The organism is Ignavibacteria bacterium, assembly GCA_016873845.1.
Lineage (GTDB): Bacteria > Bacteroidota > Ignavibacteria > Ch128b > Ch128b > JAHJVF01.
The window spans coordinates 57672-103343 of record VGVX01000004.1 but is presented as its reverse complement, the minus strand read 5'-3'; the positions used below and the strand labels follow the sequence as shown (position 1 = coordinate 103343).

The window sequence follows — 45672 nt, the reverse complement described above, 5'->3', positions numbered from 1 at the left end:
GAATATCTAAAGCACATTCAAAAGGTAAAAGAAGCCGTTGATATTCCTGTAATCGCAAGTTTAAATGGAAAATCGCTCGGGGGCTGGACAAATTATGCAAAAAAAATCGAAGAAGCCGGTGCAAACGCTCTTGAACTAAATATATATTTTCTGGCTACAGATATTAATAAAAGTTGTTCAGAAGTCGACAAGATGTATGTAGACATTCTTAAAGAGGTGAAAAAAGCTGTAAAGATTCCGGTTGCAGTTAAGCTGAGTCCTTTCTTTAGTTCGGTTGCATCGATGGCAAAACAGCTTGATGATGCAGGTGCAGATGGATTAATTCTGTTCAATCGATTTTATCAACCTGACATTGATCTTGAGAATCTGGAAGTCGTTCCAAATGTGATACTCAGTACGCCCTTCGCTTCAAGATTGCCATTACGATGGATTGCAATTCTCTACGGAAGAATTAAAGCAGATCTTGCTGCAACTCGAGGTGTCATGTCGGCAGAAGATGTTCTTAAAATGATCATGGCTGGTGCATCTGCCACACAGATGTTCTCGACACTGGTTAAAAACGGAATTGGCCACATTGCAACTGTCTTAACTGACATCACGAAGTGGATGGAAGAACACGAATATGAGTCGCTTGAGCAAATGCGCGGAAGTATGAGTCATAAATCAGTTGCCAATCCGGCAGCGTTTGAACGTGCAAATTATATGAAAATACTGCACACCTATAAATGAAAGAGTTGTGAGAGGTTTTTAGGGTCTGAACTCTTTCCTTATGTTCTAAAAAGTTCTTTTTTATATACTTAAAATTAAAGAACTTTGGAAAGCAAAATTGTTATTAATTAAATTTTGCCGAATGTTATTTTCTGATAAATGGAAAGAATATTCGGGAGGTTTGTTTTATTACTAAAATTTTAGTTCATCTTAAACCACAAAGAGTTCTGGAGAAGATACTTGTTCCAACTGATCTCTCTGAACATTCTTTTTCAGCTCTCGAGATTGCATCCACTATAGCAGAAACCTTTGATGCAGAAGTTTACCTTTTGCATGTCATTGAACATCCCCCCATGGCAACAAAGAAAAATGAAAAAACCAAATCAGTGCGCGAGTATAAAAAAGAAATCCGTGATCAATTAAAAGGATTATCGCAAAAATTTCTTCCATATATTGAGAATGTTGATCACATTGTGATTCAGGGGAATCCTTATAAAGAAATATTAAAATATGTCGTTGAAAATGAAATAGGACTGATAGTTCTTGCTACTCATGGGAGAACAGGATTTAAGCATGTACTTATTGGAAGCATCGCAGAAAAAATTGTTAGGCACTCGCCGATTCCAGTCTTAACAGTTAAACCAACAGATGTCAGGGAAAAATTCTTAACCCGCGATGATGTTGAAAAGGAATTGCATTTAAAATATAAACGAGATGAATTTCTCGAACTATAAATTATATTACTGAATCTACAGAATGAGAGAAGAAATGAAAATCAAAAGAATTTTTAATTCGAATTTCATGGTGAGGAAAAACAAATATCTGTTTTTGCTATTCGCAATCCTTACTTCACTTATGTTTACCGTAAGCAATGCGAATGCACAGGAAAAAGAAGACTGCTTGATGTGTCACAGCGATCAAGAAATGACAATGGAAAAGAATGGTAAAAATATTTCCATTTTTGTAAACGATAATGTATTAAATCAATCTACTCATGCGAAGCTTAGATGTGTTTCATGCCACGTTGGTTTTGATCCGGAAAGTCTTCCCCACAAAGAAAAAATTGAATCCGTAGCTTGTATGAATTGTCACAAAAACGCACCCGTCAAACATCAATTTCATCCGCAGATTTTGAGAGCAGATGGCAAAAATGGCTCGCCCGCTGTATCGTGCAAAAGCTGCCATGGGCAGCATAATGTTTTACCTATACGCTCATCTAGATCTCCATTCAACTCTAAAAATCTTTTCCAATCTTGCGGAAAATGTCACATAGACGTTTCAAATAATTATGCACATTCAATTCACCATGTTTCATTTCAAAATGATGTCAAAGGTGCCCCGAATTGTCTAACGTGCCATAAGACTCATATCTCAACTTCATATATAAAGCAAGATTCCCTTAAAGGAAAAATTGGGCAGGAGAAGCTATGTCTCTCCTGTCATATCGATGATCCGGATGTAAGAAAGCGAGTAGCACCAACTGATGTATTTATTCAGGCTTATGAAAACAGTGTTCATGGTCAAGCTTTGATGAAAGGAAATGCGAAAGCAGCCAACTGTGTTGATTGTCACGCTTCTCATGATATCGTTAAGGGGAGTGATGAAAAATCTACTGTTTATAAATTTAATGTTGTTAATACCTGTGCCAAGTGTCATCCGAAAATCGCAAAAGAATATCTCGAAAGCAGTCACGGCAGAGCACTCGAAAAACGTAATCTCGATACACCAACATGTATCGATTGCCACGGTGAGCATAATATACTTCACCCATCCGATCCTAAAGCACCCGTTGCATTTAGAAATGTCTCAACTCAAGTTTGTGCACCTTGCCATAGTTCTGTAAAGCTCTCGGATAAGTATGGTTTGTCAACAAAGCGAACAACAACATTTAGAGATAGTTATCATGGATTGGCACTCCGAGGCGGTGACACTGAAGCTGCAAATTGTGCAAGCTGCCATGGCTTTCACAGTATTAAACCATCGACCGATTCTACTTCTACAATTCATAAATCCAATATAGTTAAGACCTGCGGAAAGTGTCATCCCGGAGCTAATGAACGATTTGCAATTGGTGCAGTTCACGTAACTTTAGAAAAAGAAGAAGAACCTGTTTTATATTGGATTGCTACGATTTATTTGGTGTTAATATTTACTACTGTCGGCGGTATGTTTCTCCATAATCTTATTGACTTTTTCAGAAAAGCAAAAAGAAAAAAAATGATCCAGCGCGGATTAATTAGAGTTGAGCATCATGGGCGACGTTTGTATCTGAGAATGACAGTCAATGAGAGGTTGCAGCATGTATGTTTGCTTGTTAGTTTCTTTACCCTTGTGATAACCGGATTTATGTTAAGGTTTCCAGATGCGTGGTGGGTTAAGCATATTCATGATATTTTCCCCGATTCATTTATTTATCGAAGCTTATTGCATAGAATAGCTGCGGTTGTAATGGTCGCGGCAAGCATTTATCATATTTTTTATTTAGCAGCAACAGAAAGAGGACGGCAATTATTTAAAGATCTTTTGCCAACATACCAAGATTTGAAAGACGCCATTGGTGTTATGAAATATAATCTCGGGTTCTCAAATGCGAAACCAAAACTTGATAGGTTCAGCTATATCGAAAAAGCTGAGTACTGGGCTCTTGTTTGGGGAACTATTGTTATGACAATTACTGGTTTCATAATGTGGTTTGAGAATTATTTTATCGGGATATTTACAAAACTTGGTTGGGACATTGCACGAACTATTCATTATTATGAAGCTTGGCTTGCATTTCTCGCAATACTTGTGTGGCATATATATTTTGTAATTTTTAATCCGGATATGTATCCAATGAACTTAGCCTGGATTAAAGGAACACTTTCAGAGGAGGAAATGGCCGATGAGCACCCTGCTGAACTTGAACGAATTAAACTACAAGAAAAAGAAAGTGGAAAAAGTGAAAGTTAATAGACGACTTAGCATAAATATTCACTACTTTTTACTGGTAATATTCTCATTTATTTTTATTTCGCTTGTACCGCTTTATGCCCAAGATAATGATGAATGTATGATGTGCCATAATGATAAGTCTCTTACGAAAAAAATTGGCACTCGGACACTATCACTATTTGTGGATGAAAAGAAAATACAAAACTCAACTCATAATTCAGTGCAGTGTGTTGAGTGTCATGCTGACTTAAAGGGTGCAGATATTCCTCATGAAGAAAACTTACAGAAGGTGAATTGCGGTTCTTGCCACAAATCCCAGCAAACTCTTTATGAAAGCTGTCTTCATGGTAAATCAAAAGCAAAAGGAGATGCTTTAGCTCCAACATGCAAATCTTGCCATGGTACGCATGAGATTTTAAGCTCTCGTAACTTGAGGTCAATAACTAATCCTCTTCAAGTTCCGGTTCTTTGCGGAAGGTGCCACAGAGAAGGTTCTCCGGTTCAAAGGCAGAGAAATATTCATCAAGATATGATCTTAGAGAACTACAGCGAAAGTATTCACGGCGAAGGTTTGCTGCGAAAAGGATTGATAGTATCTGCGACTTGTACATCTTGCCACACAGCTCATCAAATTCTTCCTCACACCGATAGTCGTTCGACTATTGCTAGAAGAAATATTGCAGAAACTTGTGCAAAGTGTCATATACAAATCGAGGAGGTTCATCGAAAAGTCATTAAAGGAGAACTTTGGGAAAAGGAGATTCACGTTCTCCCGGCATGTGTTGATTGTCATCAACCGCACAAAGTTAGGAAAGTTTTTTACGATCAAGGAATGGCAGACAGAGATTGCTTAAGATGCCATGAAAAAGAAAATCTTAGAGCGAAAGATGGAAGATCAATTTCAGTTAAGACAGATGACCTCTCACATTCAGCACATATTAAAACTGCCTGCAGTCAATGCCACACGGGTGTGACTCCATCGAAGCTCCGGCCGTGTGAAACTATTACGCAAAAAGTGGATTGCAGTTCGTGTCACACCGAAGTTGCAAATGAGTATCAAAAAAGTTTGCATGGGCAATTGTTTGCCAAGAATGATCCAAATGCACCATCATGTCTTGAATGCCACGGAACACACGGAATAAAAGGGAAAAGAGATTTCAAATCGGTAAGTTTCCCAACTAATATTCCCGGATTATGTGCCAGATGTCATCGCGAGGGAGAGAAAGCTGCAGTTCGTTACAAAGGTAAAGAACACGAAATTATTGATCATTATGTTGAGAGTATCCACGGTAAAGGTTTAATAAAGAGCGGACTGATTGTTACGGCAGTTTGTACCGATTGTCATACTTCTCATAATGAACTGCCTGCTAAAGATACTGCTTCATCTGTTAATCGGAAAAACATTGCAAAGACATGCGGAACTTGCCATCACGGTATTGAAGAACAATTTGAAAGAAGTGTACATTCACCATTAGTTACAGCAACCGAGAAGGATTTGCCGGCTTGCAGCGACTGTCATTCTGCACATAAAATTTCCCGCGCTGATTCCGAAGGATTTAAACTTACAATTATGAATCAATGCGGAAGGTGTCATGAATCTATTGCAAAAACTTATTTTGACACCTATCACGGAAAAGTTTCGCAGCTTGGTTACACGAAAACAGCTAAGTGCTATGATTGTCACGGTGCTCATGACATTCTACCAATAACAAATCCTGAATCGCATTTAAGCCGTGATAATGTAGTGAAAACTTGTCAAAAGTGTCACCCAGAAGCTAATAGACGATTTGCTGGCTATCTAACTCATGCAACTCATCATGATCCTGATAAATATCCATTTTTGTTTTGGGCTTTTTGGGGTATGACAGGTTTGTTGGTTTTTACATTTGTAATTAGTGGATTACATACAATTTTATGGCTCCCGCGATCTCTGAAAATGAAAAGAGAGATGAAAGCTTCCCAGAAAGAGAAATCCAATTGATCTTGGAGAAAGAGTTATGATGAAAGAAACGAACAATATTAAATCAACCCCACAGTTCGAAAGATTTTCAAGATTAGACAGAATTCTTCATGCTCTGATGATAGTGAGTTTTTTAAGTCTAGCATTAACCGGAATGACTTTGAAATTCTCATATACGGGATGGGCATCTTTTCTTTCCAAGATGCTAGGTGGATATGAATCTGCCGGATCCATTCATCGTTTTGCAGCAGTGATAATGTTTGGAGTATTTGTTGCGCATTTAATTCACCTTGGAAAAGTAAGACGAAAAAAATACAGTAGCTGGAAAGATATGATCTTTGGCGAAAACTCAATGCTTCCAAATAAAAAAGATTGGCATGAGCTTGTTGCTTCAATCAAATGGTTTCTTGGAAAAGGGGAGCGTCCAAAATATGGTCGATATACTTATTGGGAGAAATTCGATTACCTCGCTGTCTTTTGGGGAATGGTAGTGATAGGCTCAACGGGTTTAATTCTTTGGTTTCCAGAATTTTTTACTTTAGTGCTTCCAGGTTGGTTTATAAATGTCGCCACGATCATTCACAGCGATGAAGCTTTGCTGGCAACTGGATTTATATTCACGATACATTTTTTCAATACACACTTGCGTCCGGAAAAATTTCCAATGGATCTTGTGATTTTTACAGGTAGAATGCCTGTGGAAGAATTAAAACATGATAAGCCTGCTGAATATGAGGAATTGGTAAAAAATGGAGAGCTCGAGGAATATCTTGTAGAACCTTATCAGCCGATTGTAATTCACACGATTAAAATCTTTGCATGGACTGCACTCGGAATCGGTTTTGCTATGATACTCTGGATTATATACGCAATGATTTTTGCTTATCGATAGTTTTATTATATTAAGTCTGTAATTTGTTCTATTCATTGTATCGCTTAATTTAAGCTCAGTCGTAGAGAGGGATTTATAAAAGGTATTGAGCTTTAGAACTTTATTAATTGACATGAAGAGCTTTTGATTAAGAATCAAACTATTGTTGAGAGGATAGAATTTGGTTAAACAAAAATTTCCTGCTTATTTTTACAACCCAATTACGTTGGGTGGAGTAGTTATTTCGGTTGTCAGCTTTGGATTAATACTTTTTCTAATTGTTTTAGAAAGCTTAGCCGAAGAGCAAAAGCCATATATGGGAATCATAGCTTTTGTTATCCTTCCTTCTTTTCTTTTTATTGGAATTGTTCTCATCGGTATTGGAGTTTACCGCGAGTTCAGAAAAGAACAACTTGGCAAAAAGGTTATATATAAATATCCAAAAATTGATTTAAATGACCGAAGAACTCGAGCTGCTTTCTTAACGATCTCATTTGTAGGAATTGTGTTTTTAGCATTTTCTGCATTTGGAAGTTTTAAAGCCTACGAATATACTGACTCAGATGAATTTTGCGGTACAGTTTGCCATAAAGTTATGGAGCCTGAATTTGTTGCATACCAATCCTCCCCACATGCAAGAGTAGGGTGTGTGCAATGTCATATCGGTTCAGGTGCTGACTGGTTCGTTCGAGCAAAAATTTCCGGTGCTTATCAAGTTTATTCTGTTTTGTTCAATAAGTACAGCCGTCCAATACCTACACCTGTTGAACACCTTCGTCCGGCACAGCAGACTTGTGAGCAATGTCACTGGCCTAAGCACTTCTTCAGCGAAAAGCGCGTACAGTACACCAATTATATGTCCGATGAAAAAAATACTCGATTCGACATTGATTTAATTCTTAAAGTTGGCGGTGGCAATATTGATACAGGACCTACTTCAGGTATTCACTGGCACATGAATATTGTAAATGATGTCTATTACATTGCTTCCGACAAAAAAAGATTAGAGATCCCGTATGTAAGAACAGTTGGAAAAGATGGCAAAGTTGAGGAGTACTACAGCACTGATTCAAAACTGAATGAAGCAGAAATCAAAAAAGGTGAACTTAGAAAAATGGATTGTATGGATTGTCATAATAGACCATCGCACAATTATCATGCACCGGCTCCGTCGGTTAATCACTTATTGTCATTAAACTTAATTGATAAAAATCTGCCATTTATTAAAAGTCTTGCCGTAGAAGCTTTGGATCATCCATATACTAATAATAGAATAGCAATGGATAGCATTGCGATTAAAATCAGAGATTTTTATACAATCAACTACGCAGAAATTTCTAAAACAAGAAATAAAGAAATTGAACAAACTATTTTAGAGTTACAGCGTCTTTATTCAAGGAATTATTTCCCGGAAATGAATGTAAGTTGGACAAAATATCCTGAACATATCGGGCACATGTTTTCTCCCGGTTGTTTTAGATGTCATGATGGAAGACATGTAAGTAAAACGGGAAAGACCATTACATTTGATTGTAATGCGTGTCATTCAATATTAAAACAAAAGTTTGAAGATAAAGAAGAAATGGTATCAGTCAGCGGATTAACCTATACGCATCCAATTGATATTGGTGAGGCATGGAAAAAAATGATCTGCAGCGATTGTCATAATAAAAAATGAGGGAAAAATTATGAACGATAAGGGACATCTTCCGGAAGAGAGAAGGACTTTTTTAAAGTACCTTATTGGTGGAGGTTTGATAGGATTTGCGGGATCGGTACTCTACCCACTCTTTGCATTTTTAAAACCACCTAAGCAGGCTGATGTTGAAGTAACATCTGCATCTGCTGGCAAACTTTCGGAGTTTGAAAAAGGTACAGGTAAAATCGTCAGGTTTGGAAACAAGCCATTGCTTGTAATCCGAATGCCTAACGGAGAAGTGAAAGCATTTTCTGCAACTTGTACTCATTTTGATTGTACAGTACAGTATAAAAAAGATCTAGAAATAATTTGGTGTGCTTGTCACAATGGTAAATACGATTTGAATGGCAAAAACATTGCAGGTCCACCACCTCGTCCACTTGATGAATATCGAGTTGTGATGAAGGGAGACGAAATACTTATTTCAAAGAAAGCTTGAGGGAATTATGAAAAACTTTTGGAATAAGATATATGATTGGTTCAACAGCCGATTAGACTTGCAAGATGTAGTCGGCTTCATAGGAAAAAAATATGTTCCGGTTCATAGACATTCGGTTTGGTATTATTTTGGAGGAGTTTCACTTTTCCTTTTCATAATACAAGTGATTACAGGAATTTTACTTCTCTTCTACTATAAAGGAAGTTCCGATCTTGCATTTGAAAGCATTCAATTTATAATGTCAAAAGTTGAATTTGGCTGGCTGATTAGATCAATTCACAGTTGGGCTGCTAATCTTTTTATTCTTGCTGCGTTTATTCACATGTTCAGCGTTTATTTTTCGCGAGCATACAGAAAACCGAGAGAAATAACTTGGCTGACTGGAATGTTAATGTTTTTCCTCGCACTAGCTTTTGGTTTCAGCGGTTACCTATTACCCTGGAATGAATTGGCATTTTTTGCTACCAAAGTCGGCACAGATATCATGACTGCAATTCCATTTATCGGAACACCAATAATGGAATTCATGCGTGGTGGTGAAGATGTTACCGGCGCAACTCTATCGAGATTGTTTGGATTCCACGTTGCCTTGTTTCCTGGAATTTTCACTGTACTGCTTGCGGTTCATTTGATATTGGTACAGCGGCAAGGTATGAGTGTCCCAATTGATATGGAAAATATTCCAGCGGACGAGAAGAAAACAATGCCATTCTTTCCAAATTTTCTTCTAAGGGATTTATTGCTTTGGTTACTAGTGTTGAATGTTTTAGCTATACTTGCAGTCTTCTTTCCTGCCCATCTTGGGGAAAAAGCGGACATGTTTGCCCCTTCTCCTGAAGGCATTAAGCCTGAGTGGTACTTCTTATTCATGTTTCAAACTTTAAAATATATTCCGGCTCAGGTTTTGTTCATTGATGGAGAAATTTTAGGAATTCTGCTTTTTGGTGCTGCTGGTCTTTTATGGACGCTAGTCCCATTTTGGGATCGCAGAAGTGCCAAAGGGCAAAGCAGCCGATTTGTAACTTATCTCGGATTGTTCGCCGTCATTTTCATAATAGTATTCACGATAGTAGGGTGGTTAGCATGAAAACATTTATAACTATGATTTCCATATTCATCTTATTTCAACCGAATTTATTTGCTCAGGAAACTAAAGATCAATGTTATAATTGTCACTCGGCATTAGGTGATAAGGTATCCACAGGCTTTCAGAATGACATCCACTTTCAGAAAGGGATAAGCTGTGCTGCTTGTCATGGAGGTAACAGCAGGTCCGATGATATGAGTGTTTCCATGAGTAAATCGTCTGGATTCAAAGGAATTCCTAAGGGGAATCAAAAGTCAGAATCTTGTATCGTTTGTCATTCAAATTCAGATATGATGTCTAAATATGGATCGAAACTCGTAACCAATCAGAATGAGTTATTGAGTCGAAGTGTCCATGGCAAATCATCAATAAAAAGTAACGAAAATATCATTCAATGTATTGACTGCCATAGCGTGCATGGGATATTACCGAAAACACATCGCAGATCGAGTGTCAATCCGATAAATATTCCGAAGACATGTTCGAAGTGTCACGGCAGTGCAGTTTTTATGAGATTGTATAATCCATCACTCCCGGTAGATCAAAATGAAAAATATTTAACTTCGCAGCATGGTATACTTAATAAAAGAGGAGATTCAAAAGTTGCTGAGTGTGCAAGTTGTCATGGAAGTCATGATATTCTTTCTGCTTCCGATGTGAGGTCAAAAGTTCACCCAGTTAATCTGCCGCACACTTGTTCAAAGTGCCACAGTGATGCGAAATACATGAAAGGGTACAAAATACCCACGAATCAGTTCGAGAGATTCGCGAAAAGCGTTCATGGTAAAGCATTACTCGAGAAAAAAGACGCTTCTGCGCCTGCTTGTAACAGCTGCCATGGCAATCATGGTGCAATTCCACCAGGAATAGAATCAATATCCAAAGTCTGTGGTTCATGTCACGCATTAAATGCCGAATTGTTTTCTGTAAGTCCGCACAAAAAAATATTTGATGAACAAAAAATTCCGGAATGCGAATCGTGTCACGGGAATCACTACATTGAAACAGCCACGAATAAATTATTGGGAGTCAGTTCGGAAGCGGTTTGCAGTAAATGCCACACCGAAAATAAAAATGTTAAGGGATACAAAGTTGCTCGAACCATGAGATACTTGATCGACAGCTTAGACTCGGCGTCTAAATATGCTGATTCGTTGATTAATAGTGCAGAACAAAGAGGAATGGAAGTTTCTGATGCTAAGTTTAAGCTGCGAGATGCAAATCAGGCAAAACTCGAGGCAAAAACTATGGTACATTCTTTCGACGAGGAAAAATTCAAAGAAGTTGTTGAAGGGAAAGGTTTGGCAGTGACTAATTTTGTAATCGTTGAGGGAAAAGCAGCCTTTGATAATTATTTCTTCAGAAGGTATGGACTGGTAATATTTATCTTGATCATAACTTTTCTATCAATTGTTTTATACCTTTATATTAAAAAGTTGGATAAAAAGTATTTGAAAACTTAGAATTAAGAAAACACTTTATAATAGGAAATAATATCGAACATCGAAGTAATTAAAGAAGAGTTATTACTCTTAACATTGAGAGGAATGAAATGGAGAACATCTCTAACAAAAATATTGAGAAGCTGATTGATGCGATAAAAAGTCTCGATGAACGGATCGAGCGTATTGAAAAGCATATTAAATATGACAGCGAATCATCGATATCTGAACTTGAAACATCGGTGGAAGACACTAAAACCGCTGAAGAAAAAGAAGAAGCTCTTGAATATGCGATAGGCGGAAGTTGGTTCGCAAAAATGGGAATTGTTGTACTGTCAATTGGAATTCTCTTTTTTCTAAGCACACCATATGAAAACACTGCTTCTTATATACCAAGTTTGATAGGTTTTTTAATCGCTGGAATTATTTTCGGAGGTTCGTTCGCTATGCGAAGTGCCTATCCTCAAATATCCGGATATCTTCTCGGTGGCTCAATTATATTAGTATTTTTCTCTGTTATGAGATTGCATTTCTTCGGAGCTGAAAAGACGGTTTCTTCATTGGCGGTCATTGTAGTTTTATTACTTCTTGTTACTGCAATTCATATGTTAGTCGCGTTGAAACGAGATTCAATTCACTTTGCATATTGGAGTTTGCTGCTCGGATATGCAACTGCCTTAATTAGCGACTACGCTTATTTTATTTTCATCATGATCCTTGCAATGTCGACCATAGCTGTTTATTTAAGACTTAAGAAAGATTGGTCCAATCTTTTATTTTTCGGGATCTTTTTTTCGTATCTAACTCATTTCCTATGGTTTCTCAATAACCCATTTTTTGGAAGGGCAATCGAAGGTGTAAATCTTCCCTTGAATCTCTTATTCATACTTTGTTATGCGGTCATCTTTGCATCCGGAAATATCTTCAGAAAGAATGGCGTAGATGAAAATTATTTTGTAACTACAGCATCTTTTCTGAATGCTGGTTCAAGTTTTGCACTTCTTCTGCTTGTTACTTATTTAGCTCCTTTTGAATACAGCGGGATCTATCATTTAATTGGATCACTCGTTTACATGGCTTTAGCTGTTACTTTTTGGGTAAGAGAAAAAAGCAAAATGTCTACATTCGTTTATGCAATGACGGCTTATGTTGCACTCAGCTTCGCTATAATTTATTTATTCGATAAATCAGAAATTTTCATACTTCTTTGCTGGCAGAGTTTGCTAGTCGTATCGACTTCGGTTTGGTTCAGGTCAAAATTAATAATAGTTACAAATTTCGTAATTTATATTGGCGTGTTTATTGCGTACTTAATTGCTGTTCAAGATGTGAGCTTAGTATCAATCAGTTTTGGTATAGTCGCACTCTTAAGTGCGAGAATATTGAATTGGAAGAAGGAAGAACTTGAACTTCATACAGAACAAATGCGAAATGCATATTTAATCGCAGCTCTATTAATTATTCCGTATGCACTTTATCATTCATTCCCGGCGAATTATGTTAGTTATACTTGGTTGGCTGTCGGACTTTTATATTATTGGTTCAGCAGATTATTGGATAACAAAAAATATCGTTGGATGTCACTGGCGACTTTGTTAATGACCGTTGTATATGTTTTTGTATTTGCGATTACAACCAGCGAAACAGTTGATCGAATACTTGCCTTCGTAATTTTGGGAATCATTTTACTTTTGATGTCGCTGATCTATACAAAGAAGAAATTAAAAGCAGATTCTTAATTTCAGTGAATAATACAACCTAAGTTTTGTTGCTTGATCTGAATTAGTTGTAAACAGATAATTTCATCCGATAATAACTAATACCTTATATTTCCAAAACTTAATTACAGTGCTGTTTCCCTAGCTCCTAAGTTGGGAACTTTAAAATATCTCTTTGCTGTTATCTCTCATATTTTAGGAGAGATACATGAAACGAAGCTTCATTCAACTTTCGCACCTGCCAATCTTCACAGTCACATCAATATTATTTATTTCATTTATTTTTTATTCCTATTCTGGTGGAATTACGGGAATGACCAAAAAAAATGGTGACGGTTGTACCTGTCATGGTTCAACATCTACATCTGGAGTTAATGTAACAATTACCGGTCCAAGTCAAGTTGTTGTTAATACATCCGAGAATTACACCCTAACAATAACGGGTGGACCTGCTGTAAGAGGAGGGACAAACATTGCTGCATTGCTCGGCAGCCTCACTGCAGGGACTGGATTACAAAAAATTGGAGATGAATTAACTCACACCTCTCCTCGAACATTTTCTGGAGGTTCTGTTTCTTTTACCTTCTCGTATACAGCACCATCTTCTCCAGGCTCAGACACAATTTTTGCCAATGGCAATTCCGTAAATTTTAATGGGGGGAATGACGGAGATGCATGGAATTTTGCAGTGAATAAACCTATCAACATTATTACTTCTCTCGGTTCGGTCACCGTCAATTCCCCTAATGGCGGTGAAACCTGGTACGCAGGACAGGTTCGAAATATTACCTGGAGCAGTGCGAATATTACAAATGTCAAGATCGAATTATCAACAAATAATGGCTCAAGTTGGAATACAGTTACTGCAAATACACCCGCATCGACAGGAAGCTATTCTTGGACAATTCCAAATTCAGCTTCTGCACAAAGTAAAATAAAAATAAGTGACGTTTCTAACTCAATTATTACAGATGAAAGTAATGCAGTGTTTACGATTGCTTCTCAATTATGCAAAGATGTGAATGTAACCACTGGTTGGAATATCATAGCGGTTCCAGTTACTGCTGCCAACATGTCAAAAACTGGTTTATTCCCAACTTCTGCATCGCCAGCTTATGCATATGCAAATGGATATGTAACTTCAGATACACTTTCACACGGGAGAGGGTATTGGTTAAAATTCAGTGCAGGGCAGAATATTTCAATTTGTGGAACACCAGTTATTTTAAATTCAGTTCCTGTCGTAAGTGGTTGGAATCTGATAAGTGTTTACGAAAATGATGTTCAAGTAAGCCAAATAACTTCTTCACCGAGTGGCATTATTACTTCACCATTTTATGGTTACAGTTCAGGATATACAACTCCGACTGTGCTAAGCCAAGGAAAAGGATATTGGGTCAAAGTTAGTCAAAGTGGGAACTTAATTTTGCCGATAGGTTTGGGAAAACAGATTCAAGCATCAACCATGAAAGTTGATTTTGATAAGTTCGCTAAATTGATCATCAGCGATGCAGATAGAAATCAATTCATGCTTTACACTTCAAACGCACTGATTGATGAAAAAAGTTTTTTGCTCCCGCCAGTTCCTCCAACAGGAATTTTTGATGCTCGTTTTGCAAATGACAGATTTGTTGAGTCTATTCTTAGTGGTTCACAAAAGATTTCTGTAAATACATTTGCATATCCAATTTCTATAAAAACTGAGGGACAGCAAATAAGGATTAAAGATGTTATCAATGGTGAAATAATTGATGCAGTGTTGAGGGATGGGGAAAGTATTGAAATTCATAATAATCAGCTGAGTCAATTTATAATTGAATCAATTGAAACTCCAGCAAAGTTTGAGCTGATCCAAAACTTCCCAAACCCGTTTAATCCGGAAACCAATATACGCTATGAAATTCCTACTGCATCTCATGTAGAACTTTCGGTATATAACATTCTTGGAGAAAAAGTAGCCACGCTTGTTGATGAGTTTAAGGAAGCAGGAATATACCAGAGCACATTTTCAGGTAAAGATCTTCCGAGTGGTGTATATGTGTATAGGTTGCAAACAATAAATGGTGTAGTAAGTAAATCAATGTCATTTATCAAATAGACTTATTTCGAATGAATTATAAAAATGGGAAAAAGAGATTAATTGATATCCTTATATCACTTGGATTGTTAGTCATCTTTTTCCCATTCATTATTTTCGCAGCTGCGGTTGGAATTATAATTTTTAGAGGTACGCCTTTCTTTTCACAAGAAAGGTCTCTTTCATTTAAGCATAGACGATTTAAAGTACATAAGTTTAAAACGATCGCTTTAAATAGAATCAATGAAGGAAAAAGTATTTTCCTTAATTCGCCATATCATATTCCAAATAAATGGCTAAAATATCTGAGATCATCTGGTTTAGATGAATTGCCTCAGCTTTTAAACGTACTCAAAGGAGAAATGAGTCTCGTTGGAGCCCGACCGTTTTCAATTAATGATTTACATTTTTTAATGAAAAATGATCCTAAATATTATTTTGAAAGAGAAAAGTTGCGACAAGCACCCGGAATTACTGGTATTTGGCAGATTTACGGTGATCGAAGAATGGGTGCTGAGAATTTGTTGAGTCTCGAGAAGTACTATGAAGATAATTCTTCCTTCGCTATGGATATATTAGTACTTATCGAAACCTATTCAATTCTTCTTTTTGCTAAACACAGGAATTCAATTATCTCTCAATAAAACAATACAATTATTACTAAATTGTAAAAAATGAGCAGACAATTCTAGGCATTTGTTTCGATGCTCGTATCAAGATCGGCTTAAATACCGATTTATTAACGTCACCGGATGCAATACTTCTGCATTTGCACCGAATACTTTACAACCATATTTGATTTGACCGATGCAGCCTGGATTTCCGGTTAGAATGATTTCAGCATTTGTCACTCTCAGATTATTAATTTTTCTTTCGAGGATTTTCATTGAGTCGTCGAAGTTAACAATATTGTAAATTCCTGCTGAACCGCAGCACCAAGTGGCTTCGTTGAGGGGAATTAAATTTAAACCTGGTAATTTCTTTAGAACTTCTATTGGCTGGTTTGAGATTTTTTGTGTGTGTACTAAATGACAGGCTTCGTGGTAGGTAGCATTTATTTGCATTTCTTCGATATCTGAAAACTCTGCATGCAATTGTAAAAACTCCATCACATCCAAGACTTTATCAGAAAATTTTTTTGCAGATTGATAATAATTCGAATCGCTTTTCAAAATATGTCCGTACTCTTTCATAAATGCACCGCATCCGGCTGAATTTGAAATTAGATAATCGTAATCATACCGAGAAAATAAATCGAAGTTTTGCTTCGCAAGTTTGCGGGCGATTTCCATGTCACCGTTATGTGCCTGAAGCGAGCCGCAGCAGGTTTGCATTTTCGGAATAATTACTTCACAGCCAGTCCTCAATAATACTTCAATTGTATCTTTGTTTATGTCCGAGAACATTATGTTCATCAGACAGCCTGTTGGGAACAAGACTCTAAATCTTCTCTTACCACGCGGACTTATTCTTTCTTGAAAAATTTCATCCGAAAAAAATGAAGAAATTTGCGGAGAGAGTTTCTCAGCCCTTGAAATGCTTTTAGACAACAAATTTAAAATGCCAATCCAGTTCACAAATTTTTGTAATCCACTTCGCTGATAAAACCGTAAGCATCGAGCAATAAATTTTAGGCGTGAATAATCTGGAATGATCATTCTGAAGAAAAATTTCTTGATGAATCTATTTAAACCTGGTGTAAACTTTGAATTTTCAATTTGAACTCGTGCAGCTTCGACCAGCAAACCGTACTTTACTCCAGCCGGGCATGCAGTTTCGCACGCTTGACAGTCGAGACAGAAATTCATCTCAGCCGCAAAAGTTTCTGTAATTTCTAATTCACCCTGTGCGACTGCTTTAATTAAACGAATTCGCCCGCGCGGAGAAGACTTTTCGTCATAGGTCAAATTATAAGTTGGGCAGGACTGTAAACAGCTTCCGCAATGAATACATTGTGCAATTACTTCATCACTTGGAAGGTCAACATTTTGGAAGAAACTAGATTTATTATTTTGCATTAACTTTTTTACTGAATCCAGTTTCGTAGTATATATCTTTAGTGGTTACTTGAACATAAAGGAATTCGCTGTCTTCAATAAGCATGATCTCTTTTACGAGCTCAACATTATCGTAAGAAAATATTTTTGCAAATTCTTTTATTTTCCCTTCGTTACAGAATTTATTATAGTGAAGAATAACACGTCCAAGTTCATCGACAAAATTTTCTGTAACAATTTCCCCTAGATTAATTCCAGAATCAACTCCAATTTCAGAGAATTTTATTGGTATATTGTTTTCGTTATATTCAGCCCGAAAGATAATCCCTTTAACGTCATTAGCTTTTTTGAAAAAAAAGAAATCATCCCAACTAAAATTATCTGGATTTAAGAATCTTTCAAAATCATCAGGTGGAGAGGGAAGCTCAAAGCGTGGTTGAAAGAAAATCGTGCGATAGCAATCATTAATTGGGACAAGAGAAAATGGACGCTTTGCAATAGATTTCAATTTCGACTTTTCAAAACAATAACTGAAATATTCTCTTTTTTGTATTTCGGATTTGGATATAAGTCCTTTAATATTTTCAAAAACCGAGTTTTGCAGATCCTTATTTAATTCCTCCATTAAAAAATAATTTGCTGAATCAGATTTGATCAAGGGGGGGAATTGACTGATTACTTTTTTATACCAAATTTGTTTATTGAAATATTTTTGAAGAAGCGGTTCATTAAATTCATATCCATAGAGGGCAAGAATTTCTGCTTGCAAAAGTTTTCTTTCGAACGGGAGTAGTTTTTTCAGCTCTTCCTTCGAATATGTTTTGAATTGTTCATAATGTTTGATGCTGAATTCTTTTTGTGCGAATGACAGCCCAACTGAAAAAAATAAAAAGTAGCACAAATATTTTTTCATCAATTCTCCGAAAACTCCTTAATATCTTTTTTTTGTCTTGGCAGTGTACCTTCGCACTTCGGTTTTACAGAGAAGATTTTTCCTGGATTAAGAATGTTATTTGGGTCCCAGCTTGATTTAATTTTTTTCATAAACTGAAGTCCAGCAGAACCAACAGCTGCCTCGAGGAATTGACTTTTTGAAAGACCCGTACCATGTTCGCCCGTAATTGTTCCTCCAAGCTTGATCGCAGTGTTGAAAATTTTTTCAAATGCCTTTTCTGCTTTGAGTATTTCAGATTTATCTCTCTCATCTGTTAAGCATGTCGGATGAAGATTCCCGTCTCCGGCGTGACCAAAGTTACCGAGCAAAACATTTTCTTCATTCACTATTTTTTGGATCGCTTCAAGCATTTCTGGTAATTTACTTCGCGGTACTGTCGCATCTTCGAGAATTGTAGTTGGCTTTACCCGAGCCAGAGCTGAAAACGCTGATCGTCTCGCGGTTTTCAATTTGAGAGCTTCATCTGCAGTTTTGGCAATTAGAATTTGTTCTGCATTCTGTTTCTTGCAGATCTCTTGGATGATATTGGAGCTTCGATTAACTTCGTCAGTACTGCCGTCAATCTCTATTAATAGCAATGCTTCGAGATTTGTATTCAGTCCAAGGCGAGCATAATCTTCAACACATTTAATTGTAGTATTATCAAGAAATTCTACCATTGAGGGAATTATTTTTGAGGCAATTATTTCAGAAACTACTTGACCGCTTTTAATTGTTGAATCGAAAAAAGCGAGAATGGTTTTTGAGCTTTCAGGTCGTGGGATAAGTCTCAGTAAAATTTTAGTGAAAATGCCAAGTGTCCCTTCACTGCCGATCATCACGTCACGCAAATTATAACCGGCAACATCCTTAACGTTTTTCCCGCCGGAAAAAACAATCTCGCCCGATGGAGTTACCATCTCCAGACCAAGAATATAATTTTTTGTAACGCCATATTTTAATCCGCGGAGTCCGCCGGCATTTTCTGCAACATTCCCCCCAATTGTACAGAACTTCATACTTCCTGGATCAGGCGGGTAAAATAGTCCTTTCTTCGCTGCTTCGATGTCGATTAATTCAGTGATCACTCCAGGCTGAACAGTAATCGTTAAATTTGATTCATCAAATTCGAGAATTTTATTCCAGCGTGTCATTACTAAAACAATAGAATCATCTGTGGGAATGCTGCCGCCGCTGAGTCCTGAACCAGCACCGCGAGGTACAACAGCAAATTTCTGTTCATTGGCGAGAGTTATTATCTTCGATATCTGTTCAGCATCTTCAGGGAAGACAACAGCATCGGGATATTTTTCAAATAGAGGAGTTGCATCGTAAGAGTAACAAATTTTATCTTCCTTTGAGGTCGAGAAATTGTTCTTTCCGACGATTGATTCGATTTTGGATAAGATTTTGGAATTAATCATCTTTCACCATTTCCTACAAACTTAAAGAAAATGTAAAAGAGATTGAAATCTATGATTACAATTATTATTCACATATTCCTTACAAAAATTCGGATAAATTAGTGAACTATTATCCAACTCAGATTGTTGTAATTCACGACTGACATCGAAAAATATTTAAGAATCATTGCCTTGCATAGGAAAAACATTTTTATTTATATTAGCACAGTAACACAAGAATCGCAAGTTGACTAACTTGGAAGAGTTTTATGAAAGATATTGAACAAAATTTACAATTAGATACCAACGTATTAAATGATTTTGGATTGGACGTTCATAAGAACACACTCCAAAAATGGTATCAATTAATGCACTTAGGAAGAATTCTCGATGAGCAAGCGTCAAAGTATCTGCGGAAGTCGATGGGTTGGGGTTATCATGCTTCCTTTGCCGGTCATGACGGCATTCAACTGATTCTCGGTTTAGCATTCCGTCAGAATAAAGATTTTTTGTTTCCCTATTACAGAGATATGCTCACGACCTTAGCGGCAGGTTTAACTGCTGAAGAAATTATTTTGAACGGTCTATCAAAGGCAACTGACGTAGCAAGCGGCGGACGGCACATGAGCAATCATTTCGCAAAACCTGAAATAAGAATTCAGAACGTTTCGTCTTGTGTCTCGAATCATGCATTACACGCTGTTGGCGTTGCACGTGCAGCAAAAACGTATGGGGGAAATGAGATTGCTTATTTCAGTTCAGGTGAAGCTTCTACAAGCGAAGGATATTTTTATGAAGCAGTGAACGGAGCAACAAGAGAAAAACTCCCTGTAATTTTTGTTATTCAAAATAATAAGTTTGGCATCTCAGTTCCGATAGATGTGCAATCGGCAAATCCTCGTATTTCAGATAATTTCCGCGGATTTAAAAATCTTCACATTGTTAATGTTGATGGCACAAACGTATTCGACTGTTGGAAAGGCATGCAAGAAGCAATTGATTATGTACAAGATGGGCATGGACCTGCAATGGTTCATGCAGATTGTGTGAGGATTCATGCACACAGTAATTCAGATAAGCATGAACTTTATAGAAGCAAGGATGAGATTAGTCAACTTTCTAAGTTTGATCCATTACCGAAATTCAGAAGTTATCTTTTACAAAATGAGATTTTTACAGAAGAGGAATTAACAGAAATTGAATCCTTCAATCAAAAAGAACTTGAGACTGCAGCACGGCTGGCGGAATCCGCTCCGGATCCTGATCCGAGTACGGTGATGGATTTTATTATCCCAAAAGAAATTGAACATTGCCCCGCTCATGAAATTGAATCTTATGAGCAAGCTGTTCCTGATGATAATGCACCTAAAATGACTCTTCGTGAAGCAATTAACGAAACTCTGAAACAAGAGTTTAGGAATAATCCAAATACATTTCTTTGGGGACAAGATGTAGCTTCAAAAGATAAAGGCGGAGTGTTTAATGTCACAAAAGGGATGCTGAAAGAATTTGGTGAGAAGAGAGTTTTCAATGCTCCTCTTGCAGAAGATTTCATCGTTGGTACAGCTGAAGGTTTTTCAAGATATCGCGATGATATTGTAGTAGTTATCGAAGGTGCGCAGTTCGCAGATTATTTCTGGCCTGCAATGGAACAATTGATCGAGTTATCACACGATTACTGGAGAAGCGTAGGTAAGTTTGTTCCAAATGTCGTTATTAGATTGGCTTCCGGCGGTTATATAGGTGGTGGATTATATCATTCACAAAACCTCGAGGCTGTATTAACAACTTTGCCCGGTTTGAGAGTGTTAGTGCCATCACACGCAGATGATGCAATGGGAATGTTAAGATGTGCAATGCGAAATCGTGGTGTGACTTTATTCTTAGAACCAAAGTTTCTTTACAATCAACCGTTTGCATCATCACCAAAACCAAGCAAGCCGCTTTGTTTTCCTTTCGGTCATGCAAGAGTGCGAAGAGCCGGAGAAGATCTCTCAATCATAACTTATGGTACGACAGTTCATTGGGCTCTTCGAGCTGCAAATAAACTGAAGGATGAACATGGATTGAACATTGAAGTTTTGGATTTGAGGAGTCTCGCTCCCCTAGATAAGACTTCAATTTATCAGACTGTTAAAAAAACTGGCAAAGCTTTAATTGTGCATGAAGACAAATTAACAGGCGGATTCGGCGGCGAAGTTGCAGCATTGATTGGTGAATATGCCTTCGAGCATTTGGATGCACCGGTTATGAGAATTGGTTCAAAGGATATCCCTGTAGCATTCTCAAAAATTTTAGAATCAGCAACATTACCGCAAGTTGAAGATGTATATAACGCAGCATTGAAATTAGCAAAGTATTAAAAGACACAAGCCCACATAAAACCTCCCAAACCTGCCTGTCTCTTCCAAAAGAGGATGGCAGGCAGACATAAGGCGGATCGATTTCGGTTCGCCTTTTGTATTTTAATTCCATTTTTTTTTAATATTTATTACAAGAAATATTGACTTTAACTTTCCAATTACAAATATTAAAAAAGAATTTATTTGAGGAAACCTTTTTTGACAAGTCTTTGTTAAGGGTGTCAGTTAGAACCTTTTGGCACCAATTGGTTTAATAAATTTTAGTTTTGCACGTATAAATAATTGTGAGAATACTGAACAATAAATGAAAAAAACTACTCTCGATTACCTGCTTAAAGTACGCATACCAATCGTGATTTTTGTTGCTGCCCTAGCGTTCATGCTTACTTACTACGTCTCACGTCCAGAAAGAGATAGCATCGGATATGCCCCTCAACAGCCAATTTCATTTTCACACAAACTGCATGCCGGCGAAATGTTGATCGATTGTCAGTATTGCCACACAGCCGTCTCGAAATCTCGATTTGCCACAGTTCCAGGAGTGAGTGTTTGTATGAATTGTCATCAAGTTGCAAGGAAAAATAAAGAAAGTATCATTCAACTAACAAAATACTACGAAGAAGATAAAGCACTGACTTGGAAACGCGTTCACCGTGTGCCAGATTATGCTTATTTCAATCATAGTGTTCATGTAAACAAAGGAATTGATTGTGCAGAATGTCATGGCAGAATTAAAGATATGGAAGTTGTGCAGCAAGTTTCATCATTCACGATGGGCAGCTGTCTTGATTGTCATCGGAATGCACACGAAAAACTCCCTGGATTGAAAAAAATAAATGAAGGACCCGAAAACTGTTTTGCGTGTCACAGGTAGGAGATTTAATGGAAAAAAAAGTTACTGAATATAACCGTTTTGATTTTTTCTCGAAAATTATTAAAACCCTTGGAGGTTTATTCCTCCTTCTTGCAATCCCTAAAAAAATATTTGGTAAGCCAATTGACCGATTAAATCAAGTAGAGTTTAAAGAACACCCGAATTCGGTTAAAAGGAGGAAGTAAGGTAGTTGATGAGTAAAAAACCTTCAGAGCAAAATTCTGTAAATTCGCATTGGAAAAGTATTGGTGAGTATCAAGACTCAAGTTCAATTGTTGAGATAAAGCAGAATGAATTTATAAATGGTGCGACTGATGAATTCGATGTTTCCGAATTACCAATTCTCTCCCGCAGGAAATTTTTAGCATTATTATCCGCATCGGCTGCAGTGACCGTTACAGCATGCACCGATTACAGAGACAAAGGAGAGATTGTTCCTTATACGAACAAACCCGAAGAAATCACGATTGGCAAAGCAAATTATTATGCTTCGACATGCAATTTATGTAAGCAAAACTGTGGAATTTTAGTTAAGACTCGCGAAGGCAGGCCAATAAAGATCGATGGGAACCCAGATCATCCAGTTAATAAGGGAAAGATCTGTAATAAGGGCCAAGCAAACATTCTAAATCTCTACGATCCGGAGAGATTAAGACATCCAATTGAAAAAGCAACGAATTCTTCATTCATTGAAAAGAATTGGGAAGAAGTTGACAAGAAGATCATCGAAAAATTAAAACAATCTGTATCAGCAAATAAAGAAATTGCATTAGTAGCTCACACGAATTATTCACCCTCAGCCAAAAAGCTTTTTGATGGATTCGTAAAAGTTTTTCCAAATGCAAAGATATATACGTACGAATTGTTTTCGGAGGCAAACAAGCTTTTAGCATGGCAGAAATGTTATGGGAATTTGAATTTACCAGTTATACGCTTAAATGAAGCAAAAATAATTTTATCTCTTGATTCAGATTTTCTTGCAACGGATGGCAGTGTAATTGAAAATATTCGTCAGTTCACTCAGCAACGCGATATCGATAGTCCAAATGATTTCAATCGCTTGTATGTGATAGAGGGAAGAATGAGCTTGACTGGAATGAATGCTGATTATCGTCTGCGGTTGAGACCTGATTTCCAATTTGAATTTGCAATGAGCTTGTTGAGTGAACTCGTTCTAAACCGAGGGCTTCGAACAAATGGAATTGATTCATCGGTTCTTAGTGAACTTAAAAAATATTCTTTGATTGATTTCGTTAAAAAACATTCGTTTGATCCGAATTCCATCAATAATCTTGTCGGAGATTTGATAGCTAATCAGGGCAAATCAATCATATTGGGAGGAAACAGTTTAAGTGAGCAAACTCATATCGTTCTGAACATTTTAAATGATGTATTAGGAAGTTCCAAACTCTATGATGAGAAATCTTCGCAGATGAGTTTTCAGCTGGAGACTTCCAGTAATGATATTAATGGACTTGTACAAAAAATGGGCAAAGGCGAAGTCGGTGCAGTAATATTTTACGATACTAATCCAACTTATCATTTCCCAAGTCTAGATTTTGCAAATCAATTGAAGAAAGTTGGAATTTCCATTGGCTTAACAGAAAGTAAAAATGAAACTTCCGAATTATGCCATTATGTTCTGCCAATAAATAATTTATTGGAGTCATGGGGAGATTATCAAACTCGAAGCGGTATAATCAGTCTGCAGCAACCAGTAATTTCCCCGATTTATAAAACTCGGCAAAAGGAATCAATTCTTTTAACATGGTTGACTGGTTCCTTTGATGAAAAAAACTATCATGAATTTATCCGTCAGCGATGGGAAAAAGAGTTTTATCCATCGTTGAAATTGCTCTCTGATTTCACCTCTTTTTGGTATGCATCACTGCACGATGGAATCGTAACTGTTACTGAAAATAAACCTCAAACAAATAAGTTGAGTATTAGTAGTGATAGTTTATTTACCCGTGAAGTAAAACAAAATAATTTCTATGTTCATTTAGTAGAGGGGCAAAACTCAAGTGATGGAAGGTTCGCAAATAATGGCTGGCTTCAAGAAATTCCGCATCCTGTTTCAAAAATTGTTTGGGATAATTATGCAGCCGTTTCACCAAAAACTGCAAAGGAATTTAAGCTTGAAGATAATGATGTAATTGAGATCGAATCCGATGATAAGAAAATTTCTGTTCCATGTTTTATTCAAGCAGGACAATCTGATGGATTGATTTCAATTGAGCTTGGTTATGGGAGGACTGTCTGCGGTGAAGTTGGTAAAAATGTTGGAGTAAATGCAAATGCATTGATTAATTTTAGTGACAATTCGCCAATATTTTATTTACCTGCCTCGATTAGTAAAACTTCTCGTAAGTACAACTTGGTTACTGCACAAGAGCATCATGCACTCGATGATGAATTCGTAAAAGATATTCATCGAAAGCGAAAAATAATTCAAGAGGGAACAGTTCAGCAGTATTTGAATGATCCAAAATTCATCCAAAAAGAAAAACACGATGTATTCAGCATCACAAATGAGGTTGAATACAATGGCTTAAAATGGGGGATGGCAATCGATCTGAATAAGTGTATTGGATGCAGCGGTTGTGTGAGTGCTTGTATTTCCGAAAATAATATTCCTGTTGTAGGAAAAGAGCAAGTGGAAAAAGGTCGTGAGATGCATTGGATGAGAATTGATCGGTACTACTCCGGGACTCTTGACGAACCAATAGTCAGCAATCAGCCGATGCTTTGTCAGCACTGTGATCACGCACCATGTGAGAATGTTTGCCCCGTTGCAGCAACTAATCACAGTCCTGATGGATTGAATCAAATGGCATACAATCGTTGTGTTGGAACAAGATATTGCTCTAATAACTGCCCTTACAAAGTTCGCCGATTCAATTTTTTGGATTTCCGAGAGACCTTCGAAGAAGGATATTATTCTCAACAGCCAATTAGCTTGTTGAACAATCCTGAAGTTACAGTCAGGTCACGCGGTGTAATGGAGAAGTGTACGTTTTGTATTCAGAGAATTATGGAAGCTCGGCAAATTGCTGTTGAAGAAGGAAGAGAACTAAAAGGAATTGATGTAATGACCGCATGTCAAGTCGCATGTCCATCGCTGGCAATTGAATTTGGAGACGTGAACGATCCAAATTCAATCGTATCAATGCTGCGTAAGCATGAACTCGGTTATCATGTTTTAGAAGAAATTAATGTCCGGCCTAATGTGACATATATTGCTAAGTTACGAAATACTCATTCGGAGGAAGTTTAGTGCGAAGTATTGATTATTCAATTGAACCATCAGTTGTAGAAGGCAAACCAACCCTCGCAGCAATTGATGATGTTGTTACTCGTCCTCTCGATACTAAACCGACCACTTCATGGTATGTTGCCATTTCGATTTCAGGTACCATGCTGCTTGTTGGAATAATAAGTCTTGCTGTCACTTTTATTTTTGGTGTTGGTGCTTGGGGTGTCAATCAACCGGTTGGATGGGGATTTGACATTGTTAATTTTGTTTTTTGGGTTGGAATCGGACATGCAGGTACACTGATTTCAGCAATTTTATTTTTACTTCGGCAGAGATGGCGAACAGGCATCGCACGTTTTGCCGAAGCGATGACAATATTTGCAGTTATGTGTGCAGGATTATTTCCATTGATCCACACCGGTCGCCCATGGCTGGATGGATATCTGATGCCATACCCAAATCAACATTCATTATGGGTGAATTTTACTTCGCCGTTACTTTGGGATGTTTTTGCGGTGTCAACTTATTTTACTGTTTCACTTATCTTTTGGTATGTGGGATTAATTCCAGACTTTGCGACTTTGCGGGATCGAGCAACAAGTAAAATCAAAAAAATAATTTACTCCATCTTTAGTTTGGGTTGGAGACATTCAAACCGGCATTGGCAGCATTATGAAATGGCGTATTTGATTCTGGCTGGATTCGCAACACCGCTAGTTCTCTCGGTTCATACAATAGTGAGTTTTGATTTTGCAGTTTCTGTGATCCCAGGTTGGCATACAACGATTTTCCCGCCATACTTTGTAGCAGGAGCTGTATTCTCTGGATTTGCTATGGTGCAAAATATGCTGATCCTCATAAGGAAAATTTTCAATCTGAAACACATCATAACACTAGATCATCTTGAAAAGATGAATAAAGTCATGCTGACCACCGGATTAATGGTCGGCTATGCTTATGCAATGGAATTTTTCATCGCATGGTACAGCGGAAATGCGACTGAGCAATTTGTTTTTTTGAATCGGGCTCTCGGTCCATATGCTTGGGCTTATTGGATTATGGTCAGTTGTAATGTATTAATTCCACAATTCTTCTGGTTTAAAAAATTGCGAAGATCGATTGTTGTGATGTTCATTATTGGTGTGCTTGTGAATGTCGGAATGTGGTTCGAACGATTTGTCATTGTAGTCACATCGCTATCACGTGATTATCTCCCTTCAAGCTGGGGGCATTACATACCTTCAATTTTTGATATAGGAATATTTATTGGAAGCTTCGGATTGTTTTTCACTTTGTTGTTATTATTCATTAAGACTGTGCCGGTTGTTTCACTTTCCGAAGTGAAAGCTGTAATTGATGGTGCGCAGCCAACGCATGGAGGTCGACACTAATGAATAATAAAACTTTATATTCGGTTTCAGGCTTATTTAATACTCCAAATGAAATTATTCACGCTAGTGAAGAAACAGTAAATGCAGGTTATAAAAAATTCGACGTTCACTCTCCATATCCACTACATGGGATGAACCAAGCGATGAATTTAAAACCCTCGAAACTTGGGTTTATAACATTAATATTTGGATTATCTGGAGCTGCATTTGCACTTGCATTTATGTGGTGGGTGAACGTGATTGAATATCCTCTTGTAATCGGAGGCAAACCATTATTTCAGCTTCCAGCGTTCATTCCTGTGACATTTGAAGTCACTGTGCTTTCAGCAGCGATTTTTACTGTCGTCGGAATGTTGTTCGTCATGTTTAAATTCCCTAATAATTCTCATCCTCTGCACGATACAGATTATATGAAAAAAGTTTCTGCAGATAAATATGGATTAACAATTCAATCGATAGACCTGCAGTTTGATGAGAATAAAGTAACATCATTCCTCAAATCACTTGGGGCAAGCGAGGTTTTCTCAATTCATTACGATGGAGAGGAACTCCGGACTGATAACAAGATTTTCAATCCAAAGTTTATTTTGTTTCTTATTGTTACGGCTGCTGTTGTTTCAGGTGCAACTTACTTTACTTTGAATAAATTATTATTCATGTCTCCATTTAATTGGATGGTGGAACAAGATCGTGTTAATCCACAATCGAAGAATGAATTTTTTGCAGATGGATTTGGAATGCGTGAACCTGTTGAGGGAGCCATCTCGCGCGGTTTCACGCCTTACAAATTTAAAGGTCAGCCGGAAAATGCTGCGAGATATCTAATAAATTCTTTACCGATGACTGAAATTAATTTGAAAATCGGTAAAGAGAAGTTTGAAATATTCTGTTCGCCTTGTCATGGAAATTTTGGTAAAGGAGACAGCAGACTGAAAGGACAGTTTCCGAATCCGCCTACTCTTCATTCGGAAAAAGTAAGAACTTGGAGCGACGGAGCTATATTTCATGTAATAACAGACGGGCAGAACGTGATGCCTTCTCACGCTCAGCAGATTTCAATCGAAGAACGCTGGGCTGTTGTAAATTATATTCGTGTCTTGCAGAGTGCTGTCAATGCGAAAGAGAGTGATTTAAAATGAATAACGAAAATTTTACTGTGAATTATGAACACAAAAAATTACATGGTTCAGTCACTCGAATTGGATTTTTCCTTTTAATAACCGGATTGCTAATTGTAATCGCTGGGGCGTTAGTCGATCAAACCAGAAATGCATATTCGAATTTAATCACATTCATGTTTTTATCAAGCATTGGTATAGGTTCATTGTTTTTGGTTATTCTTGAATACATCGCTGGTGCAGTCTGGAGCACTCCAATGCGTCGGGTGAGTGAATTCTTTGCCTTCTCAATTCCGTTTTTAGTTTTATTCGGACTTCCGCTATTCTTTAATTTACATGATCTCTTTCATTGGACACACACAGATGCAGTTGCTGCGGATAAAGTTTTGAAAGGTAAATCCCCATATTTAAATGAAACGTTTTTTATTATAAGATTTGTGTTTTTCTTCGCTATTTGGACAGCTTTTTATTTCTTCATTAAAAGGAATTCTGAAAAGCAGGATAAGACAAAAGACCAGTCTTTAACTAGGTGGAATATCAGGATTTCTGGATTCTTTATTCCTGTATTTGCAATTACTCTTTCATTCTTTGCGATTGATTGGCTGATGAGTCTTGAACCACATTGGTTCTCAACTATCTTTGGAGTTTATTATTTTTCCGGAACAATGCTTGCAGCTCTCGCATCTGGGACATTCGTAATAGTGCTGCTCCACGAGAAAGGATATTTTTCGAATCTTTTGCGTCCAGATCATTTCTACAGTATGGGTGCATTAATGTTTGCGTTCATTAATTTCTGGGCATACATAGCATTCAGTCAATTTCTGCTTATTTGGTATGCGAACATCCCTGAAGAAACGTTTTGGATGATCAGCAGATGGCAGAACGGCTGGGAGTATGTTTCTTTTGCAATGATAGTAGTTCATTTCCTTGTACCATATGTTGGCTTACTTTCGCAGTCATCGAAAATGGATACAAAGCGATTGAAGGTTATGTCATTGTGGATTTTATTTGCCCACTATCTTGATATCTTTTGGTTAGTAATGCCTTCTCATTATAAATCTTTTTCATTTAGCTGGATAGAATTTGGATTTCCATTGCATGGAATCGGATTATTGATCTTGGTTTTTACTTGGAAATTCAATCGAACGAATTTAATCCCGATTGGGGATCCGAAATTGAAACGAGGACTTGATTTTCATCTATAAAATTAGGATTGATGATGCACAATTCACAAATAAAAGAAGAACTTGATTTCAAAGATTTGATAAAAAATCCAATCAGACTTTTTGGATATAGTTACTTTTATATTTTTGCAATCCTTCTTGGATTGGGAATTTATTATGTCACAAGTCTGACTGACATGACAAAAAATCGAGTACCTCCAAGTTTAGCAGACACTTTATCTGCTGAAACCGATTTGCCGATGATGCAGCCAAGCAATATTCCTCCTGTTGATATTATGCAAATCAGTGTTCCAAATGCAGAACTGATCGAGAAAGGAAGAACATTTTACAAGAATAATTGTGCATCGTGCCATGGTGAGGAGGGCAAAGGTGATGGAGCTGCTGGTGTAGTTATGAATCCTAAACCGAGAAATTTTACACAACCTTTAAATTGGATCAATGGGCGAAAAATTTCTGATATGTATAAAACCCTTGATGAAGGAATTTTGAAAACCGGAATGCCTTCATATAATTACATGACAGCCGAAGATCGCTTTTCAATGATACATTTCATAAGAACGTTTACCGAGGATTTTCCAGAAGACACAGAGGAGGAACTTCAACAATTAAATTCAGTCTTTAAACTTTCGGAAGGTAAAGTAACCTCGGCTCAAATACCTGTGAGATTAGCACTGAAGAAAATCCTTGAAGAGAATCAATCGAAATCTGAAGAAATTACAAAGATTTATGAAAATATTTCAAACAGTACTGCTGCCATGGAAATTGAACTTTTTGAAAAAGTCTTTCAGAATAAAAAATTACTTGCCGGATTTTTAGCGTCGGAGACTTTTACTAGAAACCAAAAAACTGAAGTATTTAAAATTATCATTCAAACACCATTGAGCTATGGATTCAGTCCCAAAATAGCTCAACTAAATGCCCATCAATGGGATTATCTTTACAATTACTTACTTAAATTGAGGGAACAAAAGAGGAGTTGAAATGAAAATAATTACTACTAAAATAGTTTTGTTATTTACAGTGTTGCTTCTTCAAGCTTCATTGTATGCCCAAGAAAAAAAGCCAGAGGTAGGAATTGAAGAACAGCTCGGAAAAAATATTCCAATGAATTTGGAGTTTTACGATGAAGATGGATATCTCGTAAAACTTTCTGATATAGTTTCGAAGCCAACAATTTTGAATCTCGTTTTCTATGAGTGCAGAGGGATCTGTACACCTTTGCTTACGGAGCTTGCCGAAAACGTGAATAAAATTGATCTGGAACTTGGCAAGGATTATCAAATCTTGACAGTAAGTTTCGATCATACTGAAAAACCGCAATTAGCCGCTTCGAAAAAAATAAATTATATCAAACTTTTAGAACACCCAATCAAATCAGGAAACTGGCGATTTATGACAGGTGACAGCTTAAATGTCAAAACTTTAACAGATGCTGTTGGATTTTACTACAAAAAAGAAGAGGATCAGTTTATTCATGCCGGTGCCTTGATTTTCATATCTGCTGATGGAAAAATTACCAGATATCTTTTAGGGATTGATTTCTTGCCTTTTAATATCAAGATGGCAACCATCGAAGCTTCGGAAGGTAAAGTCGGACCAACAATTGCGAAACTTCTAAAGTTCTGTTATGCGTATGATCCAGAGGGAAGGACGTATGCATTGAACATCACAAGAATCATTGGCGTAGGAATAATTTTTTGCGTCATTGCTTTTGCAATATTCTTAACAGTCAAGCCAAAAAAATCCCGAAATACTGAGGATAAAAAAATATGAGTACGCATGTCTTAGAACATAATGAGCCTGATTATTTACAAGTAAAAAGCAAGCACAAAGGAATTTTTGCCTGGATTCTATCGACTGATCATAAGCGCATTGGAATTTTGTATTTGATCACGATGGGGATCTTTTTCTCTGTTGCAGTGCTTTTAGGATTCTTGATGCGAATGGAATTAATTTCACCAGGCAAAACCATTATGGATCCGCAGACCTACAATTCTCTTTTCACTCTTCATGGAGTGATTATGATATTTCTTTTTATCATTCCAGGTCTGCCAGCTGTTTTTGGAAATTTCTTTCTCCCAATTTTAATTGGAGCAAAAGATGTTGCATTTCCAAGAATAAATTTACTCTCCTGGTGGCTCTTTTTGATCGGTGGTTTACTTGCAGTTATTTCAATTTTTCTGCCTGGAGGACCGGTCGATACTGGCTGGACGTTTTACATTCCATACAGTATCAGAACAACAACGAATGTAATTCCGGCGTTGTTTGCTGCTTTTGTTTTGGGATTTTCTTCAATTTTAACCGGAATAAATTTTGTTACAACGGTTCATCGATTACGCGCGCCAGGGATGAAATGGTTTAAAATGCCGCTGTTTGTTTGGTCGCTTTATGCAACCGGATGGGTTCAAGTTTTAGCAACTCCAATTGTCGGGATAACCTTGCTATTAGTTATAATTGAAAGAACTCTTGGAGTGGGAATATTTGATCCTGCACTGGGTGGTGATCCGATTTTATTCCAGCATCTATTTTGGATTTACTCTCATCCTGCGGTATATATTATGATTTTACCTGCGATGGGAATAATTTCGGAAGTGATTCCTGTTTTTGCCCGCAGAACGATTTTTGGTTATAAGTTTATAGCGTTTTCAAGTCTCGCAATTGCCCTATTCGGATCGCTTGTTTGGGCGCATCACATGTTCACTGTCGGTATGAGCGATACTGCAATGTGGATTTTTTCCTTATTAACATTTCTTGTCGCTATTCCAAGTGCAATAAAAGTCTTTAATTGGGTTGCGACATTGTACAAAGGATCGATTGAACTCGAACCTGCCATGTTGTTCGCACTTGCTTTTATTTTTCACTTTACAATTGGCGGATTTACTGGAATAATGCAAGCGACTCTTGCGCTGAACATTCACATTCACGATACTTCTTTTATTGTGGCACATTTTCATTATGTTATGTTTGGCGGAACAGGATTCGGAATTTTTGCGGCAGCTCATTATTGGTTCCCAAAAATGTTCGGTAAAATCTTCAATCGGCAAGCTGCCAAAGCAGCCTGGCTATTGATTGTACTCGGTTTCAATACTTTATATTTTCCACTTTTTATCGCCGGCTATTTAGGGATGCCGAGAAGGTATTATGATTATTTACCTGAGTTTCACATTTATCATTTTATCTCAACAGTTGGAAGTTGGATTTTAATACTCGGATTATTGATCATGCTCATCAACTTTTTTGTTGCCTTAAAGCGTGGGAGGAAAGCTGATGCGAATCCATGGGGAGGGGAAACTCTTGAATGGAAAATTCAATCACCTCCAATTCTGGAGAATTTTCATGAAATACCAGTAGTCGAAACAGATCCTTACGATTATTCGAAATATGAAATAGACAGAAAGGAGTCGAAGTGAGCCAATCAGTTCAAGCTTCTGTTCATATTCACCGCGACGATGTAGGTGCACGCATTGGAATGTGGCTCTTTTTATTCACTGAATTAATATTGTTTGGTGGTTTATTTATTGTTTATGCAGTCTATAGATTTACTTATAGTAATGAGTTTGCTTTAGCCGCGAAAGAATTAGATACATTTCTCGGAATGGTAAATACTTTGGTTCTTCTTACCAGTAGTCTAACAATGGCAATGTCGATTACTGCAATTCAAAAGCAAAATAAAAATCTTGCCATGCTCCTTATTGGACTAACCATTGCACTTGCACTAACATTCATGGTAAATAAATATTTTGAATGGGGAGCAAAGTTCAGTCATGGAATCTATCCTGGAGGGAATGAACTTATCAACAAAACAAATGGAGAGATTCTCTACTTCGGTCTTTACTATGTAATGACAGGATTACACGGACTGCACGTCATTATAGGTGTAATAATTCTCTCAGTGATGCTTTATTTCATCCGTACAGATCATATAACTAAAGATTCATTTGTGAAATTAGAAAACTCGGGTTTGTATTGGCATCTTGTAGATATCATTTGGATTTTCTTATTTCCATTATTTTATTTAATACATTGAGGAACAAATGTCTCATCACAATGAAAATAAAACTCATGTAATTGGTTACGGGACTTACGCATTGGTTTGGCTGGCTTTAGTTTCTTTTACTGGGATTACAGTCGCTGTTGCCGGAATTGATATAGGTAATTTTACAATTGTCGTTGCTCTGCTGATTGCCTCGATTAAAAGTATATTGGTCTTAACGATTTTTATGCACTTAAGATTTGAAGACAAGGTGTTCAGGATGTTCGTATTTATTGCTTTTTTAACACTTGCGATTTTTATTGGTTTAACTTTCTTTGATTACTCATTTATAAGGTAGAATAAAATGTTTTCTGGTGGATCAAATTTTATAAAAGATGTCGATGGTGTATTTTTATTCATCCTAGCTGTATCAGTTCTTTTATTAGTGCTGATAACTTTTTTAATGATTTTATTTGTCATCAAGTATAATCGTAAAAAACATCCTACTCCAAAAAATATACATGGAAATATTCCACTTGAAATCTTATGGACTGTAATACCAACAATTCTTGTTTTGGGAATGTTCTATTACGGCTGGGTTGGATACACTAAAATGCAAGACGTTCCAAAGGATGCGATGGTGATTCATGTTGTTGCACGGATGTGGGATTGGGATTTCACTTATCCGAATGGAGTTAAAACTGATACATTGTATGTTCCCGTAAATAAAGCGATAAAAACTGAACTGGAATCTGCAGATGTAAATCATTCGTTTTATATTCCAGCTTTTCGAGTGAAGAAAGATGTAATTCCAAATAAAAAGAATTACATGTGGTTTATTGCCGACCAAGTTGGCTCTTATGATATTGCTTGTGCAGAATATTGCGGACTGAAACATTCGTACATGTACACCAAGGTTGTTGTTATGCCTGAGATGGATTTTGATAACTGGCTTATTGCGACCGCCAAAATTCAGCAAAACACTGATTCAATAAAAACAGTTGTTCCAAAATAGAAGTTGACTAAAAAGATTCAAATATTATTCGAACTCACTAAATTTAGAATTACTTCCTTCGCGACGATAACTACGTTTTTGGGTTACGTTTTGTATGCTCAATCCGTAAATGTTGATATCGTTGTGCCTCTGATTGGTACACTGCTGCTTGCTTGTGGTTCTGCTGCGTTTAATCATTATCAAGAAAGAAACTTCGATTCATTAATGACGAGGACAAAACATCGACCGATTCCATCTGGAAAAATTTCAGCAAAACAAACTTTGTTTTTAGGATTTTGTTTTTCACTCATTGGAAGCTTGATTCTTTTTCTTGGAAACGGGATCGTACCACTTTTACTTGGATTAATTGCGTTGGTTTGGTATAATTTAATTTACACACCTTTGAAAAGAATTAATCCTTTTGCAGTTGTTCCAGGATCTTTGATTGGAGCTATCCCTCCACTAATTGGCTGGACTGCAGCTGGAGGTGATGTTTTTGATTTGCAGATTTTAATTGTCGCTTTTTTCTTTTTCATCTGGCAGATTCCACATTTTTGGTTGCTTATGCTTTTCTTTGATGAAGATTATAAGCAAGCTGGTTTTCCGACTCTCTCAAAACATTTTTCTAACGAACAGATATCTCGGATTACTTTTATCTGGATGCTCTCGATTTCGGTTGCTTGTGTTGGATTGCCATTATTCCAAATTGTCAATTCGCCGTTGATAAATTTTGGATTAATTATCACTGGCATATGGTTAACTTGGCACGCTGCAAGAATTTTACTTCGAAGTGAAGAAAGATTCAGTCTTATGAATGCATTCAAGAGTATTAATGTTTTTGCCTTAATTATAATTGTATTGCTATCAATCGATAATTTATTTTTGAAGTAACACTTAGGATTATAATGGACTTTTTAAAAGATTTGGCTTTACCTCAATCGATGTCGCACATATCATTAATGCACTTTGTGCTCATAATGGTTTTTTTAATTTTAGTACCTTACCTCGGTATTTTAACTGGCAGTTCGATTTATTCCTTTTACTTTGATTTTAGGTCCAGGAAAAAGTCTGATAAAAATGATTTTCGCCTTGCAAAGGAAATTCTTGATTTCCCTTTTATGAATCTTTATTTACCAATTGTTTTCGGGATCATACCTTTCTTTACTATTATTTTAATTTATGCCCAACTTCTGCAGGGGACTGGATCAATCTCTATTGGATTAATGTTTTTCGCATGGCTTGTTTTTCTAATTTCAATTACACTTCTTTATTTTTATAAACAAAAGTTGAACTTAAAATTCATCTTCGATAGTGTTGAATCAAAAAGTGCCGAGTTTAAAGAATTTTCTGATGCTAACTTCCATTCTTATAAAAAATTTGGTATTTGGGGGATAATCTTGTTGTTGTTCTCTCTATTTATTATTTCTGCGGGATTGTTTAATTCAATTGCTGCAACTAATTGGGAGAATGTTACAACGATATTTCACACTTTCATTCAATTTGAGGTGTGGATTAAATTTATACTAATCCTCACTTTGTTAATGGTTATTTCCGGCTCGGCAATTTTATACTTTATATTTTATAACAATAAAGAGTATAAAGAGAATTTTGAGAAACTTGCCTACAGAGAGTTCTTTTTAAAACGAACTATGATATTTATTTTATTTCTGCCGTTATTGATCTTTGTTGAAGTATTGATCCTCCCAAAAGAATCTTTATCGATTGCTGTATTCAGCTCAGTGGTACTTGGGATTTTGGTTTTATTCCTTGTTGCACATTTCTATTACGCCATGATAAAAAAATCTAACTCAAAGTTCGCTGCAGCAGTATTTTATGCAACTATTGCAATCGTTTGTTTTTTAATGATTAAAGAAGCTTATACTTTAAGGAATGCAACCGCTGGAGAATCCGTAAAGTTAGCAGCACATTTTCAAAAATATGAAGAAGATTTGAAGTCGAAGCTTGGGATAAATTTGGTCGTATTGAGCGGAGAAGATATATTTATTGGTAAATGTTCAGCATGTCACAAATTTGATATAAATTTTACCGGACCTGCATATAATAATGTTCTACCAAAGTATCTTGAAAATAAGGGTGCATTGATTAAATTTATTCTCAATCCGACTAAAATTGATCCAGCATTTCCGCCAATGCCAGCGCAAGGACTAAAACCGCAAGAAGCAGAATCCGTTACAGATTATTTGCTAACCACATATAAAAACCAAAAAAAATAGGATTTTAGGAAGCAATTTCGCATTTTTTAGCAGTTAAATACTTGGATTTAGTCTATCTAATTTGATTTAGTGACTTCGATTAGATATATTTGCGTCGCTTTTTACGAAAAATGAAAATAAAAATATCTACACTCTCTGAAGGCAGACATTTTTATGATTTTGAAGTGCCTGTTTCGGAGATTGACCTGCCCGCTGATTTTATTGATAATTGTATTATCAGCGTGCAGCTTGAAAAAACTAAGAATCAAATATTTATAACTTCAAACATTGAGTATAAACATAATTCTCAATGTGATCGGTGCTTGAAGAACTTCAAGCAATCTTTGGCGACAAAGTATAATATGTCTTATGTTTACGATGTCGCCCATAAAGATGAGTACGACGAGAATGTTGTTACTGTAATTCCGAAAGAAGTCGATATAATTGATATAACTAATGATGTAAAAGAGTATTCAATTCTTTCAGTTCCACTGAAAAACGTTTGCAGTGAAAATTGTAAAGGGTTGTGCGCACATTGCGGAAAGGATTTAAATTTTGAAGCATGCAGCTGCGAAACCGATTCATCCGATCCGCGATGGTTAGAGTTAAAGAAAATAATTAATAAATAATACTGGAGTAGATTCAATGCCAAATCCTAAGAGAAGACATTCGAAATCAAGATCAGCTAAGAGAAGAACGCATTATAAAGCCGCTGCACCTTCTGTTTCCACTTGTTCCAATTGCGGCGAGGTTAAATTACAACACCGCGCTTGCCCCGCATGCGGTTTCTATAAAGGTCGCACAATTTATATCCCTAAGTCTGCCTAAGAACAACCTTTAAGGTTACGTTTGGATAATAAAAAAGTAAATTGTTCAATTGCCTTGGATGCAATGGGGGGTGATTTTGCTCCTGAAAAAGTAGTCCTAGGCGGTGTTGAGGCATTTAATAAATTTCAAAATAGACTTGATGTAATTCTTGTTGGTAAGAAGGGCGAGATTCAGTCAGTGCTGTTGAAAAATCAGTTAAGCTTTCCTGATGACAAGATTGTCAATGCAACCGAAGTTATTGAGATGGGCGAGATGCCAACTGATGCGATCCGGAATAAGCCGGATTCTTCAATCGTAATTGCGGCTCGGCTTGTAAAAGAAGGGAAAGCTCAAGCTTTCGTTAGTGCTGGAAATACTGGTGCTGTTGCTGCGGCTTCAACTCTTATTATGGGTAGAATTGAGGGTGTAGATAGACCAACAATAGGAGCCATACTTCCAAGTGAAAGTGGATTCTGTGCAATCTTTGATGTTGGTGCATTCGTCGATGCTAAACCACAGCATCTTTTAAGTTATGCCTTAATGGCTGAGATTTATGTTAGGGAGATTTTGAAAGTAGACAATCCATCAATTGGATTACTTTCTGTTGGTGAAGAGAAAGACAAGGGAAATAAACTGACCAAGGATGCTTTTGATCTGATAAGCAAGTCGAAATTAAATTTTATAGGAAATGTTGAGGGGCGTGATATTCTTAAAGGGACAGCGAATATTGTAATTTGTGATGGATTCATCGGAAACATTCTTTTAAAATTTGGTGAAAGTGTTCCTAAATATATGAAGCATCTTTTAACACTCTATGCAAAAGAAAATTTATTCAAGAAAATTAAAATCGGTTTATTTAAAAATACATTGAAAGAAGCCCTATCACCGCTTGATTATCAGAAATACGGCGGAGTGCCGCTGCTCGGAGTGAATGGAATTACAATAATAGGTCATGGCTCAAGTACATCACTTGCCATTGAAAATATGATTTTGCGAGCATACGAAGTGTATGAAAGAAAAATAACAGAGCGAATTAAAAAAACATTAGCTCAGATTAGTGTGAAGGAATAAGAAAGGAAAAAAATGCCCGTTTCAGATAGCAAATACAATGCAAAGATTTCAGCGATTGGAAAATTTGTACCAGACACGATCTATGATAATGCGTATTTCGAAAAAATTGTCGATACAAATGATGAATGGATAGTAACACGAACTGGAATTAAAGAAAGAAGAATTTTAGTTGATGGAGCTACTTCAGATTTAGGCGCCGGTGCAATTAAAGATATGGTGGAGAGATTTAAAATTGATCTGGATACAATTGATGTGATGATAGTTGCTACAGTTACTCCCGATATGTTTTTCCCCTCGACAGCATGTGTGATTATGGAAAAGCTTGGAATGAAAAAAACTTGGGGATATGATATTCTTGCCGCTTGTTCTTCATTTCTATTTGCAACTTCTCAAGCTCGTGCTTTTATTGAATCTGGAAATTATAAAAAAGTCTTAGTTATTGGGGCGGATAAAATGTCTGCAATAACAGATTATACAGATAGAAATACTTGCATCCTATTTGGAGATGCTGGAACCGCAATTCTTTACGAAAGAACGGAAGATAAGTCTGATGGAATTTTGGATGAAACTTTATACTGTGATGGTTCAGGCGGGAAGTACTTATATATGTCTGGGGGTGGGAGCTTAAATCCGTCTTCACACGAAACGGTTGATAAAAAAATGCACTACATTTATCAAGACGGTAAAGCAGTCTTTAAAGTCGCAGTTATTGGAATGGCAGATGTAGCATTTGAACTAATGAAAAGAAATAATTTATTGGCAGATGACGTTGCTTTTCTTGTCCCTCACCAGGCTAATTTACGAATCATCGATGCAACTAGAGATAGGATGGGTGTAGATAATTCTAAAGTTATGATTAATATTGATAAATACGGAAATACAACTGCAGCAACAATTCCACTCTGTTTAGTGGATTACTACGATATGGGAAAAGTGAAAAGAGGCGACAATTTAATTTTAGCAAGTTTTGGTGCCGGGTATACCTGGGGTGGAATTTATCTGAAGTGGAGTATCGACTAATGACTGCATTAGTTTTTCCAGGTCAAGGCGCGCAATTTGTCGGTATGGGAAAAGATTTATATGAATCTTTTTCAGAATGCAGGAAAGTATTTGACGAAGCTGACGAAATCCTAAAGTTCAAACTTTCGGAAGTTTGCTTCTATGGTCCAGAAGAAAAACTTAAACAGACAGAAAATACTCAACCTTCCTTGTTCGTTCATAGTCTTGCGGTATTGCAGCTAATAAAAAATATCCAAATCTCAGCAGCTGCTGGTCACTCACTTGGTGAATACTCAGCGCTCACAGCTTCAGGTGTTATGAATTTTTCAGATGCTCTAAAAGTAGTCAGAAAACGTGGTGAATTAATGCAGGAATCTGGAGTAAGAAATCCTGGAACCATGGCTGCAATAGTTGGACTTAGCTATGATAAACTCAATGAGCTTTGTGAGTCGGCTAAAACTGAAGGGATTGTCCAACCAGCTAATTTTAATTCCCCGGATCAAGTTGTAGTCTCCGGTTCGATTGCGGGAGTTAGAAAGTTAGTAGAATTAGCAAAAGCTAATGGTGCAAAACTCGCTAAGCAATTAATCGTTAGTGGTGCTTTTCACTCACCGCTCATGAACTTTGCGTATGAAAATATATCTAATTCGCTTGAGAGCGTACAACTGAATAAATTTAACTTTCCAGTTTACTCAAATGTTACAGCTGAAAAATTTGAAAATGAAAATGAAATAAAGAATCTTTTGGTACAGCAAATAATTAGTCCGGTTCAATGGGAAAAAATTATTGTAAATATGATCCGAGACGGAATCCAAACATTCATAGAGATTGGTTCAGGTAAAGTTTTAAGCGGACTTATAAAGAGAATAGATCCGGCAGTTGAAACTTTAAGCTTAGGAACAAAAGAAGAAATTGAAAAATATTTAAGCAATGCAAAAAGTAATTAACGGTTTAATCATCGATCCAATAATTTTCACTCATCCATTCGTACCTAAATGCGATGTTTGCATTTGCAGCGGTGAGTGCTGCTGGTACGGTGTTTATACAGACCTTAAAAAGATGGAAATGATTCTCGAGAAGCGCGAAATAGTAAAAAAGTATATGGACGAAACGCAGCCTCTCGATGAATCGAAATGGTTTGAGCCAATAGAAGAAGACAAAGACTTTGATTCTGGTTACTGTGCCGGTACCGAAACATATAACAATAAATGTGTTTTTCTTGATAAAGTTGGATTCTGTTCACTGCAAAAAGCCGCAGTGGATCGCGGTGAAGATAAATGGAATTATAAGCCATTATATTGTATCTTATTCCCGCTCGTTATTTTTGAAGGTAAGTTGACAATTGATGATGAACATCTTGAAAGAATGCATTACTGCAGTAAATCAAAGAATCAGACTTCCACGATTTTCGAAGCGATGAAAGATGAGATCCATCATTTCCTTGGTGAAGAGGGATACCGTGATTTGCTGGAATATAAGGAAGAATATTTTACTAATTTGAAAAAGAAAGAATTGCATTATGAAATTGAAAGATAAAGTTGCTATTGTCACTGGCGGCGCACGCGGTATCGGTGCGGCAATCGCTTTGCATCTTTCAAAAGAAGGAGCAAAAGTCGTAATCTCTGATATTGCCGATGAGGGAAGTGCACAGCAAGTTCTGGATAGTATCAAAGAAGTAAATGGCGAAGCTAAATATTTCAAGGGTGATGCTTCTAAGTTTGATGATGCACAAAAGACTATCGACTTTACCGTTGAAAATTTCGGTACAGTGGACATCATGGTTAACAATGCCGGCATTACACGAGATAATTTGATTTTACGTATGACAGAAAAAGATTGGGATGATGTTATCCAAGTGAACCTGAAGAGTGTTTTCAATTTCAGTAAAGCAGTCATTAAACCGATGATGGCACAGAGGTCTGGCAAGATTGTAAATATCGCTTCGGTTGTTGGAATAATGGGAAATGCTGGACAGGCTAATTATGTTGCATCGAAAGCCGGAGTAATTGGATTGACAAAAACTCTTGCTAAAGAATTTGCCGGGCGAAATATTCAAGTCAATGCAATTGCCCCCGGATTCATCGAAACTGAAATGACAGCAAAATTAAATCAAGCACAAAAGGATGCGATCATGAATCTTGTACCTTTGAAGAAAATGGGACAACCCTCAGATGTCGCACGAACAGTCGCTTTTCTTTCTTCGCCTGACTCAGATTACATCACAGGCCAAGTAATCTGCGTAGATGGTGGAATGATTATGTAATAAATCATATATTTAACAACAAAAAAATGGAGAATTAAATGGACGTTCAAGCCAAAGTAAAAGAAATCATAATGGATAAATTGGGAGTCGAAGAGTCCCAAATTACACCTGAAGCTTCATTTATCAATGATCTTGGAGCTGATTCACTTGATATAGTTGAACTCGTCATGGGTTTTGAAACAGCATTCAATATTCAAATTCCAGATGAAGATGCAGAAAAAATCCAAGCCGTTGGTGACGTATATAAATATCTCGAGGCAAAATTAGCTTCTTGATAGTTAGCAATTATTAATTATTCAAAGAAAATACAATGCATCACAGAAGAGTTGTTGTAACCGGTCTTGGTTCAGTTCTGCCTATCGGTCTAAATGTTAAAGAAGTGTATGAAGGATTAAAATCCGGAAGAAACGGTGTGGGTCAAATTACTAGGTTTAATGCTTCAGGTTTCGATACTAGATTTGCTGCTGAAGTGAAAGGATTTGATCCTTTGAAATTCATGGATCGAAAAAGTGCTCAAAGAATTGATCTCTTTACACAGTTAGCTATGGTTTCAACGATGGAAGCAATAGAAGATTCAAAGCTGCCACTGGACACAACAGACAAAAATCGTGTTGGCGTGATCTTTGGCTCTGGAATCGGCGGAATGTGGACATGGCATCACCAATCAGAAATTCTTTTCAATGGTGGTGGTGCACAACGGTTAAGCCCCTTCTTTGTTCCAATGATGATCGCTGATATTGCTGCTGGACACATCTCGATTAAATTTGGTTTTAAAGGACCTAATTACGCAACTACTTCTGCATGTGCAACATCTGCACACGCCATCGCTGATGGGTATATGCTAATTCAAAGAGGCTCTGCCGACGTGATTATCTCTGGCGGTTCTGAAGCATCTGTTTGTCCAATGGGAATCGGTGGATTTAATGCTATGAAAGCATTGTCAACTCGAAACGATGCACCAGAAAAAGCAAGCAGACCTTTCGACAAGCACCGAGATGGTTTCGTTATGGGCGAAGGCTCTTCAACATTGGTACTTGAAGAACTTGAACATGCTTTAAAACGAAACGCTTTAATTTATGGTGAATTAGTTGGAATCGGATTGACGGGTGATGCACATCACATTACCGCACCCGCACCAGGAGGTGAAGGTGCTGTCAGATCGATGCAGGCATGTCTCGATGAAGCGGGGATAAAACCTGAGCAGGTAGATTACATCAATGCGCACGGGACTTCAACAGAATATAATGACAGGAATGAAACGCAAGCTATCAAAACTGTTTTCGGTGAGCATGCATATAAGCTTGCAGTTTCGTCTACAAAATCGATGACAGGACATTTGCTCGGTGCAGCTGGCGCAACCGAAGCCCTTATCTCTTTACTTGCAATCAAAAATAGCTTTGTGCCGCCGACGATTAATTACGAAGAGCCTGATCCTGAATGTGATTTGAATTATGTTCCAAATGCAGCCCAGAACAAAGAAGTAAATTATGCACTCAGCAATGCATTTGGCTTTGGCGGACATAACGCCACATTGTTATTTAAAAAATATAATTAAGGTTTGTGCCTAAATTTATATCCCGCCTCTTGAATGGTATCTCACTAAAGAAGACAGAATCTTCTGTTAGTGATGAAATTAGAATTAAGCGGTTAGAAAAAATTATTGGATCAAAAATAAAAGATCCAGATATTTTTTTTGAAGCACTCACTCACCGCTCAGCAGCACACCACAAAATTTCCAAACACAGCTTCCGCTCTAATGAAAGATTAGAATTCTTAGGCGATTCAATTTTAAATCTTGTAATCGGGGAGTACATCTTTAGCAGGTTCAAAAAAGAAGAAGAAGGATTTATGACTAAGATCCGATCGAGATTTGTGAACCGTGAAATTTTAGCTCATACCGGTGAAAAACTTAAGCTCGAAGAAATTCTTTTCATGAGTGAAAATGCAAGAATTGCATTTCGAGGCGGGGCTAAGTCGATGATTTCCGATGCACTCGAAGCACTGGTCGGTGCAATTTATCTGGACCAAGGACTTGAACAAGCAAAGCTGCTAATTCATAAATACATCATTCGTCCAAATAAAGGTCTACTAATTATCTCGGACGATAAAAACTACAAGAGTCGTTTACTGGAATTCACTCAAGCGCAGAAGATGCTTGTCCCAAATTATCAAGTTGTCTCAGAAGAAGGTCCGCACCACTCAAAAACATTCACAATTCATGTAATGATCGGAGACGTAAGTTTTGGTGAAGGTAAAGGTTCAACGAAAAAAACTGCCGAGCAATTAGCTGCACTTAAAGCTCTCGAAAAGTTGAGGTTGGTGTAATAACGTCTTGCACAAAAATGACATACTGTTGCGGACTATTATAAATCCATTTATTGAGAGCAACCGCGTTGGGCGATTCGAGACTAAAAGGCGAAGAATCGCACAGGAAACTTTGCTTGAGCGTCGTGTTTTTGTTTGTTAGTTGCCGTGCTCTTATTTTATTTATGTTAAACGCAAAAGTTCTTCGAAACATAACCTTGCATTTGTTTTAATATTATCTAGATCAGTTCGATTAACAAAAATATTTCTATTATGTGCACCCCAATCACCAAGTCTTTTTAATTCAGGAAGAGCATCAAGTGCATTCTGAGATAGAGTGAATAGATTAGTGGCTCGAATATCATCTATGAGTTTATCTAATTTATAGAACTTACCATTTGTTGGGTTTGTTGCAATAGTAACTGTGCCCCTATTTTGATGGACCTTGATTATAAGACTCACTACGAGCCTACGTAGTAAGACACTGCAAGCATTTGAGGCTCCATTTCTATAGCATATGTTTACCTCAATGGCAATGTCACGAAATATTCTTTCTTTGCCCCGGAATAATGCTGGTTCCTCAGGTAGGTATACGCCTCCAGTAACTGCAAGAGCAAGCTCAAGAGAATAGATTGAAGGCCGTACCTCAAGATGCCAGATAGTTTTCAATTCCTCAACATTATTCTTCTATATAACAACGTCTCCTGGGAAAGTTTGAACAATAGTGTTAACTTTATTTGCAAAACGTTTTATAGCTTTATTTGCTAATAGAAACGATTCTCGCGGATATATACCTACAAGTTCGTTTGCTTTGGAACGTAACTCAGCTATGTTTGAACGAAAGGTTTTCGTGTTGGGATTCGAATAGTCAAGTTGTGCAGTGGTGATAGAATCTAAAATAGTCGGTAAAATATCGACCAAATCGCCAACCTCAGTAAGTTCACGAGGACCCATTCTGGAATTTCCTTCTATGAGTTATGGATTGACATATTTCCAGATTTTGTCCTTGATTCTGCGAAGATGTCTTTCTCGTACGAGACCTTGCAAGGCACCGCTTAGAGCTGTGTTTGGATGAATCCACCGTGAACGTGTAGTTCATCTTTAACCTCTCTGATTGTTCGTGGAACCTCGAAGAATTTTTCATCTTTCAATAGAAGAATTCTACTTTTCACAGTGCCGGGTGCCCTAGAAGATTTCTTAGCCTTCTCAAGTATCTTCCCTGGAGTTGTTGACTTTGCCAGAGTTATAGAGCTTTCGGAGGTGAGCAGATGTTGAAGGAAGACTTCAAAAGCCTTTGTCTTCAAATCGCCCTCTGGCATATCAGCGACTGCCGCTAATGCCTTCCTCTGAATATCTTTGAGTTTTTCTGGTGTGATCATCTTTTATCCTTAGAGTATAATGTTAAAAACTTTTACTTTTATATTGCGTGTGAGAGCATGACAATTAAAATTTGCAACAACGCAATATTGTGTACATCTCCCCAGTAGAGGTGTGATATGCGAACATTTAATTCGAGTTATATTTTGAACTGGCTTTGTCATAGAATCATTGCCGGTTTTACGGATATTCACTTCATTTTCCACTTAACTTTGT

The 45672-nt window shown here is 37.0% G+C and carries 42 protein-coding genes; 36 read left to right on the top strand and 6 right to left on the bottom strand.

What is annotated here, in order from left to right; all coding sequences use genetic code 11:
• The 12 genes from FJ213_02390 to FJ213_02335 form a co-directional block, all read left to right on the top strand.
• The coding region (locus FJ213_02390) for a dihydroorotate dehydrogenase-like protein (GenBank protein ID MBM4175009.1) at nucleotides 1-729 on the top strand (729 nt) is incomplete at its 5' end.
• A gap of 131 nt (nucleotides 730-860) precedes the next feature.
• Nucleotides 861-1442 carry a universal stress protein gene (locus tag FJ213_02385; GenBank protein ID MBM4175008.1) on the top strand — a complete coding sequence of 194 codons (582 nt, stop codon included), beginning with the start codon at nucleotides 861-863 and terminating at the stop codon, nucleotides 1440-1442.
• Nucleotides 1443-1476: 34 nt separating this feature from the next.
• On the top strand, nucleotides 1477-3660 hold the full coding sequence (locus tag FJ213_02380; GenBank protein ID MBM4175007.1) for a cytochrome B: 2184 nt from the start codon (nucleotides 1477-1479) through the stop codon (nucleotides 3658-3660).
• Complete coding sequence (locus FJ213_02375) at nucleotides 3650-5623, top strand: hypothetical protein (GenBank protein ID MBM4175006.1); 1974 nt, start codon at nucleotides 3650-3652, stop codon at nucleotides 5621-5623. Before FJ213_02380 ends, FJ213_02375 begins: the two co-directional genes overlap by 11 nt.
• Before the next feature lie 16 nt (nucleotides 5624-5639).
• Nucleotides 5640-6494, top strand: a complete 855-nt coding sequence (locus FJ213_02370) for a hypothetical protein (GenBank protein MBM4175005.1) — start codon at nucleotides 5640-5642, stop codon at nucleotides 6492-6494.
• A 160-nt stretch (nucleotides 6495-6654) separates the two neighbouring features.
• Nucleotides 6655-8151, top strand: a complete 1497-nt coding sequence (locus FJ213_02365; GenBank protein MBM4175004.1) for a cytochrome C — start codon at nucleotides 6655-6657, stop codon at nucleotides 8149-8151.
• Between the two features lie 10 nt (nucleotides 8152-8161).
• On the top strand, nucleotides 8162-8611 hold the full coding sequence (locus FJ213_02360) for a Rieske 2Fe-2S domain-containing protein (protein ID MBM4175003.1): 450 nt from the start codon (nucleotides 8162-8164) through the stop codon (nucleotides 8609-8611).
• 7 nt (nucleotides 8612-8618) lie between these two features.
• Entirely contained in the window at nucleotides 8619-9698 is a 1080-nt protein-coding gene (locus FJ213_02355; protein MBM4175002.1) for a cytochrome bc complex cytochrome b subunit, read from the top strand.
• A complete protein-coding gene (locus FJ213_02350) occupies nucleotides 9695-11161 on the top strand; it encodes a hypothetical protein (GenBank protein ID MBM4175001.1) in 1467 nt (488 codons plus the stop codon). The genes FJ213_02355 and FJ213_02350 overlap by 4 nt, the downstream gene beginning before the upstream one ends.
• A gap of 89 nt (nucleotides 11162-11250) precedes the next feature.
• A complete protein-coding gene (locus tag FJ213_02345) occupies nucleotides 11251-12879 on the top strand; it encodes a DUF2339 domain-containing protein (GenBank protein MBM4175000.1) in 1629 nt (542 codons plus the stop codon).
• A gap of 187 nt (nucleotides 12880-13066) precedes the next feature.
• On the top strand, nucleotides 13067-14956 hold the full coding sequence (locus FJ213_02340; GenBank protein MBM4174999.1) for a T9SS type A sorting domain-containing protein: 1890 nt from the start codon (nucleotides 13067-13069) through the stop codon (nucleotides 14954-14956).
• An 11-nt stretch (nucleotides 14957-14967) separates the two neighbouring features.
• Complete coding sequence (locus tag FJ213_02335) at nucleotides 14968-15579, top strand: sugar transferase (GenBank protein MBM4174998.1); 612 nt, start codon at nucleotides 14968-14970, stop codon at nucleotides 15577-15579.
• A 69-nt stretch (nucleotides 15580-15648) separates the two neighbouring features.
• Here the strand turns inward: FJ213_02335 and FJ213_02330 are convergent, their stop codons facing one another.
• The 3 genes from FJ213_02330 to FJ213_02320 are packed head-to-tail and all read right to left on the bottom strand — an operon-like array spanning nucleotide 15649 to nucleotide 19290.
• Nucleotides 15649-16953: a (Fe-S)-binding protein gene (locus FJ213_02330; protein MBM4174997.1), complete on the bottom strand. Its 1305-nt coding sequence runs from the start codon at nucleotides 16951-16953 to the stop codon at nucleotides 15649-15651.
• On the bottom strand, nucleotides 16943-17845 hold the full coding sequence (locus FJ213_02325) for a YARHG domain-containing protein (protein MBM4174996.1): 903 nt from the start codon (nucleotides 17843-17845) through the stop codon (nucleotides 16943-16945). Before FJ213_02325 ends, FJ213_02330 begins: the two co-directional genes overlap by 11 nt.
• The gene (locus FJ213_02320) at nucleotides 17845-19290 is read right to left on the bottom strand and encodes an FAD-binding protein (GenBank protein MBM4174995.1); all 1446 of its coding nucleotides are present in this window, start codon (nucleotides 19288-19290) and stop codon (nucleotides 17845-17847) included. Before FJ213_02320 ends, FJ213_02325 begins: the two co-directional genes overlap by 1 nt.
• A 248-nt stretch (nucleotides 19291-19538) precedes the next feature.
• Here FJ213_02320 and FJ213_02315 point away from each other — a divergent pair, with 248 nt between their 5' ends.
• The 24 genes from FJ213_02315 to rnc all read left to right on the top strand — a co-directional run bounded on the left by FJ213_02315 (nucleotide 19539) and on the right by rnc (nucleotide 44100).
• Entirely contained in the window at nucleotides 19539-21632 is a 2094-nt protein-coding gene (locus tag FJ213_02315; GenBank protein MBM4174994.1) for a 2-oxoisovalerate dehydrogenase, read from the top strand.
• Between the two features lie 304 nt (nucleotides 21633-21936).
• Nucleotides 21937-22506, top strand: coding sequence for a cytochrome c3 family protein (locus FJ213_02310; GenBank protein MBM4174993.1), 570 nt, complete (start codon nucleotides 21937-21939; stop codon nucleotides 22504-22506).
• Nucleotides 22507-22699: 193 nt separating this feature from the next.
• Nucleotides 22700-25783, top strand: coding sequence for a 4Fe-4S dicluster domain-containing protein (locus FJ213_02305; protein MBM4174992.1), 3084 nt, complete (start codon nucleotides 22700-22702; stop codon nucleotides 25781-25783).
• Nucleotides 25784-25923: 140 nt separating this feature from the next.
• A complete protein-coding gene (locus FJ213_02300; GenBank protein ID MBM4174991.1) occupies nucleotides 25924-27153 on the top strand; it encodes a hydrogenase in 1230 nt (409 codons plus the stop codon).
• Nucleotides 27153-28292 carry a DUF3341 domain-containing protein gene (locus FJ213_02295; protein ID MBM4174990.1) on the top strand — a complete coding sequence of 380 codons (1140 nt, stop codon included), beginning with the start codon at nucleotides 27153-27155 and terminating at the stop codon, nucleotides 28290-28292. Before FJ213_02300 ends, FJ213_02295 begins: the two co-directional genes overlap by 1 nt.
• Complete coding sequence (locus FJ213_02290) at nucleotides 28289-29476, top strand: quinol:cytochrome C oxidoreductase (GenBank protein ID MBM4174989.1); 1188 nt, start codon at nucleotides 28289-28291, stop codon at nucleotides 29474-29476. Before FJ213_02295 ends, FJ213_02290 begins: the two co-directional genes overlap by 4 nt.
• 11 nt (nucleotides 29477-29487) lie before the next feature.
• Complete coding sequence (locus tag FJ213_02285) at nucleotides 29488-30435, top strand: cytochrome c (protein ID MBM4174988.1); 948 nt, start codon at nucleotides 29488-29490, stop codon at nucleotides 30433-30435.
• A gap of 1 nt (nucleotide 30436) precedes the next feature.
• On the top strand, nucleotides 30437-31228 hold the full coding sequence (locus FJ213_02280) for an SCO family protein (protein ID MBM4174987.1): 792 nt from the start codon (nucleotides 30437-30439) through the stop codon (nucleotides 31226-31228).
• The gene (locus FJ213_02275; protein MBM4174986.1) at nucleotides 31225-32865 is read left to right on the top strand and encodes a cytochrome c oxidase subunit I; all 1641 of its coding nucleotides are present in this window, start codon (nucleotides 31225-31227) and stop codon (nucleotides 32863-32865) included. The genes FJ213_02280 and FJ213_02275 overlap by 4 nt, the downstream gene beginning before the upstream one ends.
• Nucleotides 32866-32924: 59 nt before the next feature.
• Nucleotides 32925-33482: a cytochrome c oxidase subunit 3 family protein gene (locus FJ213_02270; GenBank protein ID MBM4174985.1), complete on the top strand. Its 558-nt coding sequence runs from the start codon at nucleotides 32925-32927 to the stop codon at nucleotides 33480-33482.
• A 7-nt stretch (nucleotides 33483-33489) separates the two neighbouring features.
• Entirely contained in the window at nucleotides 33490-33786 is a 297-nt protein-coding gene (locus tag FJ213_02265; protein MBM4174984.1) for a cytochrome-c oxidase, read from the top strand.
• A gap of 6 nt (nucleotides 33787-33792) precedes the next feature.
• The gene (coxB, locus tag FJ213_02260) at nucleotides 33793-34443 is read left to right on the top strand and encodes a cytochrome c oxidase subunit II (GenBank protein MBM4174983.1); all 651 of its coding nucleotides are present in this window, start codon (nucleotides 33793-33795) and stop codon (nucleotides 34441-34443) included.
• A 3-nt stretch (nucleotides 34444-34446) separates the two neighbouring features.
• A complete protein-coding gene (locus tag FJ213_02255) occupies nucleotides 34447-35313 on the top strand; it encodes a protoheme IX farnesyltransferase (GenBank protein MBM4174982.1) in 867 nt (288 codons plus the stop codon).
• A gap of 14 nt (nucleotides 35314-35327) precedes the next feature.
• Nucleotides 35328-36656: a hypothetical protein gene (locus FJ213_02250; protein ID MBM4174981.1), complete on the top strand. Its 1329-nt coding sequence runs from the start codon at nucleotides 35328-35330 to the stop codon at nucleotides 36654-36656.
• A 110-nt stretch (nucleotides 36657-36766) separates the two neighbouring features.
• Complete coding sequence (locus tag FJ213_02245; GenBank protein ID MBM4174980.1) at nucleotides 36767-37264, top strand: DUF177 domain-containing protein; 498 nt, start codon at nucleotides 36767-36769, stop codon at nucleotides 37262-37264.
• 16 nt (nucleotides 37265-37280) lie between these two features.
• Nucleotides 37281-37463: a 50S ribosomal protein L32 gene (locus tag FJ213_02240; GenBank protein MBM4174979.1), complete on the top strand. Its 183-nt coding sequence runs from the start codon at nucleotides 37281-37283 to the stop codon at nucleotides 37461-37463.
• 63 nt (nucleotides 37464-37526) lie between these two features.
• The gene (gene plsX, locus FJ213_02235) at nucleotides 37527-38513 is read left to right on the top strand and encodes a phosphate acyltransferase PlsX (protein ID MBM4174978.1); all 987 of its coding nucleotides are present in this window, start codon (nucleotides 37527-37529) and stop codon (nucleotides 38511-38513) included.
• A 12-nt stretch (nucleotides 38514-38525) separates the two neighbouring features.
• Nucleotides 38526-39533 (top strand): ketoacyl-ACP synthase III, encoded by a 1008-nt coding sequence (locus tag FJ213_02230; GenBank protein MBM4174977.1) that lies wholly within the window; start codon nucleotides 38526-38528, stop codon nucleotides 39531-39533.
• Nucleotides 39533-40459 carry an ACP S-malonyltransferase gene (gene fabD / locus FJ213_02225; protein ID MBM4174976.1) on the top strand — a complete coding sequence of 309 codons (927 nt, stop codon included), beginning with the start codon at nucleotides 39533-39535 and terminating at the stop codon, nucleotides 40457-40459. The genes FJ213_02230 and fabD overlap by 1 nt, the downstream gene beginning before the upstream one ends.
• Nucleotides 40443-41048 carry a DUF3109 family protein gene (locus tag FJ213_02220; protein ID MBM4174975.1) on the top strand — a complete coding sequence of 202 codons (606 nt, stop codon included), beginning with the start codon at nucleotides 40443-40445 and terminating at the stop codon, nucleotides 41046-41048. The genes fabD and FJ213_02220 overlap by 17 nt, the downstream gene beginning before the upstream one ends.
• Nucleotides 41032-41775 (top strand): 3-oxoacyl-[acyl-carrier-protein] reductase, encoded by a 744-nt coding sequence (gene fabG / locus FJ213_02215; GenBank protein MBM4174974.1) that lies wholly within the window; start codon nucleotides 41032-41034, stop codon nucleotides 41773-41775. The genes FJ213_02220 and fabG overlap by 17 nt, the downstream gene beginning before the upstream one ends.
• Nucleotides 41776-41813: 38 nt before the next feature.
• On the top strand, nucleotides 41814-42050 hold the full coding sequence (locus FJ213_02210) for an acyl carrier protein (GenBank protein MBM4174973.1): 237 nt from the start codon (nucleotides 41814-41816) through the stop codon (nucleotides 42048-42050).
• Nucleotides 42051-42085: 35 nt separating this feature from the next.
• Nucleotides 42086-43330 carry a beta-ketoacyl-ACP synthase II gene (gene fabF, locus FJ213_02205; protein MBM4174972.1) on the top strand — a complete coding sequence of 415 codons (1245 nt, stop codon included), beginning with the start codon at nucleotides 42086-42088 and terminating at the stop codon, nucleotides 43328-43330.
• A 5-nt stretch (nucleotides 43331-43335) separates the two neighbouring features.
• A complete protein-coding gene (gene rnc / locus FJ213_02200) occupies nucleotides 43336-44100 on the top strand; it encodes a ribonuclease III (protein ID MBM4174971.1) in 765 nt (254 codons plus the stop codon).
• 162 nt (nucleotides 44101-44262) lie between these two features.
• Here rnc and FJ213_02195 read toward each other — a convergent pair whose 3' ends face one another.
• The 3 genes from FJ213_02195 to FJ213_02185 all read right to left on the bottom strand — a co-directional run bounded on the left by FJ213_02195 (nucleotide 44263) and on the right by FJ213_02185 (nucleotide 45458).
• Complete coding sequence (locus FJ213_02195) at nucleotides 44263-44541, bottom strand: hypothetical protein (GenBank protein MBM4174970.1); 279 nt, start codon at nucleotides 44539-44541, stop codon at nucleotides 44263-44265.
• 225 nt (nucleotides 44542-44766) lie between these two features.
• Entirely contained in the window at nucleotides 44767-45033 is a 267-nt protein-coding gene (locus tag FJ213_02190) for a hypothetical protein (GenBank protein ID MBM4174969.1), read from the bottom strand.
• Between the two features lie 101 nt (nucleotides 45034-45134).
• Entirely contained in the window at nucleotides 45135-45458 is a 324-nt protein-coding gene (locus FJ213_02185; protein ID MBM4174968.1) for a hypothetical protein, read from the bottom strand.
• Between the last annotated feature and the right edge of the window lie 214 nt (nucleotides 45459-45672).

What these genes read in the sequence shown, in the direction of transcription:
- FJ213_02380 (MBM4175007.1), top strand. Translation starts at nt 1,477, where the DNA reads ATGAAAATCAAAAGAATTTTTAATTCGAATTTCATGGTGAGGAAAAAC.
- FJ213_02370 (MBM4175005.1), top strand. Translation starts at nt 5,640, where the DNA reads ATGATGAAAGAAACGAACAATATTAAATCAACCCCACAGTTCGAAAGA.
- FJ213_02360 (MBM4175003.1), top strand. Translation starts at nt 8,162, where the DNA reads ATGAACGATAAGGGACATCTTCCGGAAGAGAGAAGGACTTTTTTAAAG.
- FJ213_02355 (MBM4175002.1), top strand. Translation starts at nt 8,619, where the DNA reads ATGAAAAACTTTTGGAATAAGATATATGATTGGTTCAACAGCCGATTA.
- FJ213_02350 (MBM4175001.1), top strand. Translation starts at nt 9,695, where the DNA reads ATGAAAACATTTATAACTATGATTTCCATATTCATCTTATTTCAACCG.
- FJ213_02345 (MBM4175000.1), top strand. Translation starts at nt 11,251, where the DNA reads ATGGAGAACATCTCTAACAAAAATATTGAGAAGCTGATTGATGCGATA.
- FJ213_02340 (MBM4174999.1), top strand. Translation starts at nt 13,067, where the DNA reads ATGAAACGAAGCTTCATTCAACTTTCGCACCTGCCAATCTTCACAGTC.
- FJ213_02335 (MBM4174998.1), top strand. Translation starts at nt 14,968, where the DNA reads ATGAATTATAAAAATGGGAAAAAGAGATTAATTGATATCCTTATATCA.
- FJ213_02330 (MBM4174997.1), bottom strand. Translation starts at nt 16,953, where the DNA reads ATGCAAAATAATAAATCTAGTTTCTTCCAAAATGTTGACCTTCCAAGT.
- FJ213_02325 (MBM4174996.1), bottom strand. Translation starts at nt 17,845, where the DNA reads ATGAAAAAATATTTGTGCTACTTTTTATTTTTTTCAGTTGGGCTGTCA.
- FJ213_02320 (MBM4174995.1), bottom strand. Translation starts at nt 19,290, where the DNA reads ATGATTAATTCCAAAATCTTATCCAAAATCGAATCAATCGTCGGAAAG.
- FJ213_02315 (MBM4174994.1), top strand. Translation starts at nt 19,539, where the DNA reads ATGAAAGATATTGAACAAAATTTACAATTAGATACCAACGTATTAAAT.
- FJ213_02310 (MBM4174993.1), top strand. Translation starts at nt 21,937, where the DNA reads ATGAAAAAAACTACTCTCGATTACCTGCTTAAAGTACGCATACCAATC.
- FJ213_02305 (MBM4174992.1), top strand. Translation starts at nt 22,700, where the DNA reads ATGAGTAAAAAACCTTCAGAGCAAAATTCTGTAAATTCGCATTGGAAA.
- FJ213_02300 (MBM4174991.1), top strand. Translation starts at nt 25,924, where the DNA reads ATGCTGCTTGTTGGAATAATAAGTCTTGCTGTCACTTTTATTTTTGGT.
- FJ213_02295 (MBM4174990.1), top strand. Translation starts at nt 27,153, where the DNA reads ATGAATAATAAAACTTTATATTCGGTTTCAGGCTTATTTAATACTCCA.
- FJ213_02290 (MBM4174989.1), top strand. Translation starts at nt 28,289, where the DNA reads ATGAATAACGAAAATTTTACTGTGAATTATGAACACAAAAAATTACAT.
- FJ213_02285 (MBM4174988.1), top strand. Translation starts at nt 29,488, where the DNA reads ATGATGCACAATTCACAAATAAAAGAAGAACTTGATTTCAAAGATTTG.
- FJ213_02280 (MBM4174987.1), top strand. Translation starts at nt 30,437, where the DNA reads ATGAAAATAATTACTACTAAAATAGTTTTGTTATTTACAGTGTTGCTT.
- FJ213_02275 (MBM4174986.1), top strand. Translation starts at nt 31,225, where the DNA reads ATGAGTACGCATGTCTTAGAACATAATGAGCCTGATTATTTACAAGTA.
- FJ213_02270 (MBM4174985.1), top strand. Translation starts at nt 32,925, where the DNA reads ATGTGGCTCTTTTTATTCACTGAATTAATATTGTTTGGTGGTTTATTT.
- FJ213_02265 (MBM4174984.1), top strand. Translation starts at nt 33,490, where the DNA reads ATGTCTCATCACAATGAAAATAAAACTCATGTAATTGGTTACGGGACT.
- coxB (MBM4174983.1), top strand. Translation starts at nt 33,793, where the DNA reads ATGTTTTCTGGTGGATCAAATTTTATAAAAGATGTCGATGGTGTATTT.
- FJ213_02250 (MBM4174981.1), top strand. Translation starts at nt 35,328, where the DNA reads ATGGACTTTTTAAAAGATTTGGCTTTACCTCAATCGATGTCGCACATA.
- FJ213_02245 (MBM4174980.1), top strand. Translation starts at nt 36,767, where the DNA reads ATGAAAATAAAAATATCTACACTCTCTGAAGGCAGACATTTTTATGAT.
- FJ213_02240 (MBM4174979.1), top strand. Translation starts at nt 37,281, where the DNA reads ATGCCAAATCCTAAGAGAAGACATTCGAAATCAAGATCAGCTAAGAGA.
- plsX (MBM4174978.1), top strand. Translation starts at nt 37,527, where the DNA reads ATGGGGGGTGATTTTGCTCCTGAAAAAGTAGTCCTAGGCGGTGTTGAG.
- FJ213_02230 (MBM4174977.1), top strand. Translation starts at nt 38,526, where the DNA reads ATGCCCGTTTCAGATAGCAAATACAATGCAAAGATTTCAGCGATTGGA.
- fabD (MBM4174976.1), top strand. Translation starts at nt 39,533, where the DNA reads ATGACTGCATTAGTTTTTCCAGGTCAAGGCGCGCAATTTGTCGGTATG.
- FJ213_02220 (MBM4174975.1), top strand. Translation starts at nt 40,443, where the DNA reads ATGCAAAAAGTAATTAACGGTTTAATCATCGATCCAATAATTTTCACT.
- fabG (MBM4174974.1), top strand. Translation starts at nt 41,032, where the DNA reads ATGAAATTGAAAGATAAAGTTGCTATTGTCACTGGCGGCGCACGCGGT.
- FJ213_02210 (MBM4174973.1), top strand. Translation starts at nt 41,814, where the DNA reads ATGGACGTTCAAGCCAAAGTAAAAGAAATCATAATGGATAAATTGGGA.
- fabF (MBM4174972.1), top strand. Translation starts at nt 42,086, where the DNA reads ATGCATCACAGAAGAGTTGTTGTAACCGGTCTTGGTTCAGTTCTGCCT.
- FJ213_02190 (MBM4174969.1), bottom strand. Translation starts at nt 45,033, where the DNA reads ATGGGTCCTCGTGAACTTACTGAGGTTGGCGATTTGGTCGATATTTTA.
- FJ213_02185 (MBM4174968.1), bottom strand. Translation starts at nt 45,458, where the DNA reads ATGATCACACCAGAAAAACTCAAAGATATTCAGAGGAAGGCATTAGCG.